Origin of the sequence: Rhizobacter sp. SG703, from assembly GCF_012275445.1 — a bacterium.
Taxonomy (GTDB): Bacteria; Pseudomonadota; Gammaproteobacteria; order Burkholderiales; family Burkholderiaceae_C; genus Rhizobacter.
The window spans coordinates 1-53321 of record NZ_JAAZQK010000019.1; the positions used below are offsets into that span (position 1 = coordinate 1).

Annotated in this window: 61 protein-coding genes, 3 tRNA genes and 2 riboswitches (1 of these 66 running past the window's edge); of the genes, 36 read left to right on the forward strand and 28 right to left on the reverse strand. The window is 69.8% G+C overall.

Going from position 1 to position 53321, the window contains the following annotated elements; all coding sequences use genetic code 11:
• The 4 genes from FHT26_RS28490 to FHT26_RS28505 all read right to left on the reverse strand — a co-directional run.
• Positions 1-335, reverse strand: a 335-nt coding sequence (locus FHT26_RS28490) for a GTP-binding protein (RefSeq protein ID WP_210427649.1), incomplete at its 3' end; no start/stop codon positions are given.
• A 55-nt stretch (positions 336-390) separates the two neighbouring features.
• Positions 391-465 (reverse strand) — tRNA-Thr (locus FHT26_RS28495).
• A gap of 95 nt (positions 466-560) precedes the next feature.
• Positions 561-634, reverse strand: a tRNA-Gly gene (locus tag FHT26_RS28500).
• 121 nt (positions 635-755) lie between these two features.
• Positions 756-841 (reverse strand) — tRNA-Tyr (locus tag FHT26_RS28505).
• Between the two features lie 140 nt (positions 842-981).
• Here FHT26_RS28505 and FHT26_RS28510 point away from each other — a divergent pair.
• Positions 982-1608, forward strand: a complete 627-nt coding sequence (locus FHT26_RS28510; protein WP_168563456.1) for an outer membrane beta-barrel protein — start codon at positions 982-984, stop codon at positions 1606-1608.
• Between the two features lie 18 nt (positions 1609-1626).
• On the opposite strand, the gene FHT26_RS28515 is transcribed toward FHT26_RS28510, so the two are convergent.
• The 5 genes from FHT26_RS28515 to FHT26_RS28535 form a co-directional block, all read right to left on the reverse strand.
• Positions 1627-2340 carry a uracil-DNA glycosylase gene (locus tag FHT26_RS28515; protein ID WP_349238238.1) on the reverse strand — a complete coding sequence of 238 codons (714 nt, stop codon included), beginning with the start codon at positions 2338-2340 and terminating at the stop codon, positions 1627-1629.
• The gene (trpC, locus tag FHT26_RS28520; protein WP_168563457.1) at positions 2337-3125 is read right to left on the reverse strand and encodes an indole-3-glycerol phosphate synthase TrpC; all 789 of its coding nucleotides are present in this window, start codon (positions 3123-3125) and stop codon (positions 2337-2339) included. Before trpC ends, FHT26_RS28515 begins: the two co-directional genes overlap by 4 nt.
• On the reverse strand, positions 3122-4156 hold the full coding sequence (gene trpD, locus FHT26_RS28525; RefSeq protein WP_168563458.1) for an anthranilate phosphoribosyltransferase: 1035 nt from the start codon (positions 4154-4156) through the stop codon (positions 3122-3124). The genes trpC and trpD overlap by 4 nt, the downstream gene beginning before the upstream one ends.
• Before the next feature lie 18 nt (positions 4157-4174).
• Positions 4175-5185: a low-specificity L-threonine aldolase gene (gene ltaE / locus FHT26_RS28530; protein WP_168563459.1), complete on the reverse strand. Its 1011-nt coding sequence runs from the start codon at positions 5183-5185 to the stop codon at positions 4175-4177.
• 85 nt (positions 5186-5270) lie between these two features.
• Entirely contained in the window at positions 5271-5855 is a 585-nt protein-coding gene (locus FHT26_RS28535; protein ID WP_168563460.1) for an anthranilate synthase component II, read from the reverse strand.
• Between the two features lie 234 nt (positions 5856-6089).
• Positions 6090-6327, forward strand: a riboswitch (cobalamin riboswitch).
• A gap of 84 nt (positions 6328-6411) precedes the next feature.
• Here FHT26_RS28535 and FHT26_RS28540 point away from each other — a divergent pair.
• The 14 genes from FHT26_RS28540 to FHT26_RS28605 all read left to right on the forward strand — a co-directional run bounded on the left by FHT26_RS28540 (position 6412) and on the right by FHT26_RS28605 (position 19194).
• Positions 6412-7716 (forward strand): cobyrinic acid a,c-diamide synthase CobB, encoded by a 1305-nt coding sequence (locus FHT26_RS28540; RefSeq protein WP_168563461.1) that lies wholly within the window; start codon positions 6412-6414, stop codon positions 7714-7716.
• Positions 7713-8507: a precorrin-4 C(11)-methyltransferase gene (gene cobM / locus FHT26_RS28545; RefSeq protein WP_168563462.1), complete on the forward strand. Its 795-nt coding sequence runs from the start codon at positions 7713-7715 to the stop codon at positions 8505-8507. The genes FHT26_RS28540 and cobM overlap by 4 nt, the downstream gene beginning before the upstream one ends.
• Entirely contained in the window at positions 8504-9400 is an 897-nt protein-coding gene (locus FHT26_RS28550) for a sirohydrochlorin chelatase (protein WP_168563463.1), read from the forward strand. Before cobM ends, FHT26_RS28550 begins: the two co-directional genes overlap by 4 nt.
• Complete coding sequence (locus FHT26_RS28555; RefSeq protein ID WP_168563464.1) at positions 9375-10067, forward strand: precorrin-8X methylmutase; 693 nt, start codon at positions 9375-9377, stop codon at positions 10065-10067. The genes FHT26_RS28550 and FHT26_RS28555 overlap by 26 nt, the downstream gene beginning before the upstream one ends.
• Positions 10064-11170: a cobalt-precorrin-5B (C(1))-methyltransferase gene (locus FHT26_RS28560; protein WP_168563465.1), complete on the forward strand. Its 1107-nt coding sequence runs from the start codon at positions 10064-10066 to the stop codon at positions 11168-11170. Before FHT26_RS28555 ends, FHT26_RS28560 begins: the two co-directional genes overlap by 4 nt.
• The gene (gene cbiE, locus FHT26_RS28565) at positions 11163-12476 is read left to right on the forward strand and encodes a precorrin-6y C5,15-methyltransferase (decarboxylating) subunit CbiE (RefSeq protein ID WP_168563466.1); all 1314 of its coding nucleotides are present in this window, start codon (positions 11163-11165) and stop codon (positions 12474-12476) included. The genes FHT26_RS28560 and cbiE overlap by 8 nt, the downstream gene beginning before the upstream one ends.
• Positions 12473-13258 carry a precorrin-2 C(20)-methyltransferase gene (gene cobI, locus FHT26_RS28570; protein WP_168563467.1) on the forward strand — a complete coding sequence of 262 codons (786 nt, stop codon included), beginning with the start codon at positions 12473-12475 and terminating at the stop codon, positions 13256-13258. The genes cbiE and cobI overlap by 4 nt, the downstream gene beginning before the upstream one ends.
• The gene (locus FHT26_RS28575; protein WP_168563468.1) at positions 13251-13994 is read left to right on the forward strand and encodes a cobalamin biosynthesis central domain-containing protein; all 744 of its coding nucleotides are present in this window, start codon (positions 13251-13253) and stop codon (positions 13992-13994) included. Before cobI ends, FHT26_RS28575 begins: the two co-directional genes overlap by 8 nt.
• Positions 13991-14386, forward strand: a complete 396-nt coding sequence (locus FHT26_RS28580) for a cobalamin biosynthesis protein (protein ID WP_168563469.1) — start codon at positions 13991-13993, stop codon at positions 14384-14386. Before FHT26_RS28575 ends, FHT26_RS28580 begins: the two co-directional genes overlap by 4 nt.
• Before the next feature lie 41 nt (positions 14387-14427).
• Complete coding sequence (locus tag FHT26_RS28585; protein WP_168563470.1) at positions 14428-14616, forward strand: CbtB domain-containing protein; 189 nt, start codon at positions 14428-14430, stop codon at positions 14614-14616.
• Between the two features lie 13 nt (positions 14617-14629).
• Entirely contained in the window at positions 14630-15421 is a 792-nt protein-coding gene (locus FHT26_RS28590) for a CbtA family protein (protein WP_168563471.1), read from the forward strand.
• Positions 15418-16398 carry a precorrin-3B C(17)-methyltransferase gene (cobJ, locus tag FHT26_RS28595; protein ID WP_168563472.1) on the forward strand — a complete coding sequence of 327 codons (981 nt, stop codon included), beginning with the start codon at positions 15418-15420 and terminating at the stop codon, positions 16396-16398. Before FHT26_RS28590 ends, cobJ begins: the two co-directional genes overlap by 4 nt.
• A gap of 45 nt (positions 16399-16443) precedes the next feature.
• Positions 16444-16639: riboswitch (cobalamin riboswitch) on the forward strand.
• A gap of 138 nt (positions 16640-16777) precedes the next feature.
• Positions 16778-18820, forward strand: a complete 2043-nt coding sequence (locus tag FHT26_RS28600; protein WP_210427650.1) for a TonB-dependent receptor — start codon at positions 16778-16780, stop codon at positions 18818-18820.
• A 29-nt stretch (positions 18821-18849) separates the two neighbouring features.
• Positions 18850-19194, forward strand: a complete 345-nt coding sequence (locus FHT26_RS28605; RefSeq protein WP_168563474.1) for a (2Fe-2S) ferredoxin domain-containing protein — start codon at positions 18850-18852, stop codon at positions 19192-19194.
• A 1-nt stretch (position 19195) separates the two neighbouring features.
• Here the strand turns inward: FHT26_RS28605 and FHT26_RS28610 are convergent, their stop codons facing one another.
• Entirely contained in the window at positions 19196-19891 is a 696-nt protein-coding gene (locus FHT26_RS28610) for a CTP synthase C-terminal region-related (seleno)protein (protein WP_168563475.1), read from the reverse strand.
• Positions 19891-21375 (reverse strand): anthranilate synthase component I, encoded by a 1485-nt coding sequence (gene trpE, locus FHT26_RS28615; protein ID WP_168563476.1) that lies wholly within the window; start codon positions 21373-21375, stop codon positions 19891-19893. Before trpE ends, FHT26_RS28610 begins: the two co-directional genes overlap by 1 nt.
• A gap of 386 nt (positions 21376-21761) precedes the next feature.
• Here trpE and FHT26_RS28620 point away from each other — a divergent pair, with 386 nt between their 5' ends.
• A complete protein-coding gene (locus FHT26_RS28620; RefSeq protein WP_349238239.1) occupies positions 21762-22394 on the forward strand; it encodes a chalcone isomerase family protein in 633 nt (210 codons plus the stop codon).
• Here the strand turns inward: FHT26_RS28620 and FHT26_RS28625 are convergent.
• The 3 genes from FHT26_RS28625 to FHT26_RS28635 all read right to left on the reverse strand — a co-directional run bounded on the left by FHT26_RS28625 (position 22391) and on the right by FHT26_RS28635 (position 25917).
• A complete protein-coding gene (locus FHT26_RS28625) occupies positions 22391-23062 on the reverse strand; it encodes a phosphoglycolate phosphatase (protein ID WP_168563478.1) in 672 nt (223 codons plus the stop codon). The two genes, FHT26_RS28620 and FHT26_RS28625, sit on opposite strands and share 4 nt — an antisense overlap.
• 7 nt (positions 23063-23069) lie before the next feature.
• Positions 23070-23528: a nuclear transport factor 2 family protein gene (locus FHT26_RS28630; protein WP_168563479.1), complete on the reverse strand. Its 459-nt coding sequence runs from the start codon at positions 23526-23528 to the stop codon at positions 23070-23072.
• Between the two features lie 73 nt (positions 23529-23601).
• Positions 23602-25917, reverse strand: a complete 2316-nt coding sequence (locus FHT26_RS28635) for a TonB-dependent receptor (RefSeq protein ID WP_168563480.1) — start codon at positions 25915-25917, stop codon at positions 23602-23604.
• A gap of 416 nt (positions 25918-26333) precedes the next feature.
• Between FHT26_RS28635 and FHT26_RS28640 the strand changes: the two genes are divergently transcribed.
• From FHT26_RS28640 to FHT26_RS28660, 4 genes are read left to right on the forward strand one after another with little or no spacing between them, the layout of a single operon-like run.
• Entirely contained in the window at positions 26334-27347 is a 1014-nt protein-coding gene (locus FHT26_RS28640) for a transglutaminase family protein (protein ID WP_168563481.1), read from the forward strand.
• A gap of 25 nt (positions 27348-27372) precedes the next feature.
• On the forward strand, positions 27373-27951 hold the full coding sequence (locus FHT26_RS29595; protein WP_210427652.1) for an RHS repeat-associated core domain-containing protein: 579 nt from the start codon (positions 27373-27375) through the stop codon (positions 27949-27951).
• Positions 27952-27953: 2 nt separating this feature from the next.
• Entirely contained in the window at positions 27954-28466 is a 513-nt protein-coding gene (locus FHT26_RS28655) for a hypothetical protein (RefSeq protein ID WP_168563482.1), read from the forward strand.
• Positions 28467-28519: 53 nt separating this feature from the next.
• Positions 28520-29005: an ankyrin repeat domain-containing protein gene (locus tag FHT26_RS28660; protein WP_168563483.1), complete on the forward strand. Its 486-nt coding sequence runs from the start codon at positions 28520-28522 to the stop codon at positions 29003-29005.
• Between the two features lie 51 nt (positions 29006-29056).
• On the opposite strand, the gene FHT26_RS28665 is transcribed toward FHT26_RS28660, so the two are convergent.
• From FHT26_RS28665 to FHT26_RS28695, 7 genes are all read right to left on the reverse strand, one after another.
• Positions 29057-29698, reverse strand: coding sequence for a response regulator (locus FHT26_RS28665; protein WP_168563484.1), 642 nt, complete (start codon positions 29696-29698; stop codon positions 29057-29059).
• The gene (locus FHT26_RS30575; protein ID WP_168563485.1) at positions 29695-30666 is read right to left on the reverse strand and encodes an ATP-binding protein; all 972 of its coding nucleotides are present in this window, start codon (positions 30664-30666) and stop codon (positions 29695-29697) included. The genes FHT26_RS28665 and FHT26_RS30575 overlap by 4 nt, the downstream gene beginning before the upstream one ends.
• On the reverse strand, positions 30653-31621 hold the full coding sequence (locus FHT26_RS28675; protein ID WP_168563486.1) for a Bug family tripartite tricarboxylate transporter substrate binding protein: 969 nt from the start codon (positions 31619-31621) through the stop codon (positions 30653-30655). The genes FHT26_RS30575 and FHT26_RS28675 overlap by 14 nt, the downstream gene beginning before the upstream one ends.
• Positions 31618-32505, reverse strand: coding sequence for an ABC transporter permease (locus FHT26_RS28680; RefSeq protein ID WP_168563523.1), 888 nt, complete (start codon positions 32503-32505; stop codon positions 31618-31620). Before FHT26_RS28680 ends, FHT26_RS28675 begins: the two co-directional genes overlap by 4 nt.
• Before the next feature lie 47 nt (positions 32506-32552).
• Positions 32553-33692 carry an ABC transporter substrate-binding protein gene (locus FHT26_RS28685; protein ID WP_246868149.1) on the reverse strand — a complete coding sequence of 380 codons (1140 nt, stop codon included), beginning with the start codon at positions 33690-33692 and terminating at the stop codon, positions 32553-32555.
• A 38-nt stretch (positions 33693-33730) separates the two neighbouring features.
• Positions 33731-34681, reverse strand: coding sequence for a PQQ-dependent catabolism-associated beta-propeller protein (locus FHT26_RS28690; RefSeq protein ID WP_168563488.1), 951 nt, complete (start codon positions 34679-34681; stop codon positions 33731-33733).
• Positions 34682-34785: 104 nt separating this feature from the next.
• Positions 34786-35499 carry an ABC transporter ATP-binding protein gene (locus tag FHT26_RS28695; RefSeq protein ID WP_168563489.1) on the reverse strand — a complete coding sequence of 238 codons (714 nt, stop codon included), beginning with the start codon at positions 35497-35499 and terminating at the stop codon, positions 34786-34788.
• Positions 35500-36004: 505 nt separating this feature from the next.
• On the opposite strand from FHT26_RS28695, the gene xoxF reads away from it, so the two are divergent.
• From xoxF to FHT26_RS30435, 6 genes are all read left to right on the forward strand, one after another.
• On the forward strand, positions 36005-37747 hold the full coding sequence (gene xoxF, locus FHT26_RS28700; protein WP_490362822.1) for a PQQ-dependent ethylene glycol dehydrogenase XoxF: 1743 nt from the start codon (positions 36005-36007) through the stop codon (positions 37745-37747).
• 115 nt (positions 37748-37862) lie between these two features.
• Positions 37863-38258, forward strand: coding sequence for a c-type cytochrome (locus FHT26_RS28705; RefSeq protein WP_168563491.1), 396 nt, complete (start codon positions 37863-37865; stop codon positions 38256-38258).
• Positions 38255-39133 (forward strand): substrate-binding domain-containing protein, encoded by an 879-nt coding sequence (locus tag FHT26_RS28710; RefSeq protein WP_168563492.1) that lies wholly within the window; start codon positions 38255-38257, stop codon positions 39131-39133. Before FHT26_RS28705 ends, FHT26_RS28710 begins: the two co-directional genes overlap by 4 nt.
• A 10-nt stretch (positions 39134-39143) precedes the next feature.
• The gene (locus FHT26_RS28715; RefSeq protein WP_349238240.1) at positions 39144-39833 is read left to right on the forward strand and encodes a hypothetical protein; all 690 of its coding nucleotides are present in this window, start codon (positions 39144-39146) and stop codon (positions 39831-39833) included.
• Complete coding sequence (locus tag FHT26_RS28720; RefSeq protein ID WP_210427653.1) at positions 39830-40192, forward strand: hypothetical protein; 363 nt, start codon at positions 39830-39832, stop codon at positions 40190-40192. Before FHT26_RS28715 ends, FHT26_RS28720 begins: the two co-directional genes overlap by 4 nt.
• A gap of 58 nt (positions 40193-40250) precedes the next feature.
• A complete protein-coding gene (locus tag FHT26_RS30435; protein WP_282597211.1) occupies positions 40251-40376 on the forward strand; it encodes a hypothetical protein in 126 nt (41 codons plus the stop codon).
• Here FHT26_RS30435 and pqqE read toward each other — a convergent pair.
• The 5 genes from pqqE to pqqA form a co-directional block, all read right to left on the reverse strand.
• Positions 40357-41490 carry a pyrroloquinoline quinone biosynthesis protein PqqE gene (gene pqqE / locus FHT26_RS28725; RefSeq protein WP_168563493.1) on the reverse strand — a complete coding sequence of 378 codons (1134 nt, stop codon included), beginning with the start codon at positions 41488-41490 and terminating at the stop codon, positions 40357-40359. The genes FHT26_RS30435 and pqqE overlap by 20 nt on opposite strands.
• A 3-nt stretch (positions 41491-41493) precedes the next feature.
• Positions 41494-41769 carry a pyrroloquinoline quinone biosynthesis peptide chaperone PqqD gene (gene pqqD / locus FHT26_RS28730; RefSeq protein WP_168563494.1) on the reverse strand — a complete coding sequence of 92 codons (276 nt, stop codon included), beginning with the start codon at positions 41767-41769 and terminating at the stop codon, positions 41494-41496.
• Complete coding sequence (pqqC, locus tag FHT26_RS28735; protein WP_168563495.1) at positions 41766-42518, reverse strand: pyrroloquinoline-quinone synthase PqqC; 753 nt, start codon at positions 42516-42518, stop codon at positions 41766-41768. The genes pqqD and pqqC overlap by 4 nt, the downstream gene beginning before the upstream one ends.
• Before the next feature lie 82 nt (positions 42519-42600).
• The gene (gene pqqB, locus FHT26_RS28740) at positions 42601-43521 is read right to left on the reverse strand and encodes a pyrroloquinoline quinone biosynthesis protein PqqB (RefSeq protein WP_168563496.1); all 921 of its coding nucleotides are present in this window, start codon (positions 43519-43521) and stop codon (positions 42601-42603) included.
• A gap of 88 nt (positions 43522-43609) precedes the next feature.
• Complete coding sequence (gene pqqA / locus FHT26_RS28745) at positions 43610-43684, reverse strand: pyrroloquinoline quinone precursor peptide PqqA (protein WP_168563526.1); 75 nt, start codon at positions 43682-43684, stop codon at positions 43610-43612.
• 273 nt (positions 43685-43957) lie between these two features.
• Here pqqA and FHT26_RS28750 point away from each other — a divergent pair, with 273 nt between their 5' ends.
• From FHT26_RS28750 to FHT26_RS28775, 6 genes are all read left to right on the forward strand, one after another.
• Positions 43958-44980: an AAA family ATPase gene (locus tag FHT26_RS28750; protein WP_168563497.1), complete on the forward strand. Its 1023-nt coding sequence runs from the start codon at positions 43958-43960 to the stop codon at positions 44978-44980.
• A gap of 402 nt (positions 44981-45382) precedes the next feature.
• Positions 45383-46237 carry a DUF58 domain-containing protein gene (locus FHT26_RS28755; RefSeq protein WP_168563498.1) on the forward strand — a complete coding sequence of 285 codons (855 nt, stop codon included), beginning with the start codon at positions 45383-45385 and terminating at the stop codon, positions 46235-46237.
• Positions 46230-47129 (forward strand): hypothetical protein, encoded by a 900-nt coding sequence (locus FHT26_RS28760; RefSeq protein WP_168563499.1) that lies wholly within the window; start codon positions 46230-46232, stop codon positions 47127-47129. Before FHT26_RS28755 ends, FHT26_RS28760 begins: the two co-directional genes overlap by 8 nt.
• Positions 47126-48178 carry a vWA domain-containing protein gene (locus FHT26_RS28765; protein WP_168563500.1) on the forward strand — a complete coding sequence of 351 codons (1053 nt, stop codon included), beginning with the start codon at positions 47126-47128 and terminating at the stop codon, positions 48176-48178. The genes FHT26_RS28760 and FHT26_RS28765 overlap by 4 nt, the downstream gene beginning before the upstream one ends.
• Positions 48169-48711: an MxaK protein gene (locus FHT26_RS28770; protein WP_168563501.1), complete on the forward strand. Its 543-nt coding sequence runs from the start codon at positions 48169-48171 to the stop codon at positions 48709-48711. Before FHT26_RS28765 ends, FHT26_RS28770 begins: the two co-directional genes overlap by 10 nt.
• The gene (locus FHT26_RS28775; RefSeq protein ID WP_168563502.1) at positions 48708-49754 is read left to right on the forward strand and encodes a vWA domain-containing protein; all 1047 of its coding nucleotides are present in this window, start codon (positions 48708-48710) and stop codon (positions 49752-49754) included. The genes FHT26_RS28770 and FHT26_RS28775 overlap by 4 nt, the downstream gene beginning before the upstream one ends.
• On the opposite strand, the gene FHT26_RS28780 is transcribed toward FHT26_RS28775, so the two are convergent.
• Positions 49700-50251, reverse strand: coding sequence for a flavodoxin family protein (locus tag FHT26_RS28780; RefSeq protein ID WP_168563503.1), 552 nt, complete (start codon positions 50249-50251; stop codon positions 49700-49702). The two genes, FHT26_RS28775 and FHT26_RS28780, sit on opposite strands and share 55 nt — an antisense overlap.
• Positions 50252-50358: 107 nt before the next feature.
• On the opposite strand from FHT26_RS28780, the gene FHT26_RS28785 reads away from it, so the two are divergent.
• Complete coding sequence (locus FHT26_RS28785) at positions 50359-50664, forward strand: hypothetical protein (protein WP_168563504.1); 306 nt, start codon at positions 50359-50361, stop codon at positions 50662-50664.
• Positions 50665-50730: 66 nt separating this feature from the next.
• Here FHT26_RS28785 and FHT26_RS28790 read toward each other — a convergent pair whose 3' ends face one another.
• Positions 50731-51498, reverse strand: coding sequence for a pentapeptide repeat-containing protein (locus tag FHT26_RS28790; RefSeq protein WP_168563505.1), 768 nt, complete (start codon positions 51496-51498; stop codon positions 50731-50733).
• 81 nt (positions 51499-51579) lie between these two features.
• Here FHT26_RS28790 and FHT26_RS28795 point away from each other — a divergent pair, with 81 nt between their 5' ends.
• The 3 genes from FHT26_RS28795 to FHT26_RS28805 all read left to right on the forward strand — a co-directional run.
• On the forward strand, positions 51580-51969 hold the full coding sequence (locus FHT26_RS28795; RefSeq protein WP_168563506.1) for a 4a-hydroxytetrahydrobiopterin dehydratase: 390 nt from the start codon (positions 51580-51582) through the stop codon (positions 51967-51969).
• 125 nt (positions 51970-52094) lie between these two features.
• Positions 52095-53102 (forward strand): beta-ribofuranosylaminobenzene 5'-phosphate synthase family protein, encoded by a 1008-nt coding sequence (locus FHT26_RS28800; RefSeq protein ID WP_168563507.1) that lies wholly within the window; start codon positions 52095-52097, stop codon positions 53100-53102.
• 31 nt (positions 53103-53133) lie between these two features.
• Positions 53134-53321, forward strand: partial view of an NAD(P)-dependent methylenetetrahydromethanopterin dehydrogenase gene (locus FHT26_RS28805; protein WP_168563508.1) — the 5' end (the start) only. Its footprint extends 745 nt past the window's final position; the window shows 188 of its 933 coding nt (coding positions 1-188); it begins with the start codon at positions 53134-53136; its stop codon lies off the right edge, out of view.

Here is a 53321-nt window from a genome sequence, read left to right on the forward strand (position 1 = left end):
GGGCCGTCTGCCGCCGACACCACCAGGATCGCGCCGTCCATCTGCGCCGCACCCGTGATCATGTTCTTCACGTAGTCCGCGTGCCCCGGGCAGTCCACGTGCGCGTAGTGGCGGTTCGCCGTCTCGTACTCGACGTGCGCGGTGTTGATCGTGATCCCGCGCGCCTTCTCTTCCGGCGCCGCATCGATCTGGTCATACGCCTTCGCCTCGCCGCCGAACTTCGCCGACAGCACCGTCGTGATCGCCGCCGTCAGCGTCGTCTTCCCATGGTCCACGTGACCAATCGTGCCAACGTTCACGTGCGGCTTGGTCCGCTCGAATTTGCCTTTTGCCATTTTTCGCGCTCCTAGCGGTCGAGATTGACAGTGCTGAAAACAGTACCGGGAAAACTGGTGCCCATGGCGCGGATCGAACGCGCGACCTCTCCCTTACCAAGGGAGTGCTCTACCACTGAGCCACATGGGCAGGTCTCTTGTGCCTCGTCGACACAGGGCTGACAACCTCTGGCAGTCAAGCCTCTGACGACACTTCCATTGCAACAAGCTTCTCTTGCAACGTTCTGGAGCGGGAGACGGGAATCGAACCCGCGTCATTAGCTTGGAAGGCTAGGGTTCTACCATTGAACTACTCCCGCCCGGGAGCCCCACCCGCCCCAGCCGACCCCCCATCGAGGCCCGCACCGGAACGGTCTTGCAACAACGTCCTAAGAAGCTCTAGCAACCTGCTTCTAGCAACTTACCGAATATGTTTCGCCGTGGTGGAGGAGGCTGGATTCGAACCAGCGTAGGCGTAAGCCAACAGATTTACAGTCTGCCCCCTTTAGCCACTCGGGCACCCCTCCGCGGCGAACTCGGGACTATACATCGAGTTGAGGCCCCTGACAAACCGAGGCCGCAAAAAACGGCCTCGCGGCGGTCGTCCAGGGCCGGGATAATCGCGCCCGCCCCAGCATTTTCGCGGGTGACACGGAGGAGAGACCCCATGAAGAAGATTGTTCTGGCCGCCGCGCTGCTCGCGCTGTCGGCCGCTGCCCAGGCCCAATCCGACAACACGTTCAACAACAACAGCGGCCCCGGCGTGCGGCTGCGCCCCTTCGTCGGCCTCGGCCTGACCTGGGGCGGCGACAAGCTCGATTCGGTCGAGTTCGAGGACGGCTACAGCACGACGATCCGCGCCGGTGGCCTGGTCGACGTGAAGGCCGGCGTCGACGTGCATTTCGACAGCCCGTTCTCGGCCCAGATCAGCGTCGGCTACCACTTCCAGACGGTTCGCGGCGAGACGCGCCATGGCGACGACGGCCGCAAGACCTTCGACCGCTACCCGGTCGAGGTGCTGGGCCACTGGGACCTGAACGACCAATGGCGGATCGGCGGCGGGCTGCGCTGGTCGCAGAACGCGAAGTTCTCGTCCAGCGGCGCACTCGACGTCGGCAACGTCGAATTCGACTCGTCGACCGGCGCCGTGATCGAAGGCGAGTACTTCATGACGCGCGCGATCGCGCTGAAGCTGCGCGCGGTGCACGAGAAGTTCACGCTCAAGGGCTACTCGACCGCGCCGGAATACGATGGCAGCCACGTCGGCTTCTACATCAGCTACTACTTCAACTGACGCCGAGCCGCTGGAGCCTCACCGGCTCCAGTCGATCGGGCCGCCGTGCGCCTGCAGGTGCCGCTGCGCGGCACCGAAGTGCCCGTTGCCGATGAAGGGCACCGGCGGGCGGCGCGCCGACAGCGGCGACGGATGGTTCGACGCCAGCACCAGCGCGTCGGGGCCACCGGTGTCGCGGATCAAGGCGGCGAACTGCTGCGCATGCGCCCCCCACAGCAGGTAGACGCAGGGCCGGCGCCGACCCGCGACCGCCGCGACGATGCGCTCGGTCAGCGGCTCCCAGCCATGGCGCGCATGGCTGGCAGGCGCGGCCTGCTCGACGGTCAGCGTCGTGTTCAGCAGCAGCACGCCCTGCGTGGCCCAGCCGGACAGGTCGCCGGTCGCCGGCGCCGTGCCCAGGTCGCGCACCAGTTCCTTGAAGATGTTGCGCAGGCTCGGCGGCAGCGCGATACCCGCCGGCACCGAGAACGCGAGTCCGTGCGCCTGGCCCGGGCCGTGGTACGGGTCCTGGCCGAGGACCAGCACCCGCACGTCGGCCAGCGCGGTCAGCTCGAGCGCGCGCAGCGGCTCGGGCGGGTAGACCACCGCCCCGTCGGCGACGCGCCGGTCGACGAAATCGACCAGGCCCCGCCCCGCGGCCGATTCGCGCCACGGCTGCAGCAGCTCGCGCCAACCGGCCGGCACCGCGTCGAGCAGCTGCGCCAGCGGCGTCGTCAGCGACGCCGAATTCACCGGAACAGCTCGGCCAGCGCCGCGCCCGGATCAGGCGCCCGCATGAAGGCCTCGCCGACCAGGAAGGCGTGCACGTTCGCGTCGCGCATGCGCTGCACATCGGCGCGCGCGAGGATGCCGCTCTCGGTCACCAGCAGCCGGTCGCCGGGCACCCGCTTCAACAGGCCGATCGTGGTGTCGAGCGTGACCTCGAAGGTCCGCAGGTTGCGGTTGTTGATGCCGACCAGCGGCGTCTTCAGGCGCAGCGCGCGATCGAGTTCGGCGCCGTCGTGCACCTCGACCAGCACCGACATGCCGAGCGCCTGCGCCTGGGCTTCGAGGTCGGCCATCTGCGCATCGTCGAGGCTGGCGGCGATCAGCAGGATGCAGTCGGCCCCCATCGCGCGCGCCTCGAACACCTGGTAGGCGTCGACCATGAAATCCTTGCGCAGCACCGGCAGCGCGCAGGCCGCGCGGGCCGCCTTCAGGTAGTCGACCGAACCCTGGAAGAACTGTCGGTCGGTCAGCACGCTGAGGCAGGCCGCGCCGTGCTTCTCGTAACTCGCGGCAATCTCGGCCGGCACGAAATGCTCGCGCAGCACGCCCTTGCTGGGGCTCGCCTTCTTCACCTCGGCGATCACCGCGGCCGAGCCGGCGGCGATCTTGTCGCGCAGCGCCTGCGTGAAGTCGCGCAGCCCGCCCAGCGACTCGGCCTCGCGCCGCAAGGAGGCTTCGTCGTGCAGCTTGCGTGCCGCCGCGATCTCGTCGCGTTTCACCGCGACGATCTTGTCCAGGATGTCGCTCATGCCGTCTTGAACCGGTTGGTCACCGCGACGAACTGGCTCAGCTTGGCCAGCGCCTTGCCCGAGGCCACCGCCTCGCGCGCCATCCGCACGCCGTCGCTGACCGACGACGCAACGTTCGCGCAGTACAGCGCCGCGCCGGCGTTCAGCAGCACGATGTCGCGCACCGGCCCGTCTTCGTTCGCGAACGCGCGCTGGATGCACTGCACCGACTCGGCCCTGTCGGCCACCTTCAGCACGCGGGTGTCGTAGACCGGCATGCCGAAGTCGCTCGGGTGCACGACGTACTCGCGCACCTCGCCGTTCTTCAGCTCGCCGACCAGCGTCTCGCCGGACAGCGAGATCTCGTCCATGCCGTTCATGCCGTAGACCACCATCACGTGCTCCGAGCCGAGGCGCTGCAGCACCCGCACCTGGATGCCGACCAGGTCGGCGTGGAACACTCCCATCAGCTGGTTCGGCGCGCCGGCCGGGTTGGTCAGCGGGCCGAGGATGTTGAAGATCGTGCGCACGCCGAGCTCCTTGCGCACCGGGCCGGCATGCTTCATCGACGCATGGTGGTTCGGCGCGAACATGAAGCCGATGCCGCTTTCCTGCAGGCACTGCGCGACCTGCGTGGCATTCAGGTCGACGTTGGCGCCAAAGGCTTCCAGCACGTCGGCGCTGCCGGAGCTCGACGAGACGCTGCGCCCGCCGTGCTTCGCGATGCGCGCACCGGCCGCCGCCGCGACGAACATCGCCGCGGTCGAGATGTTGAAGGTGTGCGCCGCATCGCCGCCGGTGCCGCACAGGTCGACCAGGTGCGTCGTGTCGGCCACCACCACCGGCGTCGCGAACTCGCGCATCACCTGCGCGGCGGCGGCGATCTCGCCGATGGTTTCCTTCTTGACGCGCAGCCCCATCGACAGCGCGGCGATCATCACCGGCGACATCTCGCCGCTCATGATGCGGCGCATCAGCGTCAGCATCTCGTCGTGGAAGATCTCGCGGTGGTCGATGACGCGGGCCAGGGCTTCGGTGTTGCTGATGGACATGGTTCGTCTCTCGATGAATCAGGCGTTCATGTGCTCGCGCACCGCGGCGATCGCGCGGTCGACGCCGGCGGCATCGACGTCGAGGTGCGTGACGAAGCGCAGCCGGTACAGCCCGGTGGCGAGCACGCCGCGCGACTTCAGGTGGTCGATCAGGCCGGCGGCCTTCGGGCCCTGCACGTCGACGAACACGATGTTGGTCTGCGGCGGCTCGACCGCCACGCCCGGCACGTCGCGCAGGCCGGCGGCCAGGCGCTGCGCGAGCGCGTGGTCGTCGGCGAGGCGCTCGACGTGGTGGTCGAGCGCATGCAGCACCGCGGCCGCCAGCACGCCGGACTGGCGCATGCCGCCGCCGAGCATCTTGCGCCAGCGGTGCGCGCCGTGGATGAAGGCCTTCGAGCCGACCAGCGCCGAGCCGACCGGCGCGCCCAGGCCCTTCGAGAAGCAGACCGACACGCTGTCGAAGTGCGCCGCGATCTCGCGCGCGGCGATGCCCTGCTTCACCGCGGCATTGAAGAGCCGCGCACCGTCGAGGTGGGTCGCGAGGCCACGCCGGCGCGCGAGGCCGGTCGCATCGGCCAGGTAGGCCTGCGGCAGCACCTTGCCGCCGAGCGTGTTCTCGAGGCACAGCAGCCGCGACCGCGCGAAGTGCGCATCGTCGGGCTTGATCGCGGCTTCGATGTCGGCGAGCGCCAGCGTGCCGTCGGGCTGGTGCTCGAGCGGCTGCGGCTGCACGCTGCCGAGCACCGCGGCCCCGCCGCCTTCCCAGCGGTAGGTGTGGGCCATCTGGCCGACGATGTACTCGTCGCCGCGGCCGCAGTGGGTCATCATGCCGACCAGGTTGCTCTGCGTGCCGGTCGGCACGAACAGCGCGGCCTCCTTGCCCAGCAGCGCGGCGATGCGCTCCTGCAGCGCGTTGACGGTCGGGTCGTCGCCGAAGACGTCGTCGCCGACCTCGGCCTTCGCCATGGCTTCCCGCATGGCCGGTGTCGGCCGCGTGATCGTGTCGCTGCGAAGATCGACAACGTTCATGACAACCCCTCGGTCGATGAGTACATCGCCCGATCCCCCGAGGGGATGCGGGCCGGCTTGGGAACGACCCGGCGCTCGGCCCGCCTCATGCACGCAACTCCAGGAAGTTCTTCAGCATCGCGTGCCCGTGTTCGGTGAGGATGGATTCGGGGTGGAACTGCACGCCTTCCAGCGGCGTCTTCGTGCCGGCCAGCGCGGTGTGGCGCACGCCCATGATCTCGTCGTCCTGCGAGGTCGACGTGACCTCCAGCTCGGCCGGCAGCGTCTCTCGCTCGATCACCAGCGAGTGGTAGCGGATCACGGTGAACTGCTGCGGCAGCTCGGTGTACACGCCGCGCTTGTCGGTGGTGATGACGTCGGTCTTGCCGTGCATCTGCGTCTTCGCGCGGATGATGTGGCCACCCAGCGCGGCGCCGATCGCCTGGTGCCCGAGGCAGACGCCGAGGATCGGCATCTTGCCGGTGAACTCGCGGATCGCGTCGACGCAGATGCCGGCCTCGGCCGGCGAGCACGGCCCGGGCGACAGCACCAGCTGGTCGGGCTTCAGTTCGCGGATGCCGTCGAGCGTGATCTCGTCGTTGCGGAACACGCGCACGTCCTCGCCGAGCTCGGCGAAGTACTGCACCAGGTTGAAGGTGAAGGAGTCGTAGTTGTCGATCATCAGCAGCATGTGCTCGGGCCTCTGGATTCAGTGGGTTCGGGGCGGGTGCCGGCCGACGGCGGTGGATCGCGTGGGCGGGCAGGGGCGCGGCGGAAGACTGGGGCGCCCGCGCAGGCGCCATGAGGTGGGTTCAGGTCGTTGGCTTGCGCCAACGCCAACCGCGGAGCGTCGCTGTGAATGAACGCGTGGAGACCATGGAGCCGCATTATGGCTGCGCGGCATGGATCAGGGAAGACACGCGGGTATCATGCCGCCCACGTTGGTGCTCGCCGCGGCCGTCCGGCTGCGGCAGTGAAACGGGAATCAGGAAGACGAGCCCAGTCGGGGCGGATCCAACCTGAGCTGCCCCCGCAACGGTAAGCGGACGCCCTCCCCGGAGAGCGCTCCCGTGCGAATCACCCACTGTCGGCCCCGTGCCGATGGGAAGGGTGCACGGAAGATGTCCGCCAGCCCGGAGACCGGCCAACCCAGTGGGTGCGCGCTCGCGGCAACGCGGCGCACGCCTGTTCACGAAACCCTGCGGGGAAGCAGGGCGACGGCCGGTCTGTTGCGAGTTGTCCGTTCCATGGAAGTCCCTGAGCTGCGCCCCGTGCGCTGCCCTGCCCTGCTGGTGTCCGCGCCGGCCTCGGGCCAGGGCAAGACCAGCGTCACCGCGGCGCTCGCGCGACTGCACGCCCGGCGCGGCCGCCGCGTGCGGATCTTCAAGGCCGGCCCCGATTTCCTCGACCCGATGGTGCTCGCCCGCGCGTCAGGCGCCCCGGTCCACCAGCTCGACCTGTGGATGGGCGGCGAGGCGCATTGCCGCGCGCTGCTGCACGAGGCCGCGCAGCAGGCCGACCTGGTCCTCGTCGAAGGGGTGATGGGCCTGCACGACGGCACGCCGTCGACCGCCGACCTCGCGCTGCGCTTCGGCCTGCCGGTGCTGGCGGTGATCGACGGCAGCGCGATGGCGCAGACCTTCGGCGCGATCGCGCTCGGCCTCGCGAGCTACCGCGACGGCCTGTCGATGGCCGGCGTGCTGGCCAACCGTGCCGCCGGCGACAGCCACGCCGGCCTGTTGCGCGACAGCCTGCCCGCCGCGCTGCGCTGGTGGGGCGCGTTGCCGCGCGACGAGCAGATCGCGCTGCCCGAACGCCACCTCGGCCTGGTGCAGGCGAGCGAACTCGACGACCTCGACGCCCGCCTCGACCGCGCCGCCGATGCGCTCGGCCCCGATGCCGGCGAACTGCCGCCCGCGGTCAGCTTCGAACCCGGCAGCGCGGAACCCGTCGAACCGCTGCTGCACGGCGTGCGCATTGCCATCGCACGCGACACCGCGTTCTCGTTCCTCTACACCGCCAACCTCGCGCTGCTGCAGGCGATGGGCGCCAGCCTCGTGTTCTTCTCGCCGCTGCACGACAGCGCGCCGCCGCCGTGCGACGCGATCTGGCTGCCCGGCGGCTACCCCGAGCTGCACCTGGACGCGCTGGCCGCCAACCGCTTCATGCACCAGGCGTTGCGCGACCACCATGCCGCCGGCACGCCGATGCTGGCTGAATGCGGCGGGCTGTTGCTGCTGCTGCAGGCGCTGACCGACGTGCAGGGCCGGCGCGCCGCGATGGCCGGGCTGCTGCCGGGCCATGCGGCGATGCAGACGCGGCTGGCCAGCATCGGCCTGCACGAGGCCGCGCTGCCCGAAGGCACGCTGCGCGGCCACAGCTTCCACTACTCGCGGCTCGAATCGCCGATGGCGCCGCTGTGCACCACGCAGCCGCTGCGCGCCGGCCGGCGCGGCGAGGCGGTGTACCGCAGCGGCCGGCTGACGGCCTCGTACTTCCACGCCTATTTCCCGTCCAACCCCCAGGCCGTCGCACGCCTGTTCACGCGATGAGCGCCCTGCCCGGTCGCGTCTGGTTCGTCGGCGCCGGCCCCGGCGACCCCGAGCTGATCACCGTGAAGGGCCGCGGGCTGATCGAGCGCGCCGGCGCGATCCTGTTCGCCGGCTCGCTGGTCAACGAGGCCGCCACCCGCTGGGCGCCGCCCGGCTGCGTGGTCGCCGACAGCAAGGACATGACGCACGAGCAGATGGTCGCGTGGCTGACGGACCAGGCCGCGCGTTGCGGCACCGTCGTGCGCCTGCAGACCGGCGACCCGGCGCTGTACGGCACGCTGATCGAACTGGTGCAGCCGCTCGACGCCGCCGGCATCCCGATCGCGGTGGTGCCGGGCGTGTCGTCGGCGATGGCGTCGGCGGCGGCCGCGGTCGAGAGCTTCACGCTGCCCGAGGTCACGCAGACGGTGATCTTCACCCGGGTCGAAGGCCGCACGCCGATGCCGCCCGGCGAGTCGCTGGCCGAGCTGGCGGCGCACCGCTGCACGCTGTGCATCTTCCTGTCGATCACGCTGCTCCACAGGATCGAGGCCGGGCTGCGCGACGCCGGCTGGCCGGACGACGCGCCGATGCTGGTGGTGCACAAGGCCAGCTGGCCCGGCGAAGAACGCATCGTGCGCGGCACGCTGGCGACCATCAAGCAGCAGTGCCGCGAAGCCGGCATCGTCAGCCAGGCGATGGTGATCGCGAGCCCGGCGCTCGGCGCGCGCGGCTGGGCCGAGCTGACGAAATCGAAGCTCTACGACGCCGCCTTCACCCACCGTTTCCGACGAGGGACGCCCCCCCCATGAACGACACCATCCTGCTGGTCGGCCACGGCTCGCGCGAGAAGAGCGGCAACGACGAGATCGAGCGCTTCACGCACCTGTGGCGCGCGCGCCATCCACAGTGGCGCACCGAGCTGTGCTTCATCGAGTTCGCCGAGATCGAGGTCGAGGAAGGCCTGGACCGCGCGGCCGCCGGCTCGCAGCGCGTGATCGTCGTGCCGCTGATCCTGAACGCGGCTGGCCACGTCAACGTCGAGATCCCGTCGCACATCGCGCGTGCCCGGCTGCGCCATGCCGGCGTGCGCTTCGACTACGCGCCGCACCTGGGCGTCTGCGAGCCGGTGCTCGCGGTGCTGCGCCGCCAGCTGAAGCAGTGCATGCACGCGCTCGACATGCCCGACCCGACCGGCACCGGCGTCGTGCTGCTCGGCCGCGGATCGTCGAACCGCGAGGCCAATGGCGAAATGGCGCGGATGGCGCGCTGGCTGTTCGAGGACGGCGACCACGAGCTGGTCGACCTGGCCTTCACCGGCATCGCGTGGCCGCGGCTCGAACGCGTCGTGCAGCGCCAGGTGCAGCTGGGCATGCGGCAGGTGATCGTGCTGCCGTACTACCTCTTCACCGGCACGCTGATCCAGCGCATCGGCCGGCAGGTCGAGCACCTACGCACGCAGTACCCGCAGGTGCGCTTCGCGAGCGGCACGCACTTCGGCTTCGAGCCGGAGATCGCGCAGCTGCTGGCCGGGCGCGTCGACGCGCTGATGCACGGCGCGCTGGCGGCGGTGCCGGTCAGCGCGGAGGCGGCGCACTGGGAGGCGCATCACCACGATCACGGACATGAACACGCCCACGGGCACGCCCATCCGCACGACCACGACCACGACCACGCCCATGCCCACGCCGAACACGGTCACTGAACAGCTGACGCGCGCCGGCCGCGCGATCGAGCACGACAGCTTCGCGGTGATCGACCGCGAGGTCGGCCCGCACGACTACGCGCCGCACCAGTGGCCGATCGTGCGCCGCATGATCCATGCGAACGCCGACTTCGACTTCAACGGGCTCACCGCCTTCCACCCGCGCGCGGTGACCGCCGGCATCCACGCGATCCTGTCCGGCCGTTCGCGGGTGGTCGCCGATGTCGAGATGATCTGCGTCGGCCTGTCGGCGCCGCGCCTGGCGCACTTTGGCATGCAAGCGCACCAGTTCATCGCCGATGCCGACGTGATCGCGCAAGCCAAGGCCGACGACACGACGCGCGCGGTACAGGCGATGCGCAAGGCGCACCGGCTCGGGCTGCTCGACGACGCGATCGTCGGCATCGGCAACGCACCGACCGCGCTGATCGAACTGGTGCGGCTGATCCATGAAGAAGGCGCGCGCCCGGCGCTGGTCGTCGGCATGCCGGTCGGTTTCGTCTCGGCCGCCGAATCGAAGGCGCTGATGGCGCAGGTCGACGACGTGCCGTGGATCGTGATCCGCGGCCGCAAGGGCGGCTCGACGCTGGTCGTCGCGGCGATCCACGCGCTTCTCAGCCTCGCCGAGGCGACGCCGGAGCATGCACCGGGGGTCCCCGCCCGATGATGGAAAAGACCGTCAAGCGCGGCACCCGCACCGGTTTCACGACCGGTGCGTGTTCGGCTGCGGCCGCGCGCGCGGCGGTGCTGGGGCTGCTGGACGGCATGGTGCCGCCGACGGTCGAGGCGCTGCTGCCGAACGGCCAGCGCGTGCGCTTCGACGTCAACGACGGCCTGTGCGACGGCCGCAGCGCGCATGCGATGGTGATCAAGGACGCCGGCGACGACCCCGACTGCACCGACAAGGCGCACCTGACCGCCGACGTGCTGCGCCTGCCCGGCGCGGCCGGCGAGGTGGTGCTGCTCGGCGGCTTCGGCGTCGGCACCGTGACGATGGCCGGGCTCGGCCTCGCGGTCGGCGGGCCGGCGATCAACCCGGTGCCGCGCCGCAACATCGAGGACAACGTGCGCGAGGCCGGCACCGCGCTGCTCGCGAGCGACGGCCTGCAGGTCACGATCTCGGTGCCGCAGGGCCTGGAGATGGCGAAGAAGACGCTGAACGCGCGGCTCGGCATCCTCGGCGGCATCTCGATCCTCGGCACCACCGGCATCGTGAAGCCGTACAGCACCGCGGCGTACCGCGCGAGCGTGGTGCAGGGCGTCGAGGTGGCGGCCACCACCGGCAGCGACACCGTGGTGCTGACCACCGGCGGGCGCACCGAGAAGTTCGCGATGGCCGAACTGCCCGGCCTGCCCGAGCCCTGCTTCGTGCAGATGGGCGACTTCCTGCGCTATGCACTCGACGCCGCGGTGAAGGCGAAGCTGCGCCGCGTCGTGATCGGCGGCATGGTCGGCAAGCTGACCAAGATCGCGCAGGGCGAGACCATCACGCATGCGAACCGTGCCGAGGTCGACACCGACCTGCTGGCCGCGATCGCCGCCAGCATCGGCGCACCGCCCGACGAATGCGCCGCCATCGCCGCGGCCGAGACCGCGCGCTTCGCCGCCGAGCGCATGGCGGTGCTGGGCCTGATCGATGCGTTCCACACCGCGCTCGCCCGCCAGGTCGTCCGTACGGTGATGGGCCGCTACCCGAACCGCTTCCGCCTCGACGTGCTGGTCTGCGACTTCGACGGCAAGAAACTCGCCGAGGCGACCTCTCATGAATGATTCGACCTCCGTTTCCGACCTGCGCCCGCCGCGCTGCCGCATCGTCGGCGTGCTCGACGACGGCGCCGCCAGCCTCGGCGCCGCGGCCCTGCAGGCACTGGCCGATGCCGACCTGGTGATCGGCGGCAAGCGCACGCTGGCGCTGCTCGAAGCGCGCATCCAACCCGAGGCCGAGCGCCGCACGATCGGCGGCCTGGCCGCGGTGGCCGAAGACATCCGCCAGGCGCAGGCGGCCGGCAAGCGCTGCGTGGTGCTGGCCACCGGCGATCCGCTGTGCCATGGCATTGCCGGCTACCTCGGCATGCAGTTGTGCCTGGACGCGATCGAGGTGCTGCCCAACCTGTCGACCATCCAGCTCGCCTGTGCGCGCGTCGGGCTGGTGTGGCAGGACCTGAAGATCGAGAGCATCCATGCGAAGGACGCCGGCGAATGGCCGGGCCCCGGCGCCGCGCCGTCGCACGGGCTGTACGCGCTGGCGCAGTCGCTGCGCCGCCACGCGCGGCTCGCGGTGCTGACCAGCCCCGACAACACGCCCGACCGCATCGCGCGGATGATGCTGGCCGAGGGTTTGGCCGACGACTTCCAGATCGCGGTCGCCGAGCGGCTGCTGCAGCCCGGCGAGCGCATCGTCACCGGGGTGTCGATCGCCGACGCGGCACAGGCCCGCTTCGCCGACCCGAACGTCGTGCTGCTGTGGCGCCAGTCGGCGCGGGCCGCGCCGGTGCGCTTCGGGCTGCCGGACGCGAGCTACGAGCAGCGCCATCCCGACAAGGGCCTGATCACGAAGCTGGAGGTGCGCGCGGTGTCGCTCGCGCGCATGCAATTGCGCGACGACAGCATCGTCTGGGACATCGGCGCCGGCTCCGGCGCGGTCGGCCTGGAGGCGGCGCGGCTGTGCCCGGCCGGCCATGTGTACGCGATCGAGAAGAACGACGACGACGTCGCGATCGCCGGCCGCAACCGCGCCGCGATGGGCGTCGGCAACCACACGCTGGTGCAGGGCAAGGCGCCGCAGGGGCTGGACGGCTGGGCCGACCCGGACGCGGTGTTCATCGGCGGCTCCGGCGGCGAGCTGGCCGAGCTGGTCGCGCTGTGCCTGCGGCGGCTGCGCCTCGGCGGGCAACTGGTGATGAACTTCGTGACGATCGAGAACCTGGGCACCGCGACGGCCACGCTGACCGAACTCGGCGCCGACTGGGACGTCGTGATGCTGCAGGCCTCGCGCAGCAAGCCGATCCTGCACATGCACCGGCTCGCCGCAGAGAACCCGGTGTGGGTGGTGTGCGCGCGAAGGGCTTCCACATGATCGTCGGTCGACTGATCGGCGTCAGCCTCGGGCCGGGCGATCCGGGCCTGATCACACGCGCCGCGTGGGCGCAGCTGGAACGCCGCGACACCGTGTGGACCTACCCGACCCGCAGCACGAAGACGCCGAGCTACGCGTTCAACATCGTCGCGCGCGCCGAACTCTCGCCGCCGGCCGAGCACCTGCCGCTGCTGTTCCCGATGACGCACGACGAGGAAAAGCTGCTGCGCAGCTGGCACCGCGCGGCCGACACCGTGCTGCCGATGCTGCAGGCCGGGCGCGACGTGCTGTTCCTGGTCGAGGGCGATGCGAGCACCTACGCGACCTTCGGGCACCTGGCGCGCACCGTGAAGGCGCGCGACGAGCGCATCGCGGTCGACACCCTGGCCGGCGTGAACGCCTTCAACGCCGCCGCGGCCGCGCTCGGCCAGCCGCTCGGCGAGCAGGACGACACCATCGCCGTCGTGCCTGCGGCCTACGGCGTCAGCGCGCTCGACCGCTTGCTGCCGGAGTTCGACACGCTCGTGCTGATGAAGGTGAAGCCGCTGATCGAGGACCTGCTGGACTGGCTGCAGCGACGCGAGCTGCTGCACGGTGCCGCCTTCATCGAACGCTGCGGCGCACCCGACGAACGCGTGTTGCGCGGCGCCGAGATGCTGTCGCTGCGCGGCCAGAAGGTCAGCTACCTGTCGCTGATGCTGGTGCACAGCCACCTGCGCATCCGTGGCGAACGCATCCGCGGATGCCTGAAGAAGACGAGCCCGGAGACTTCCGATGACTGATCCCCGCATGGCCATCGTTGCCATCACGAAGCACGGCGCCGCGCAGGCCGCGCAACTGGCGGCGCAACTGCCGCACGCCCACATCGTCTGCGCCGAGAAATTCGCCGCCGCCTTCGCCGGCCTCGCGAACCCGCAGCGCGCCTACACCGCCGCATTGCGCGACGAGATCGGCCCGCTGTTCGCCGCCTACGACCAGCTGATCTTCTTCGTGTCGCTCGGCGCCGTCGTGCGGCTGATCGCACCGCACCTGAAGTCGAAGGACGAGGACCCCGGCATCACCGTCGTCGACGATGCCGGCCAATTCGTCATCCCGGTGCTGTCGGGCCACGTCGGCGGCGCCAACGCCTGCGCCGAACAGGTCGCGGCATTGCTCGGCGCGACGCCGGTGCTGACCACGGCGTCCGACGTCGGCAAGACCATCCCGGTCGACATCCTCGGGCGCCACCTCGGCTGGCAGGTCGAGGCGCCGAAGCTCAACATCACCCGGGTCTCGGCCCATGTCGTCAACGGCGAGCCGATCGCCTTCGTGCAGGAGGCCGGCAGCCCGCACTGGTGGACGCGGCCGACGCCGCTGCCGGCCAGCATCCACCGCTTCGAGCGCTTCGAAGACGTCGACCTCGCGCGCTTCAAGGCGGTGCTGTGGGTCACGCGGCGCACCGTCGACGACGCGCTGTGGCAGCAGCTGAACGAGCGCCTGGTCGTCTACCGCCCGCCGGCCGACGAGGCCGCCGCATGAGGGTCGCACTCGGGCTCGGCTGCGACCGCGGCACGCCGGTCGAGACGCTGTCGCGCGCCGTCGGCGAGGCGCTGGCGCTGGCCGGCGCGGCGCTCGCCGATGTCGCGGCGGTGGCCAGCATCACGCTGAAATCCGACGAGCGCGGGCTGCTCGACCTCGCGTCGCAACGCGGCTGGTCGCTGCACTTCTACGACGCCAGCGAGCTGGCCGAGGTGCCGGTGCCGAATCCGTCGGAGACGGTGCGCCGCTACACCGGCACGCCGTCGGTCAGCGAGGCCGCCGCACTGCTGGCGGCCGGCGCGGCACCGGCCAGTTCGCTCCTGGTCGAGAAACACATCCTGCGCGGCGACGACGGTCGCCACGCCACCGTCTCGGTCGCCCGCTGCCGCTGACTCCCCATTTCGCTGTCATCACGTCAACCCAAGGAGAACCCATGAACCCGCAAACCCTGCAAGCTTCGATCGCCCTGCCCGTCGCCGCCTCGCGCGGCGTGATTCGCCAGCTGGCGTCTGCCGCACTGCTCGGTGTCGTGCTGCTGTACGGCGTCGCGTTCGCCGAGAGCCCGCTCGCGCACAACGCGGCGCACGACGTGCGCCATGCCACTGGCCGTCCGTGCCACTGAGCGGGAGCCGATGATGCTGTTCCGACGCCTGGTGTGGTGTGCGCTGCTCGTCGCCGTGGCGGTGGGCAGCCTGCAGTGGGCCGTGCAACGCTGGCAGGCGGTGCCGATCATCCTCGCGGCCGAAGCATTCGAGGTGCAGAAGGCGACCGTGCCGGCAGCCCACGCGCACACGCCGGAAGACGCCACGCATGCGCACCACCACGAGGTCGACTGGACGCCGGCCGACGGCGTCGAGCGCAGCGCCTGGACCTGGATCGCCAACCTGCTGAATGCGTTCGCGCTCGCGCTGCTGGTGTTCGTCGCGATGGGCGCCTGGGCCTGGCAGCGCGGGCTGTCGGCCGGCACGTGGCAGCTCGCCGCGGCGGTCGCCGCGATCGGCTGGCTCAGCCTGCACCTGTGGCCGTCGCTCGGGCTGCCGGCCGAAGTGCCGGGCACCGAGGCGGCCGACCTGCGGCTGCGCCAGCTGTGGTGGCTCGTGGCGGCAGGCAGCGCGCTGTCGGCCTGCGCGCTGGTCGCGTTCGGCCGCAAGCCCTGGCGCTGGCCAGCGGCCGCGGCGTGGCTCGCACTGCCGTTCGTGATCGGCGCGCCGCAGCTGATCGGCGACCCGCTCGGCGCGTTCAGCGGCGAGGCCCATCAGCGCCTGCAGCAGCTCGGCCACGACTTCGTGCTCGCGACGCACGTGTCAGCGTCGTTGTTCTGGCTGTCGATGGGCGTCGTGGCCGGGCCGGTGTTCAAGCGCTGGCTCGCGCCCTTGCTCGATCGATCGGCCGGCACCGCGGCGCAATCCACCGGGAGCCTGGCATGAGTGGAAAAATCACCTTGGTCGGCATCGGCCCCGGCAGCGTCGAGCACATGACGCAGCGCGCCCGCGATGCGATCGCCGAGGCCGACGTCGTCGTCGGCTACGTCACCTACATCAAGCTGGTCGCCGACCTGCTCGAAGGCAAGGAGGTCGTGCGCAAGGGCATGACCGAAGAGCTCGACCGCGCCGTCAGCGCGCTCGATGCAGCCCGCGCCGGCAAGAAGGTCGCGCTGATCTCGTCGGGCGATGCCGGTGTCTACGGCATGGCCGGGCCGACCTACGAGGTGCTGTTCCAGGCCGGGTGGACGCCGGCCGACGAGGTGCAGGTCGAGGTGGTGCCCGGCGCGTCGGCGATCAACGCCTGCGCGGCCCGCGTCGGTGCACCGCTGACGCACGACTTCTGCTCGATCTCGCTGAGCGATTTGCTGACGCCGTGGCCGGTGATCGCGCGCCGGCTCGATGCGGCCGCACAGGCCGACTTCGTCGTCGCGCTGTACAACCCGAAGAGCGGTCGCCGCACGCGGCAGATCGTCGAGGCGCAGCGGCTGTTCCTGCGGCACCGCCGGCCCGACACGCCGGTGGCCGTCGTCAAGAGCGCGTACCGGCGCCGCGAGCGCATCGAGTTCACGACGCTCGCCACGATGGCCGACAGCGAGATCGGCATGCTGAGCACGGTGCTGATCGGCAACAGCCACACCTTCATTCGCGACGGGCTGATGGTCACGCCGCGCGGCTACGCGAACAAGTACGACATCGAGCAAGGCAACGAGACGCGCGACGGCGAACGCGCCGGCCGCTCGCTGAGCACCGGGCTGCTGGGCTGGCTCGACACCTTGCACGCGCAGCTCGCCGAAGGCCACACCCTCGCCGACCTGGCGCGGCTGCACGGGCTGCCGGCCGACTACCTGGCCGCCACGCTGGCCGAGCCGGTCGAGCCGGCCGCCACCACCACAACGACGACCGACGAGGGGGAGGGCTGAGACCCGCGCGGGGGCGAGCCGATGGCCCCCGCGCGGCAGACACGACCAGGTGCCTGCGGCGTTCACCGCGCCGCGGGTCAAACGGGAACGGGGTTCGATGCCCCGACTGCACCCGCAACGGTGTGCGAGCGCAAATGCGTCAAGGCGGTTCACGGCTGCCAGCCACTGGGCCCATCGGCCCGGGAAGGCGACGCGTTCGAGACCGACAGGTCCCGGCTCGCAAGTCCGGATACCGGCCTGGCGTGAGGGGCCGCCGCCCGCGGGCGGCGGCGAACACCACGCACGGCATCTGCGGGAATGCGGATGCCATGCAGCGACGGGTCTTTCAACGATGCAACAGCGCAAGCTGCCCCCCGCCCTGGCCGCCACGGCCCTGGCGATGAACTTCTTCACCCCTGCCCCGGCCTTGGCCGAGGAGTTGGCCTCTGCGCTGCCCGGCGTCACCATCGTCGGCCGCGGGCAGGACCTGATCGGCGTCGCCGATTCGGCCACCGAAGGCAAGGTCAGCGCGCAGCAGCTCGCGAACCGGCCGCTGCTGCGCCCGGCCGAGGTGCTGGAGACGGTGCCCGGCATGACCGTCACGCAGCACAGCGGCGACGGCAAGGCCAACCAGTATTTCCTGCGCGGCTTCAACCTGGACCACGGCAGCGACTTCGCGAGCTTCGTCAACGGCATGCCGGTCAACATGGCCAGCCATGCGCACGGCCAGGGGTACATGGACCTGAACTTCCTGATTCCCGAGCTGATCGGCGCGATGCGCTACCGCAAGGGCGTCTACGCGGCCGAGGACGGCGACTTCGCGACCACCGGCTCAGCCCGCATCGAGTACCAGCGCGCGCTGCCGGCGCCGATGGTCGACCTGAGCGTCGGCGCGCACGACTTCCGCCGCCTGCTGGCCGCGGGCAGCCGGCAGTGGGGTGAGGACGGCCCGACGCTGCTGGCCGCCTTCGAGGGCGCGACCCACGACGGCCCGTGGCAGCAGCCCGAGCGGCTGCGCAAGGTCAACGGCGTGCTGCGTCTCTCCGAAGGCACGGCGCGCGACGGCCACGCGCTGACCGCGATGGCCTACCACGCCGAATGGACCGCCACCGAGCACGTGCCCGCACGCGCGATCTCGAGCGGCGAGATCGACCGCTTCGGCGAACTGGTGCCGGGCGACGGCGGCCGCACGCACCGCCACAGCCTGTCGGCCGACTGGGCCGGCAGCGACGGCAGCACGCGCACGCAGGCGAGTGCCTACGTGATCGACTACGGGCTGAACCTGTTCTCCAACCCATCGGGCTACCTCAACGGCCCGCAGGGCGACCAGCATGAGCAGGCCGACGAGCGCACCGTGTGGGGCAGCCAGCTGGCGCGCCACTGGTTGATCGCGCCGGCCGGCCACGAGACCGAGCTGACGCTGGGCGCGCAACTGCGCCACGACCGCATCGGCACGCTCGGCCTGTACGACACGGTGAACCGCGCGCGGACGGCCACCGTGCGCGAAGACCGGGTGCGCGAGACGCTGCTGGGCGTCTATACCGAGGCGCGCACGCAGTGGCAGCCGTGGCTGCGCAGCGACCTCGGCCTGCGCGTCGACACCGTGCGCGCGAACGTGATGCCGACCGGCGGCGCCGACAACCTGCAGAATGGCGGCAGCGCCCGCGCGACGCAGCTCAGCCCGAAGCTCGGGCTGGCCTTCGGCCCGTTCGGCGACGGCGCGCGCACCGAGCTGTATGCCAACTGGGGCCGCGGCTTCCACAGCAACGACGTGCGCGGCGTGACGGCGGCCGTCGACCCGGTGCCGGCGCTGGTGCGCGCGACCGGCCGCGAGATCGGCCTGCGCGCGGTGCCGCTGCCGGGCTGGACGACCAGCCTGTCGCTGTGGCAGGTGAAGCTGGCGTCGGAGCTGGTGTTCGTCGGCGATGCCGGCGTGACCGAGCCGAAGGGCGCGTCGAAGCGGGTCGGTGTCGAATGGTCGAACGACTGGCAGTTGAACCGCTGGCTGCTGCTGGACGCCGACGTGGCCTGGTCGCGGGCGCGCTTCGAGCAGGAGGAAGAACCGGGCAGCGGCACGCAGGTGCCGAACGCGATCCCGCGCTCGGCCTCGTTCGCGCTGGCCGCCGACGACCACGGCGCGTGGTTCGGCGGGCTGCGCTGGCGCTACATCGGCAGCTATGCGCTGGAGGAGACCGGCACGCAGCGTTCGTCGTCGCTGTGGACCGCGAACCTGAAGGCCGGCTGGCGTGCGAACCCGTCGCTGCAGTTCGCGCTCGACGTGCTGAACCTGTTCGACCGCGAGGCATACGACATCGAGTACTGGGGGGCGGCGTGCTCGAAGGCCGACGGCCCCGCGTGCAACGGGGGCGCCGGCATCGACGGCCGGCTGGTGCATCCGATGGAGCCGCGCACCTTCCGCGTGTCGATGCGCGCGACGTTCTGAAGAACACAACAGTCCAGGAGAGCCACGCCATGACCGACGAAGTGACCAAGCCGAAGATCGGCGACTACCGCCGCCACCTGCTGATCTGCACCGGCCCGCGCTGCACGCAGCAGGGCGAATCGCAGGCGCTGTTCGACAGCCTCGGCGACAAGTTCAAGGCCGCCGGCCTGCACGAGGGCGAGCTGCGCGTGAAGCGCAGCCGCGTCAGCTGCTTCGCCGCCTGCAAGGGCGGCCCGGTGATGTGCGTGCAGCCCGACGGCACCTGGTACTACGACGTGACGCCGGCCAACATGGACCGCATCATCGAGCAGCACCTGGTGGGCGGCCGACCGGTCGAGGACCTGGTGTTCCACCAGGGCCCGACCGGCGGCTGATTCAGCGCACCGCCACCGCCCGCACGAAGGCCGCGACGACCGGCGGCACGACGCCCTTCAGCGCGGCGCGCTCCGGCTGGAACAGCGTGCCGACGAAGAACGGATGGCCGTCGAGTTCGATCGCGCGGACCTCGCCGTTCTCGTCGTGCGCGGTCGGGCGCAACGGCCCCTGCGTCAGCAGCGCGGCGAACGCCGGGTTGAGCCCGTAGTTGCAGCGGTAGCCCTCGTGCGCGGTCGCGGCGCCATAGGCCGCCGCGAGGCGCGAGCCCGGCGCCAGGCGCAGGTCCTGGCCCACCTCGACCAGCGAGCAGGCCAGCGCGCTGATCACCGCACGCTGCGCCTGCGGCGCGGTCTCGGCATGCTCGGCATCGGTCCAGCCCAGCACGTCTCGCGCAAACTCGATCACCGCATGCTGGAAGCCGCCGCAGGTGCCGAGGAAGGGCATGCCGCGCTCGCGCGCAACGCGGATCGCCCGCAGCACCGCGCGCATGTCGCGGTAGGGGCTGCCCGGCACGCACCACAGGCCGTCGTACGCGGCAAGCGCGTCGTCCGCCGGCAACGCATCGCTGGCCAGCCAGTCGAATGCGACCGGCTGCCGGAGCTGCTCGGCGGCCAGGCCCAGTGCGATCGGGATCGCGCGGTGCGCGGCGATGTCGTCGTCGCGGTCGCCGACCAGGCCGATGCGACGCGCGCCCATCAGAAGCCCTCCTCGACCAGCTCGGCCGCGCGGATCAGCGCGCGGGCCTTGGCCTCGGTCTCCTTCCATTCGAGCTCGGGCACCGAATCGGCGACCACGCCGGCCGCGGCCTGCACGTACAGCGTGTTGTCCTTGACGATGCCGGTGCGGATCGCGATCGCGACGTCCATGTCGCCGGCGAAGCTGAGGTAGCCGCAGGCGCCGCCGTAGATGCCGCGCTTCACCGGTTCGAGCTCGTCGATGATCTCCATCGCCCGCACCTTCGGCGCGCCGGTCAGCGTACCGGCCGGGAACGTCGCGCGCAGCACGTCGAGGCTGGTCATGCCGTCCTTCAGCAGGCCCTCGACGTTGCTGACGATGTGCATCACATGCGAATAGCGCTCGACCGTGAAGGCCTCGGTCACCTTCACGCTGCCGGTCTTCGCGATGCGGCCGATGTCGTTGCGCGCCAGGTCGATCAGCATCACGTGCTCGGCGCGTTCCTTCGGGTCGCTGCTCAGCTCGGCCTCGAGCGCCTTGTCCTGTGCCGGCGTCGCGCCGCGCGGGCGGGTGCCGGCCAGCGGGCGGATCGTGACCTTCTCGCCCTCGGGCGTGGTCTCCTGGCGCACCAGGATCTCGGGTGACGCGCCGACGATCTGGAAATCGCCCATGTCGTAGAAGTACATGTACGGCGACGGGTTCAGCGAGCGCAGCGCGCGGTACAGGCTCAGCGGCGATTCGGTGTAGCGCTTCTTCAGCCGCTGGCCGACCTGCACCTGCATCATGTCGCCGGCCGCGATGTACTCCTTGGCCTTCAGCACCGCGGCGAGGTAGTCCTCTTTCGCGAACTCCCGTTCCACCGCATGCGAGGTGCCGCGGCGCACCGGCGGCGCGGTGACGCTGTACTTCAGCTTGTCGCCCAGTTCGGCCAGGCGCCGCTTGGCCTTGAAGAACGCCTCCGGCTGGCCCGGGTCGGCGTAGACGATCAGGTAGAGCCGGCCCGACAGGTTGTCGATGACCGCCAGTTCCTCGCACTGCAGCAGCAGGATGTCGGGCGTGTCGAGCCCGCCGGGCAACTCGGTCTTCGCGAGCTTGTGCTCGATGAAGCGCACCGCGTCGTAGCCGAAGTAGCCGGCCAGCCCGCCGCAGAAGCGCGGCAGCCCGGGGCGCAGCGCGACCTTGAAGCGCTTCTGGTAGCCGGCGATGAAATCGAGCGGATTGCCGTCGTGCGTCTCGACGACCTGGCCGTCGGTGACGACCTCGGTGCGAAAGCCGGTGGCGCACAACTGCGTGCGCGCCGGCAGGCCGATGAACGAATAGCGGCCGAAGCGTTCGCCACCGACCACCGATTCGAGCAGGAAGCTGTGCTTGCTGCTGCCGCTGCCATGCGCGAGCTTCAGGTAGAGCGACAGCGGGGTTTCGAGATCGGCGAACGCTTCGGCGATCAGCGGGATGCGGTTGAAGCCTTGCGAGGCGAGGCTCTTGAATTCAAGTTCGGTGATCACGTGCTGGGGCCCTCCACGGCCCGGCGCGGCGCCTGGGGGCCGGCCTGGTGACTGCATTCTGCGGATGGCACGCGGCGCAGTGTGCGCGGCGGCCGATGGAGCCGGAGGGCGGGGGCTGAAAGCAGCCCCGTCGGCCCACGGCAAGCAAACCTGCGTGGATCAGGCCCGCCAGGGCCAGGCTCCCCGGTCGTGCGACCCCTTGGTTTGCTTGCGTGCGATGAACATCGAAAAAGTGTAGCAGGCTTGGCATTCCATCCGGGGAAGCGATCGGTCGTCCGTGAAATCATGAATGGACCCGCCCTTGTCACCGACAGACACTCCTGCGTTGCCTGGAGCGCTCCATACTGGGGCGTCGGGCTCACGATGACAACGAGATGGAGACTGCCGTGATTCGTCGAATCTTCCTGCTGGCCGCCACGGCCACCGCCTTCGCGGCACCGCTTGCGGCGCAAGCCCAGACCCAGCCTCCGGCCGTCGAACTGGCCGGCGTGCGCTACGAATCCACCGTGCAGGTGGCCAACACGAAGCTGGTGCTGAACGGCGCCGGCATCCGCTACAAGGCGATCTTCAAGGTCTACACCGCCGGCCTGTACCTGACCGCGAAAGCGACGACGCCCGAGGCGGTGCTCGCGACGCCGGGCCCGCGCCGCATGCACATCACGATGCTGCGCGACATCGACGCGAACGAGCTCGGCAAGCTCTTCACGCGCGGCATGGAACAGAACACCACGCGCGACGACTTCATGAAGTCGATCGGCGGCACGCTGAAGCTGAGCGAGGTGTTCTCGGCGAAGAAGAAGCTGGTGGCCGGTGATTCGTTCTACGTCGACTGGCTGCCCGGCCAGGGCACGGTGATCGTCGTCAACGGCAAGCCGGCCAACGAGCCGATCAAGGAACCGGAGTTCTATTCGTCGCTGCTGAAGATCTGGCTGGGCCATTCGCCCGCCGATTCGTCACTGAAGGACGCGTTGCTCGGAAAAGCCGCCACCGGCAACGGCGCCGGTGCCGGCAACAACTAGCCGGGCACCAACTGGTCGAGCCGGTCGATGAACCCATCGGCATCGACCTCTCGCACCGGCTCGCCGTGGTTGTAGCCGTAGGTCACGAGGATCACCGGGCAGCCCGCCGCGCGGGCCGCCTGCGCGTCGTTGGCGGAGTCGCCGACCATCAGCACCTGTGACGGCGGCACGCCGAGCGCCTTGCACGATTCGAGCAACGGCAGCGGGTGCGGCTTCTTCTGCGCGAACGCATCGCCGCCGAACACATGGCGGAAGAAGCCGGCCAGCTGCTTCTTCTCGAGCAGCGCCTGCGCAAAGGCCGTCGGCTTGTTCGTCAGGCAGGCCAGCGGCACGCCGGCACGCTGCAGGCGCAGCAGTCCCTCGACCACGCCGGGAAACACCTCGGCCTGCTCGCCGTTGACGCGCCGGTAGTGCCGCTGGTAACTGGCCCAGGCCTCTTCGTAGCGGTCGTCCACGCCGTCCACTTCCATCAGCGTGCGGCGGATCAGGTGCTCCGAACCCTTGCCGACCGTGTGCGCGATGAAGTCGCGCCCGATCGGCGGCAGCGCCAGTTCGCCGAGCATCGCGTTCAGCGCGACGGCGAAGTCGCCGAGCGTGTCGACCATCGTGCCGTCGAGGTCGATGAGCGCGGCGCGCCAGGCGGGGTGGTTCGGGTGGAGAGAGTTCACCAGCGTTTCACTCCTGCGCGGTACTCATTCGTGCGAGAACCTCGGGCAGCACGCCGTACGCCCGCGCAGAGGCCAGGTGGTCGATGTAGTCCCGGGACTCGACGATCAGGCCGTCGACCACGCGAACGACGAAGATGCAACGCGTGTTCAACGGCCGTTGATCAATGCTGCCCTCGTAGCGGAACTCGGCAATGACGACTTCCGGATCGGCCGTCGTGTGCAGCTTCCAGTCCGCAACGCTGGACGAGACCGGCACGCCCGCTTGCGGCAGCTTTGCAAAATGCGCTCGCAGCGACGCTCGACCGACGGTCGCCGAGCTTGCCTGCTCCGGGTGAAACGGGTGGGTGACGCGCGCGTCTGCGGCGTACAGGTTCGCCAGCGCATCGACCTGGCTCGAGTCACCATTTCTCAGTCGGGTGACGCGGTCGACGAGTTCCCTGACCGTTTCACTGGCGGTGCGTGTCAATTTGAAGTCCCGTGGTGCGTGCAGCAGACCCGCGTGACTATGCCTCACGGCGGCCTGGGCGTGTGATGGCCGCTCAGATCTCGGCCGCCCCGAACGACACCCGCAGCCCGATCCAGCCGGCCCGCGGCGCCCCCGGCGCAACGAACTGCTCATGCTTCCAGTCCGCCGGCACCTGCACCGCGCCGTTCGCATCGAACGCATTGCTGCCGAGCAGCCCGCCCGTCGAGTACTTGCGATCGAACACGTTCGACAGCTTGCCGAACAGCTCCCAGCCCGGCCGGAAGGTCCAGCCGGTCGTCAGGTCGAGCACCGCGAACCCGGCGGTGCGGCCGCTGCCGAAGAAGTCGACGCCGTCCGGCTGCTGGGCATTGTTCTCGTTGCCGCGCACGTACTGCTTCGATTGCGCCCGCAGTTGCCCGCCGACGCGCCAGCCCGGCGCGGCCTGCAGGTCCAGGCCGAGCTTCAGCGTGTGGCTCGGCAGGCCGGGCAGGCGGTCGCCTTTGCGCACCTCGATCTCGTCGTCGCCGCTGCAGGCGGCACGGGTCTCGGCGCTGCTGTTGGCTTCGGACACCAGGCAGGCCGGCGAGTCGAAGGTGGCGCGCAGGTAGCTGTACGACAACGCCCAGTTCAGCGCCCCGCTCTGCTGCGACAGGCCGAGCTCCACGCCCTGGCGCACGGTGCGGCCGACGTTGCTGAAGTAGCCGGCCGACAGCCCGTTGCTGATGAACAGCAAATCATCCTGGTTGACGGTGCGGAACACCGACGCATTCCAGCGCAGCCCTTGTGCCACTGACTCCAGCGTGCCGCGCACGCCGGCTTCCAGCGTGCGCGACACCACCTGCTTCAGGGGAGGATCCGACTGCAGCGCGTTCGGCAGCACGCAGGCATGGACCGGGTCCGAGCAGCCGAGTTCGATCGGGCTCGGCGCGCGGTTGCCCTGGCTCCAGCCGCCATAGGCGGTGAAGCTTGGCGTCACCTGCCAGGTCGCACCGACTGCCGGGTTGAACTTGCGGTAGCGGTCGGCGGCATCCAGGTTGGTCGGCAGGCCCAGCTCGGCACGCCCTTCGTCGACGGTGCTGACGCGGGTGTCGTTGTAGCGGCCCGAGACGGTGAGCTGCAGGTTCGACTGCAGCGCGAACAAGTCGGTGACGTAGACGCTGTTGGTGCGGCTGCGGCCGGAGATCTGCGCATTGACCTCGGCGTCTTCGGTCGGGATCACCGCGCGGCTCGCATCGAGCCCGCCTTCGGCCTCGCTCTGCATGAAGCGGTGGCGCGAGCGGTCGTGCGACACGCCGACGGTCACGCGGTGCGGCTGCGCATGCCAGGTCGCCTGCACCGCCAGCCCCTCGCTGTCGGTGCGCGTGCGGGTGCGGTTCTCGACGCCGGTCTCCTCGACGGCCGGCGGGTCGTAGTCGTCGTTCAGGTCGCCGTTCAGCGTCGACGCGCGGCTGCGCCGCGCGTAGGCGGTGGCCGCCATCTCCCATGCCGGGTCCAGCGTCGCGGTCGTGTTGAAGGTCAGCAGCGTCGCCTCGTTGTCGGTCAGGTCCGGTCGCGTGTAGACCTGCTCGCGGCGCTGCGCCAGCATCGATTCCGGCAGTGCGCCGTTGCCGACCAGTTGGTTGTCCGCATGGCCGAGGCTCAGGTCCCACGAGAAGCTGCGGCTGCGCTGCCCGCCCTTGACGAACAGCTGCCGCACGCGCGACGGCGATTCGTCGCGCCAGCCGTCTTCGTTCAGCGCGCCGAAGGCCATGAAGAGGTGGCCGGTCTCGCCGAGCCGGCGGCCGTGCGTCAGCTCGGTGCTGATGCGGCCGAACGAGCCGCCCTCCACTTCGAGTTCGGTGCCGGGGTGGGTGTCGCCGCTCTTGGTCTGCAGCGACAACGCGCCGCCCAGCGTGTTCAGCCCGAACAACGGGTTCGAGCCCGGCAGCAGCGTGATGCTGGCCAGCGCGGCCCGCGGCAGCAGGTCCCAGTTGACGATGTCGCCGAAGGGCTCGTTGACGCGCACCCCGTCGAGGAACACCGACAGCCCCTGCGGCGTGCCGAGCAGCGGGCTGGCGGTGAAGCCGCGGTAGTTGACGTCCATCTGGTACGGGTTGCCCTGCAGCTCGTTGACGTTGACGCTCGGCAATTGCGTGCGCATGAACTCCGGCAGGTTCAGGCTCTGCAACTGGCGCAGCCGCCGGTCGGTGGCGGTCTGCACGTTGGACGGGATCTGGTCCTTCGGCACGCCGGTGCCGGGGACCGGCGTGGCCAGCACGATCTCGACCTCGGGCAGCACGACGACAGGCGCCGTCTGCGCGCGGGCGGCGGGACCGTGCGCCATCAGGGCGAGCAGCGATGCGTTCGCGAGCGGGCGAATGCGCCAGGGTGACCGGCGGGGGTGATGCATGTGAAGTCTCCGGGGGTGCGTGGTTCCTTGTCGGAGTTGCGCGGGTCGGCTGGGTGGTGGTGGTAGTGGTAGTGGTAGTGGTGGTGGTGGTGCCACGCTAACCAGCGGCTCGTGTGCGGCACAGGGAAAACTTCCCGGCCGCACTGCTCGTTTCCACCAAGGGCGATCCGTCAGGTGGGCCCGGGATTGACGCTGCCTGCGCACCCCGGGTAGATTGCGACCACTTCCAGTGCCTCACAAGGCGCCGTCTCAACGGCATGCCCGCCACACGGTCGGCAGCGCCCGTCAGCGCAAGTTCTTTGCGCTCGACATCCACGATGTATCAGCGCTTGCGGTGCCACTGATTCGAATCAGTGCACGGCGAGATTCATTGCGTACGCCCGCGTGGCGTGCTCGCGTCCAGCATCCGGAAGATCATGAAGACCCTCTTGCACAGTCTCGCTGCGCTGCTGCTCAGCGGCGCAGCAGCATTTGCCCAGAACACGCCGCTTCCGAAGCCCGTGGCCTTCACGGCGCATCTGCAATCGATCAAGGCAGAACTCGAGAAACCAGAGGAGGCGCTCGACCTCGGCGAATTCATTCTCACGCTGCAACGAATGATCGATCCGGGCATCGACGTTCCCGGCAACCTCCGGCGGCTCGACGACATGGCCAACGAGATCAACGCCATGTTCCCCGTCATGGCAACCGGCATGGTGAAGGTGGAAGCCTTGAAGAAGTATCTGTACGTGGCGGGTCCCTGGAACGGCAACCGGCCTTTCCAGTACGACCTCGACGACCCGCTCGGAAAGAACCTTCACAACAAGCTTCTGTCCAGCTATCTCGATACCCACAAAGGAAATTGCGTTTCGATGCCGAGCTTGTTCGTCGTCCTCGGCCAGAGGATCGGCCTCAACGTGACGCTGGCGACCGTCCCCAGGCACATCTTCGTCAAGTACCGCGACGAGGGTGGTTGGATTTACAACATCGAGACAACGAGCGGCGGCGGATTCGCTCGCGACGCCTGGTTGCGGCAGCTGTACGAGATGACCGACCTGTCCTTGCGAACCGGCATCTACATGCGGCCATTGTCGAAGAAGGAGGCGGCCATCGTGATGGTCGACACACTGCTCGAGTTCTATGAAGCGAACGGCGTGCTGCAAGCTCGTGTGGACCTGGCACTGCTCTCGCTGCGCCACGCACCGAGACACGTCACCGGCATGCTGCACCTTGCAGCGACCTACGGCTGGATGGCCGAGGTCTCCTACCGGCTCGACTACAACAGCCCCGACCCACGGATGCCGCTGAAGGAGAGGCTCAAGTATCTGGAACTGAATCGACAGGCCATGGAATGGGATCAGCGCGCGCAGTCGCTGGGCTGGCAACCCAGCAGTCCGGAAGCCGAGGCCGCCTATCTCAGGCGCGTCGAGGATGCGAGGAAGTCTTTGTAGACAACATTGATCTGGAGAAAAGAAGATGTTCAATCGAATTGATTTCAAGCCTTTGGTGATCCTGTTGGCTCTCGCCCTCACGTACGAAGATGCGGCGGGGCATTACACACAGCCAGATCCCATCGGCCTTGCTGGGGGTGTCAATCCATATGCATACGTCGAAGGAAACCCGGTCACCCGAATCGATCCTGCGGGACTTGATTGGGTTTATGTCCAATCAGCGGGCCAGATGTATTACCAACCCACAGCCAATCTTGGTGGCGGTCCACCACAGCCGATCGGCGGACCCATGTACGCCGGCCACGGTGCAGGCGTGAACAACCCTGCGCTCGACTTCGTTCCGTCGGTTGGCCCATTGCCAACCGGTGGCTACACAATCGGCCAGCAGCAGAACAACCTCACAGGGGCCGGCTTGAGTTTGCCTGGCTCAATGCGTCTCACGCCGGACGTCGACAACTGGATGCATGGTCGATCCGGTTTCCTCATCCATGGCGACAACAACGCCGGGAATCGATCGGCATCAGAGGGCTGCATCATTCAACCCAGGAGCATTCGAGATCTCATTGGCGTCAGCCAGGATCGCAGGCTCCGAGTCATTCCGTAGCCATGCGTTCACTTTGCGGCTTGTTTCTCGGGTTGTTTCTGGCAAACGCCGCGTTCGCGATTGACGACCGGCCCGTGGAGTTGCCGGCGGACGGACAGACCGTCGTCGAGGGCGTTCGCGCAAAGCAGTCGGCACGCGCGATGGTGACCACGATGGTGATGTCGGGAGCGAAAGGATCGCCCGACGTTGCAGCGTTGGTCGAGCGAGAGTGTGCGGCGCAGGGCCGCCCATGCAGTCTCGTCACGGGCCTCGAGATCACCGTGAATGGTCGGCCACTCGCCGTGCCCCGATCGTCGTTCCGTGGTCTCGGCAACGTTCGAACTGCCAAGCTGGTTCCGAAGGGGAAGTCCTTTCACCTGGTCCTTCGCGGAGGGGACGGAGCGGAAGGATTTGTTGCCACCATCGTGTTCGATCGGGATCGCGTCCTCAAACGCCGGCTTGCGAGCAGCCTGGCCCCCGAGGACGCGCTCGAGGAGACGACCTATCGGACTCAGAAGGAATCGTTCGATCGGTAGCGCACGCTGTCGACAACGAAGACGATCATCGAACGCAACAAAGCCGAATTCGAATGCTGCAAGCAGTTCCACGTCATCACCGACCTGCCATCGCCGGGTCGGCACGGCTACTTGCGACTCTGCTCATCGCGGCTCTCTTGTCGTCACTGACCATCGCGGCCTGTTCACCGCAAAACACCAACGACCAGGTATGGGCAGCGTCGAGCGGCAACCTCCCCCGCGTGAAGGAATTGGTGTCGCAGAACGTGAGCGTCAATGCGCGTGCGTTCGATGACGGTCAGACTGCATTGATCGCGGCTGCTCGGAGCGGCAGGCAAGACATCGTGGAGTTTCTCGTCGCCAACGGTGCCGACGTCAATTTGAAGGATGACGCAGGAACTCCGCTGTACTGGGCAGCCTTCGATGAGGTCTACACGCAACTCCTGCTCTTCCAGATCGCGAGTTTCGCCCTGATCCTCCTTCCCTATTGGCTCGGGGGATTGCTTCTCGCTGTTCTCATTGAGTTCGTGATTTTCGGGCGCAAAGCGCGTGGAAGCTGAGAGGCAACTGCGGTCACTGTCGGCACGGTCCGTGACCCGATCCCGTCCGCCCTAGGCACCCGCCGTGCTGATCACCTGATGCCGTATCGCCAGGTGCACCAGCGCGGCGGACGTCACCACGCCGAGCTTGTCCTTGATCGCCGTTTGCAGGTTGGCAACGGTCTTGGGGCTGAGCTTCAGCACCTCGGCGCACGCGCCGGCCGAATGGCCTTGCGCGAGCAACCGGAACACTTCGAACTCGCGCGCGCTCAGCTCGGCCAAGCGCGCCGCCTCGTCATGCGGATCGCGTTCGAACAGCGCCGGCGACAGCTCGCGGCCCAGGTAACGCCGCCCCGCATGCAGCTCGCGCACCGCGTCGACCAGGCACTCCGGCGCGCTCGCCTTCGTCAGGAATCCCCTGGCGCCGGCCTGCAGCGCGCGCCGCACCAGCACCGGCGCGTCGTGCATGCTGAACACCAGCAGCCGCGCCTGCGCATCGCGCAGCAGCACGCGGCGCAGCAGCGCCAATCCGCCGCCACCGGGCATCGCGAGGTCGGTGACCAGCACGTCGGGCCGGTGCGCGACGAAGGCTGCATGCGCCGCATCGGCATCGCCCGCTTCGGCGATCACCTGGATGTCGCCCGCCTGGTCGAGCAGCCGCAGGTAGCCGCTGCGCACCACCGGGTGGTCGTCGGCCAGCAGCACGCGAATCATGCGAGCGCCTCGTCGGACCGCGCCGCACCGGTCGGCGCGGCGGCCGGCATCGGCACGCGCATCGCGAGCCGCACACCGCGGCCCGGCGCCGCGCGCAGGTCCAGCTCGCCGCCCAGCGCCGCGGCCCGCTCGGCCGCCCCCAGCAGGCCGAGGCCGCGCGTCGCGGCGGCCAGGTCCATGCCCCGCCCGTCGTCCTCGATGCTCAGCTGCAGCTCGCCCTGCACGCTGCGGCCCAGCCTCACGTGCACCGCGCTGGCGCGGGCATGGCGCAGCACGTTGGTCAGGCCTTCCTGCGCCACGCGGTACAGCGCGATGTCGACCGCATCGCCGAAGTCCTGCGCGAATGCCTCGTGGTGAAAGATGCAGGCGACGCCGCTGCGCTCTTCCCACGCTTCGCACAGCTCCTGCAGCGCCGCGACCAGCCCCAGCTCGTCGAGGTTGGCCGGCCGCAGGCGGCGCAGCATGCCGCGCACCGCCTGGTACAGCTGCTGCGCCGCGCGGTCGGCGCGCTCCACCGCCGCCAGCGTGGCGTTGCGGTCGGCCGCGCCGCACAGGCGGACGAACGCGGTTTCAGCGCGCACCGCGGCGCAGCCCTGGCCCAGCTCGTCGTGCAGCTCGCGCGACAAGGCCAGCCGCTCGCTCTCCTGCACCGCGATCAGCTGGCGCGCCAGCTCGCGGTTGTGCAGCAGCAGCGCACGCGCCTGCGCCTCGGCCTGCTCGCGCAGCGCGAGCTGCGCGCGGGCCTCCTGCGCGCGGCGCAGCGCATACCACGCGAGCCCGCCGGCCAGCACCGTCAGGCTGAACGGCAGCTCGTCGGCCTGCCAGTGCTCGTAAGGTGCGACCCAGCGCTGCACCCGTTCGCCGAGTTCGAGCCACGACGCGAGGCCGTAGCTGGCCAGCGCGGCCAGCAGCACGGCACCGGCATCGCGCCGCGAGCGCCAGCGCGGGCGGGCTTCAGATGCCGCCACGCGACAGGCCCATGCGTTCAACGATGAGCCCCTCCTTGATGAACTGCTGGCGGCAGACCTCGGCGTACTCGGCCGGGCCGAGGTAGTCGATCTGCTGGTCGTACTTGGTCAGCTCCTGCGCGAACAGCGGGTCGAACAGCGCCTTCCGGAACGCGTCGTGCAGCACCGCGACCACGTCGGCCGGCAACCCGCGCGGCCCGCCCAGCCCGTAGGGCGACATCGCGACGATGTCGAAGCCGAGCTCGCGCAGCGTCGGCACCTGCGGCCAGCGGCGCGAGCGCTGCGCGGCGAAGGTGGCGAGCAGCCGCAGCCGGCCCGAATCGACGAAGGGCCCGAAGCCGGTGGAATTGACGCCGACCATCACCTGCCCGGAATCGACCGCGATCATCTGCTCCGACGTGCCCTTGTACGGCACGTGGATGTACTTCAGCCCGCGCGCGGTGAACAGCTCTTCGAGCACCACGTGCGGCGTGGTGCCGACGCCGTTGGTCGCGATCGTCAGGCGGCCGGGGTTCTGGCGTGCATAGGCGAACAGGTCGTCGAGCTTGCGCAGCTTGCTGCCGGCGCCGACCAGCACGCCGAAGGTGACGCCGGAGACCTGCAGGATCGGCGTCACGTCGCGGATCGGGTCCCACAGCACCTTCTGCGTGTGCACCGCGCGGAAGATCGGCTGCGGCAGCTGCGCGATGGTGTAGCCGTCGGGCTCGGCCTGCTGCAGGATCGGCATCGCCAGCGTGCCGCCGGCGCCGCCGCGGTTCTCCGTGACCACCGGCTGCCCGAGGTGCTGCGAGGCGAGTTCGGCCAGCAGGCGCAGCGAGAGATCGGTCGCGCCACCGGCCGGCCACGGGATCCACATCACGATGGGACGCGACGGGTAAGGCGATTGCGCGTGCGCCAGCGGCCGCGCGCCGAGTGCCGCTGCAGCACCGATGAATTCACGGCGGGTGACGGTCATGGCGGACCGCCTCCTCGTTTCGCCAAGCCTCCGAAGCCGCGCTGCGGGTCATAGCCCCAACAGGCCACCACGAAGAACGCCAGCAAGCAGCCCAGCACCACCCACGGCGCCACACCCGGGTCCTTGCCGTACAGCGCGAAGCGGATCCACTCGACCGCGTGCGTGAACGGGTTGAAGCGCGCCAGCTGGTACACCCATCCGGCACCCGATTCCTGCAGCTTCCACAACGGGTAGAGCGCGGTCGACAGGAAGTACATCGGGAAGATCACGAAGTTCATCGTGCCGGCGAAGTTCTCCAGCTGCTTGATGTGCACCGACAGCAGCAGCCCGAGCGCGCCCAGCATCAGCGCGCCGCACACCAGCGCGAGCAGCGCATGCAGCCCGGCCCACGAGAACAGCGGCAGCTCGGTGCCGAGCAGCGTCGCGACCGCCACGAAGGCCAGCGCCTGCAGCACCGACAGCAGCGCGGTCGCGCACAGCTTGCTGAACAGCAGCCACGAGCGCGGCAGCGGCGCGGTCAGCAGCAGCCGCATCAGCCCCATCTCGCGGTCGTAGACCATCGCCAGCGACGACTGCATGCCGTTGAACAGCAGCACCATGCCGACCAGGCCGGGCGCGATGTAGACGTCGTACGGGATGTAGGTGTCGTACGGCTCGACGATCGCGACGCCGAACACGTTGCGGAAGCCGGCGGCGAACACCGCGAGCCACAGCAGCGGGCGCACCAGCGCCGAGACCAGCCGGCCGGTCTGCTGCGAGAACTTGAACAGCTCGCGCACGACGATGGCCTGCAACGCCTGCAGTGCATGCGCGATGCCGTGGCGCGCAACGGCCTGGTCAGGCGCAGCCGGCCGAGCGCCGGGCCGCCCCGAGCCGGCCGGCATCCCCTCGGGGGATCGTCCGGCGTACCCGTCGGGCGAGGGGTCGTCATCTACCGTGTCGCTTTGCATAGCTTCTCCGGTGCATCGGCGCCCAACGTATCGAGCACCTCGGTCGGGTGCAGCAGCCCTTCGATCGGCGCCTGCGCGATCACGCCCTGCCCATCGGTCAGCAGCATCGACTGCCGCAGCTGCCCGTCCCACGGACGGAAGCTCAGGCTGCCTCCTTTGGACCCATCGACCGGCGTCGAGGCCAGCGCCTTCGCCCACGCGGCATTCGGCCCCTTCGGCTCGGCCGCCGCGATCGCGATCAAGGCCTTGCCGCCCATCCACGCCGCCCAGTCGTGGTCGGTCATCGGCCGCTTCGCGGCCTTCGCGAACCGGCGCGACACCTGCGGCGCGCCATAGCGTTCGAACTGCGCATGCCAGGCCAGCGCGACCAGCCCGGCGTCGCCGACCACCGGCCGCGGCAGCACGGTGCGGTACGGCAGGCTGCGCGCGAACTCGCCATCGCTGTCGACCACCCACACCGCGTCGTACGCGGTGCCGGCGGTCAGCAGCAGCGGGTTCGCGAGATCGCGCTCGCGCGGGTCGGCCGAGAGCCTGTAGGGCTTGCTGGCGACCACCTGCAGGCCGTAGCGCTTGATCGAGGCCTGCGCAGTGGCTGCGCGACCCTGGTCCTGCGGGCTGCTGCCGACGAGCAGCAGCAGCTTGGTCCACTTGCGGGACACCAGCGTCTGCGCCAGCGCGTCGGTGCGCATGCGTTCGCTCGGGATCAGGTGGAACAGCCGCGCGCGGCAGTCCTGCTGGCGCAGCCTGTCGGCGCTGTCGCCGAGGTTCAGCACCGGCAGCTTCACCGCATCGGCCACCGCCAGCGTCGCGTCGCTGTCCAGGTCGGTCAGCACGACGGCTGCGCCGGCCTTCTCGGCGGCCTGCGCGGCGGCGCGCGCGGCATCGGGCGTCGCCGCGGTCACGACGCTCAAGGCGACCGCCGCACCGGCGGCTTCCAGCTCGAACCGGCCTTCGTCCAGCGCCACCTGCAGCCCGTCGGTCGCCGGGCCACCGGCGTGGCCGAGGTAGGCGCGCTCCAGCCGCGTGCGTTCCAGGCGGGCATCGTCGGCCGGCACGATCAGCGTCGCCTTCAGCGTCGCGGCGGCGGCGGTCGAGGCAGTGGCGGCACAGCACATCGACATCACCGTCCAGCGTACCCAGCGGCCTGCGGCACCGCGTGTCATTCGAGGATCGCCACGCCGTACGGCACGCGGCCGACCGGGATGCTCTTGATCGCCTTGCCGCCGGCCACGTCGACCACCGTCACGTCGTCGCTCAGCCCGTTGACGACGAACAGCCGCGCCTCGGCCTTGTCGAGCGCGACGTTCCAGGCCCGCTTGCCGACCAGCACCAGCTGCGTCGTCTTGCGGCTGGCCACGTCGATGAAAGCCACGTGGTTGGCCTTCCCGAGCGCGACGAAGGCCCGCTTGCCGTCGCGCGACATCAGGATGCCGACCGGCGTGATGTCGGTCGCGCGCGCGCCCTTCACCTCGAGCGGGATCGTGCCGATGACGGTGTTCGTCGCGGTCGCGATGATGCTGATGCTGGCGCCGAGCTCGTTGGTCACCCACAGCTCGCGGCCGTCGGGTGTCAGCGCCATGCGGCGCGGCCGCTTGCCGACCTTCACGTTGTGGGTGATCTTCGCGCTCGCGACGTCGATCACGTGGATCAGGCTCGCGACCTCGGAGGCGATGTACAGCGTCTTGCCGTCGGCGCCGACCTTCACGCCCTCGGGCTCCTGGCCGACCTTGATCGACTGCAGCGTCTTGCCGCTCGCGGCATCGATGAAGCTGGCCTCGGCGGCGTCTTCGTTCGACACGTAGATGGTCTTGCCGTCGGGCGACAGGTCGAAGGCCTCCGGCTCGTCGCCCAGCGGCACGCGGCGCAACGATTTTCCGGTGGCCGGGTCGATCACGTCGGCCGCGTTCGCATCGGTGCAGGCCACCATGATCTTGCGATCGGGCGTGACCTGGATGTGCCGGCCGCGCTTGCAGGTCGGCACGGTGCCCTTCACCGCGAGCGTCGCGAGGTCGATCATCGTCAGCGCATCGTCCTTCTCGCTCGACACGTAGGCGGTGCCTTGCGCCGATGCGAGCGTGCAGCAGGTGATCAGTGCGCAGGCGACGGCCATCGCGCGTCGGGCGCAACCCTTCGACGGACGGGCCTTCGACAGGCTCAGTCCCTGCTCAGGTCCTTCGACAAGCTCAGGGTGAACGGGCGCGTGCGTGGAGGTCATCAGGCGGTGCGGGCGATGAAGCCCGCCTCCAGCGTGGGTCGGCCAAGCGCTGCGGTCACGTCGGCCGGCGAGCCGTCGGCCAGCAGCGCGCCCTGGTGCAGCACCAGCACGCGGTCGGCGGCCAGCGCCTCCTCGACCCAGTGGGTTGCCCACAGCACGCAGACGCCGCGCTCCTGCACGTCGCTGCGCAACGCGGCCAGCAGGTCCTGGCGCGATTTCGGGTCCAGCCCGACGGTGGCTTCGTCCATCAGCATCACCGCCGGGTGGTGCAGCCCGGCGCGCACCAGCTCGACCTTGCGGCGATTGCCGCCCGACAGCTCGCGCACCTTGCGGTCGAGCTCGCCGCCCAGCCCGAGCCGCGCGCAACCGGCGTCGATGCGCTCGCGCGCCAGCCGGCGCGGCAGGCCGTGCAGGTCGGCCTGGAACAGCAGGTTGCGCCGGATGCTGAGGTCGAGGTCGAGCGAGATCTGCTGGAACACCACGCCGATCTGGCGCAGCGCCGACACGGCCGCGCGGCGCAGCGAATGGCCGGCCACCTCGACCTCGCCTTCGTCGGCCGCGAACAGCCCGGTCAGCAGCTGGAACAAGGTCGACTTGCCGGCGCCGTTGGGGCCGAGCAGCGCGACGAACTGGCCCGCCGGCAGCTGCAGCGACAAGCCGCGCAGCGCCGCGTGCTCGCCATAGCGCTTGGTCAGGCCGGTGGTCCGCAGCATCGTCGAAGGGGGCGTGGCGAAGCTCATGAACCACGAACACAGCAATACACGGGCCTGCGCCGATGCTGCAGTGCAATGCCGCGCAATGCGGCGCCACGCCACGGCGCGCACGGGCACCGACCCCTCCGCGTCACGCCCGTTGCGCGGCGCTGAAACACTCTGTGCCGAACGTGGTTGCCACGAATTCGGCGCAAGGTGTCAGCGGCATTTCATTTCCGGAACACCGGCGTCACGGGGCTGGAGCGAAACCTGGGTTTTCCCTCTTCGGGCAATCCCGCGGCCACGCATGGGCGCAAAACTTGCGGTTCTGCACCCGCCGAGTTCTGTGGGTCGCTGGGTGTGGTGGATCTCGGGGTGGATCTCGGGTGGATCTGGAAACAGTGCTTCGCGACCGGACTCTGGTCACTTCATAAAACAGGAGACTTCGATGCGAAATTCCGGTCTGTCGACATGGCGCGTCTGGCGCCATCTGGGCATGGTGTTGCTGGCGCTGCCGCCATTGGCGATGGCCAATGCGGACGTCGAGAAGAACATCGCCAACTCCAAGAACTGGGCGATGCAGGCTGGCGACATGTACAACCAGCGCTACACCAAGCTCAACCAGATCAACACCGGCAACGTCGGCAAGCTGCAGGTCGCGTGGACGTTCTCCACCGGCGTGCTGCGCGGCCATGAAGGCTCGCCGCTGGTGATCGACGGCACGATGTACCTGCACTCGCCGTTCCCGAACAAGGTGTTCGCGATCGACCTCGACAGCCAGAAGATCCTCTGGAAGTACGAGCCCAAGCAGGACCCGGCGGTGATCCCGCAGATGTGCTGCGACACGGTGAACCGCGGCCTGGCGTATGCCGAAGGCAAGATCGTGCTGCAGCAGGCCGACAGCGTGCTGGTCGCGCTCGACGCGAAGACCGGCAAGGTCGTCTGGAGCGTGAAGAACGGCGACCCGAAGCTCGGTGCCGTCAACACCAATGCGCCGCACATCTTCAAGGACAAGGTCTTCACCGGCATCAGCGGTGGCGAATGGGGCGTGCGCGGCTTCATCGCGGCCTACAACCTGAAGGACGGCAAGCTCGCCTGGAAGGGCTACAGCGTCGGCCCCGACGCCGACATGCTGATCGACCCCGACAAGACGATGACCTGGACCAACGGCGCGATGGCGCCGGTCGGCAAGGACTCGTCGACCAAGACCTGGAAGGGCGACCAGTGGAAGACCGGCGGCGGCACCACCTGGGGCTGGTACAGCTACGACAAGGCGCTGAACCTGATGTACTACGGCACCGGCAACCCGTCGACCTGGAACCCGTCGCAGCGGCCGGGCGACAACAAGTGGTCGATGACGATCTTCGCGCGCGACGTCGACACCGGCATGGCGAAGTGGGTCTACCAGATGACGCCGTACGACGAATGGGATTTCGACGGCATCAACGAGATGATCCTGGCCGACATCGACGTCAAGGGCAAGCCGACCAAGGCGCTGGTGCACTTCGACCGCAACGGCTTCGGCTACACGATGGACCGCGTGACCGGCGCGCTGCTGGTCGCCGAGAAGTACGACCCGCAGGTCAACTGGGCCACCCACGTCGACATGAAGACCGGGCGCCCGCAGGTGGTTTCGAAGTACTCGACGGCGCAGAACGGCGCGGACGTCAACACCAAGGGCATCTGCCCGGCGGCGCTGGGCAGCAAGGACCAGCAGCCGGCCGCGTACGACCCGGAGACCAAGCTGTTCTACGTGCCGACCAACCACGTGTGCATGGACTACGAGCCGTTCAAGGTGGAGTACACCGCCGGCCAGCCGTACGTCGGCGCGACGCTGTCGATGTTCCCGGCCCCGGGCAGCCATGGCGGCATGGGCAACTACATCACCTGGAACGCCGGCACCGGCAAGATCGTGCAGAGCCATGCCGAGAAGTTCTCGGTCTGGAGCGGTGCGCTGAACACCGCCGGCGGACTCAGCTGCTACGGCACGCTCGAAGGCTATCTGAAGTGCGTCGACAAGAAGGACATCAACAAGGAGCTCTTCAAGTTCAAGACGCCGTCCGGGATCATCGGCAACGTGTTCAGCTACGAGCACAAGGGCAAGCAGTACATCGGCGTGTTCTCGGGCATCGGCGGCTGGGCCGGCATCGGCATGGCCGCGGGCCTCGAGAAGGACCAGGACGGCCTGGGCGCCGTCGGTGGCTACAAGGAACTGGCCCAGTACACCGAGCTCGGCGGTTCGTTGACGGTGTTTGCCCTGCCGAACTGACGCGGCGGCGGCGGATCACAAAGACAGGGCCTGCCGGTTCGTTGCGAGCAGGCCCGGGGACCCACCGGGATGGCATCTGGGGGATGCCATCCCGATCCTTGATGGCGGATGTTCAATGACATTGATCCGGTCTTTCTTCCAGGCTTCGGTCGCCGTGCTGGCGTGCCTCACCGCGAGCGCGCTGGCCGACGACAAGCCCTACACCGTGGTCGACGGCTACAAGGTCGACGCGAAGACGATGGACGGCTTTCGCACCTGGCGCGCGGCCGCCTGCGACCGCTGCCACGGCGCCAACCAGGAAGGCCTGGTCGGGCCCTCGCTGATCAACAGCCTGAAGACGCTGACCCAGGACGAGTTCGTCAAGACCGTCACCGAAGGCCGGCTGCCCAAGGGCATGCCGAGCTTCGCCGAGAGCCCGCAGGTCAAGGAACACATCAACGACCTGTACGCCTACCTGAAAGGCCGTTCGGACGGCGCGATCACGCGCGCCAAGGTCGAACCCAACAAATGAACACGCTGCGCACCGCCTCGCTGGCGCTGGCCTGCGCCTGGGCCGCTTCGGCGTGCCTGCCGGCTGCCGCGCAGGACGCTGGCAAGCCGCCGGCGCGCCAGGCGCTGCGGGTGTGCCAGGACCCGAACAACCTGCCGTTCTCGAACGTCGAGGGCGCCGGCATCGAGAACCGCATCGCCGAGGTGTTCGGCAAGGCGCTCGGGCTGCCGGTGCAGTACTACTCGTTCCCGCAGCGCCTCGCGTTCATCCGCAACACGCTGCGCTACAAGCTGCCGGGGCAGGACTACCCGTGCGACATCGTGATGGGCGTGCCGGTCGGCTACGACCAGGTGTCGGTGACCAAGCCGTACTACCGTTCGACCTATGCGCTGGTGTTCCCGCAGGGCCAGGGGCTCGACCAGGTGAAGTCGGGCGACGACTTCCTGAAGCTCGACCCGGCGCGGCTCGGCAAGCTGCGCATCGGTGTCTACGACCGCTCGCCGGCGTCGGACTGGCTGAACGTGCACCGGCTGGTCGAGCGCGGCGTGCCGTACCCGATCATGAACGCCGACCCGCAGCAGTACCCCGGCGAGATCATCGAGAAGGACCTCGCGGCCGGCAAGATCGATGCGGCCATCGTGTGGGGCCCGATCGCCGGCTACTTCGCGCAGCGCGTCAAGTCGCCGCGGCTGACGGTGGTGCCGCTGAAGTCGGAACCCGGCGTGCGCTTCGACTACGAGATGGCGATGGGCGTGCGCTACGGCGAGCGCGAATGGAAGCAGGAGATCGAAGGCCTGATCGATTCGCAACAGGCGGCGATCCAGGCCATCCTGAAGGACTACGGCGTGCCATTGGTCGACGAGTCGTTCGCGTCCAAGGACAAGCCGACGCGATGATGGGATCCCCGTGACGCGCGGCATCCCGATCCCCTGGCTGGCCGCGATGGTGTTCGCGCTGCCGGCGTGCACCTTCGCGGCGCAGGACTTCTCGCCCGCCGAGCAGGCGATCTTCATGGCCGACCAGCTCGCGAACCTGCGGCCGCCGTCGACGCTGCGCTACAGCTTCCACAAGGCCGGCAGCCTGGAGGCCGGCTTCGACGACACCGTGGTGCTGGCGTTCCGTCCGCAGCCCGACGGCAGCTGCTGCACCTCGAGCGGCGAGTTCCTGACCGGCCCGCGCCGGCTGCCGCTGCCCGACATCGACAACGCGAAAGCCAACCCGGTGATCCTGTACTTCCTGGAGCACGACATCCGCGAGATGCGCCGGCTGACGCAGGGCCCGGAGAACTACTTCCGCAAGCGCATCCGGATGGCGGTGTACCAGGGCGCGACGGTGGCACCGGCCTCGTTCGTCTACCAGGGCAAGCCGGTCGCCGGCCGCGAGGTGTCGTTCAAGCCCTACCTCGACGACCCGAACCGCTACCGCTACGAGAAGCTGGCCGGCAAGGAATATCGCTTCCTGCTGTCGGACGCGGTGCCGGGCGGCGTGCTCGGCATCCGCACGCACATCGCGGCTGCCGGTGCCGACGCGCCACCGCTGCTGACCGAAGACCTGCTGATCGACGGCGCCGCCCCCCTCCCGAGAACACCACCATGAACCCCTTGCATCGATTGCTGTGCGCGCTCGCGCTGCCGTGGCTGCTGATCCCGGCCGCCGCGGCGGCGAACGACTTCCCGACCGCCGAGCGTGTGATCTACGTGCAGGAGTGCATGCGCACGCACCCCGGCCCGCACTACGAGATGATCAACAAGTGCTCCTGCGCGGTGGACGCGATGGCCAGCGAGGTGCCGTTCGACGACTACGTCGGCATGACCACGGTGGTCAATGCGATGTCGATCGGCGGCGAGCGCGGCGGCGCGCTGCGCGACAACGAATCCGTCAAGCCGCAGATCAAGCGCTACCGCGAGCTGGAGACCAAGGTCCACAAGGCGTGCTTCATCAACGACAGCAAGTAGCCGCGGCCCTGCGCCTCGCCGCATGCCTGGCGGCGCGCCACCCCTGAAGGAGGATGCCATGCCCATGAAATGGTCCGGCTGGCTCGCGCCGCTGGGCGCTGTCGCGATCGGTGTCATGCCGCTGGCCGGTGAAGGCCACGGCCCGACGCGACAGAGGCGCGTGCTCAGGCCGGCTTGGCGCTGAGGCGCCGCGAGTTCGCAGGGTCGCGGAACACCAGCGGGTGCTCGACCACCGCCGGGCCGACGGGTGCCGAGGCCGCGCGCTCGACCGCCGCCTGCACCAGGGCGTGGTGCGGGCTCTTGCTGCACACCGGGTCGGCCATCGCCGGGTCCTGCGCCAGCAGGTACGCCTGGCAGCGGCAGCCGCCGAGGTCGACCTCGCGCTGGTCGCAGCTGGCGCACGGCTCCTTCATCCAGCCGGTGCCGCGGTAGCGGTTGAAGCCTTCGGAGTCGAACCAGATGTCGCGCAGGCTGTGCTCGCGCACGTTCGGAAAGCGCAAGCCAGGCAGCATCTTCGCGGTGTGGCAGGGCAGCGCGGTGCCGTCGGGCGCGACGGTCAGGAACATGCTGCCCCAGCCGTTGACGCATTTCTTCGCCTTGCCCTCGTGGTAGTCGGGCGCGACGAAGAACAGCCGCATCGTGTCGCCCAGGCGCCGGCGCCATTCGTCGGTCACCGCCTCGGCACGGCGCAGCTGCTCGTGCGTCGGCAGCAGCTGGTCGCGGTTCAGGAAGGCCCACGAGTAGTACTGCGTGTTGGCCAGCTCCAGGTACTCGGCGCCGAGCTCGGCCGCCATGCCGATGATGCGGTCGATGTGGTCGATGTTCATGCGGTGGATCACGACGTTCATCACCATCGGCCAGCCGTTGGCCTTGATGACCTGCGCCACCTTGTTCTTCAGCCCGAAGGTCTTGGTGTGCGACAGGAAGTCGTTCATCTCGCGGGTCGAGTCCTGGAACGACAGTTGCACATGGTCGAGCCCGGCCTGCTTCAGCGCCGCGGCGCGCGCCTCGGTGAGGCCGACGCCGGAGGTCAGCAGGTTGGTGTAGTAGCCCAGGCGGTGCGCCTCGGCGACGATCACCTCCAGGTCGTCGCGCAGCAGCGGCTCGCCGCCCGACAGCCCGCATTGCACCGCGCCGAGCTCGCGGCCCTGGCGCAGCACGCGCAGCCAGTCGTCGGTACCGAGCTCGTCTTCCTGGCGCGCGAAATCGACCGGGTTGTAGCAGAACACGCAGTGCAGCGGGCAGCGGTAGGTCAGCTCGGCCAACAGCCACAGCGGCGGTCCCACGGTCGGCGTCATCGCTCAGTCCCAGGCCAGCCAGCGCTGCTTCGCGGCCAGTTCGATGAAGGCCCGCACATCCGGCTCCAGGCCCTGCGCAGAGAACGCCTTCTCCAGGTCTTCGACGATGGCCGCCACGCTGCGCTCGCCGTCGCAGCGCTTCATGATCTCGCCGGCACTGCCGTTCAGCTTGACCATGCCCTCGGGGTACAGCAGCACATGGCAGTCCTGCACCGGCTCCCACTGCAGCCGGAAGCCGGGGCCGACACGGGGCCGGGTTGCGGTCGTCAGTTCGGTCATGCCGAGACACCGTAGCGAACGGCCATCGCATCGTTCATCGCCCACAGGATGTCGAGCTTGAACTGCAGCACCTCCAGCGCACGCTCCTGCAGCGGCCGCGTCGTGAAGTGGTCCAGCGTGATCGACAGGCCCTGCTCGACATCGCGCCGCGCCTGGCTCAGGCGGTTGCGGAAGTAGCTGAGGCCTTCGGGTTCGATCCAGCCGTAGTGCTGCGGCCAGGTCGCGAGGCGCTGCTTGTGGATCTCGGGCGCGAACAGTTCGGTGAGCGACGAGCACACCGCCTCCTGCCACGGCGCGCGGCGCGCGAAATCGACGTACGCATCGACCGCGAAGCGCACCGCCGGCGTCACGTGGCGCAGGTCCTGCACTTCGTCGCGGCCGAGCCCCACGGCCTGCGCAAGCCGCAGCCAGGCCTCGATGCCGCCGGCGTCCTGCACGCCGCCGAGCTCGAAGCCGTCGTGGTCGAGGATGCGCTGCACCCAGCCGCGGCGTACCGCGGCATCGGGGCAGTTCGACAGCACCGCCGCGTCCTTGATCGGGATCGCGATCTGGTAGTAGAAGCGGTTGGCGACCCAGCCGCGCACCTGCTCGGGCGTCGCCTTGCCGGTGTTCAGCATCACGTTGAACGGATGGTGGATGTGGTACGACTTGCCGCGCTCGCGCAGCTGCGCCTCGAACTCGGTGCGGCTCCAGGCCGGCGGGCCGGCGTCGGCGGGATGGCGGTGGTCCTTCAGGATGTCGGCGCGCATGGTCAGCCGGCGCCGAGCCGCCTCAAGCCGGCTGAGCGCCCCCTCGGAGGGCAGGAGCGAAGCGACGTGGGGGTTGTCATTTCTAGACCTCGATGCTCATGCCGTCCTCGCAGACCTCGACACCGGCACGCTGCAGTTCGGCGCGCTGGGGCGAGTCCTCGTCGAGGATCGGGTTGGTGTTGTTGATGTGGATCAGCAGCCGCCGCGTGCGCGCCGGCAGGCGGGCCAGCCACTCCAGCATGCCGCCGGCGCCCGACTGCGGCAGGTGGCCGATGTCGCGCGCCGACTTGTTGCCGAGGCCGAGCGATTTCATTTCGTCGTCGGTCCAGAAGGTGCCGTCGACCATCACGACGTCGGCGCTCGCCATCGCGTCGAATACCGGCGGCGTGATCGCGCCCAGTCCCGGCGCATAGAACACCGACGTTCGGCGGCCGCTGTCGACGAGCGTCATGCCGATGTTGTCGCCCGGCACCGGCGCCTCGCGGTGCGGCGAATACGGCGCGGCCTTGCTGCTCAGCGGCATCGCCTTGAACGCGAGGCCCGCGACGCCGGGCACGCCGAACGGCGTGCCGTCGAGCGCGATGCGCTGGCGCCGCACGCCGCAGAAGTGCGACAGCACGCGCAGCACCGGGTTGCCCTGCATCAGGTCGTCTTCGACCGGGTCGGTGCACCACAGCGGCAGCGGCGAGCTGCGTTCGCGCAGCATGAACAGGCCGGTCGCATGGTCGACCTGGCCGTCCATCAGCACGACGCCGGCGATCGCGGTGTCGCGCAGCGCGCGCGCCGGCTGCAACGCCGGGTGGCTGCGGATCTGTTCGAGGATGTCGGGCGACGCGTTGAAGAGCACGCCATCGGCCGCGTCGTCCGGCCGCACGAAGATCGACGACTGCGTGCGGGCCTTCGCGCGCACACGGCCCGAGCGCACGCCGGCGCAGTTGGCGCAGTTGCAGTTCCATTGCGGAAAGCCGCCGCCGGCGGCCGAACCCAGCACGGTGATGCGCATCGTGAAAACGACGGAGCGTTGGAGGAAGCGTTGGGGAGGCCGGCACCCCGGGCAGGCCCGGCGTGCCGGCGATGACGAGACGCCGCGGTCAGCGCGCCGTGACGTACATCGTGATTTCGAAGCCGAAGCGGAAGTCGGTCGCGGTGGGTGTTTGCCAAAGCATGAAGCATCTCCTGTGACGGTCTCACAGCGCCGGTCGGCACTGCGGGGGCCTCTGGGTCCCGTCCTGCATCGTGGCGCGATGCGGGTCGCCGCTCCAGCCGGGCGATCATGAATGCGATCTGGCGATTTTCATGAATCGCCTCGGCGGGGTTTCTTGTCCGACACGCATGCGGGCTTGCCTCTTGCTTCCCAGCCCCCGGCGCAGGCCTTCAGCCCAGTCCGTTGCAGGGCTGACGCAGAGTGTCCCGCGTCGAACCCCCTGGAGAGGAACGGCATGGACCGCAACGATGCGCTGCTGACGGATTGGCGCGAACGCGCGCTGGCGCTGGAGGCCGAAGTCGGCAAGGCGGTGATCGGGCAGGCCCGCGTGATCCGGCTCGTCAACCTGGCGGTGTTCGCGCGCGGCCACGTGCTGCTGCAGGGCGACGTGGGGGTCGGCAAGACGACGCTGCTGCGCGCGTTCGCGCAGGTGCTGGGCGGTCCGTTCGCGCGCACCGAAGGCACCATCGACCTGATGCCCAACGACCTGGTGTACTACACCTACATCAGCGCCGACGGGCGGCCGGCGGTCGAGCCCGGCCCGCTGATCCGCCATGGCGACGACCTGGCGATCTTCTTCTTCAACGAGATCAACCGCGCGCGGCCGCAGGTGCATTCGCTGCTGCTGCGCGTGATGGCCGAGCGCAGCGTGTCGGCCTTCAACCGGGAGTTCCGCTTTCCGCACCTGACGGTGTTCGCCGACCGCAACCGCGTCGAGCGCGAGGAGACCTTCGAGATCTCGTCGGCCGCGCGCGACCGCTTCATGATGGAGGTCACGATCGACGCGCCGGCCAGCGATGCGGACCGGCGCGAGTTGATGTTCAACCCGCGCTACCACGACACCGACCGGTTGATGGAGGAGCTGCCGGCGGCGATGCTGAACCACCGGGCGCTGAACGAGGTGGCCGAGGCGATCCAGCGCAGCGTGCAGGCGTCGCAGGCGCTGCAGGACTACGCGCTCGGGCTGTGGCGCGCGACGGCGGTGCCGGCGGAGTACGGCGTCAGGGTGTCGGGGCTGGACACCGCGCAGCTGATGCTGGCCGGGGCGAGCCCGCGCGGCATGAGCTACCTGCTGCGGGCGGCGCGTGTCGCGGCCTGGTTGGACGGGCGCGGCTTCGTCACGCCGGAGGACGTGCAGTCGGTGTTCGTCGAGACCATCGCGCACCGGCTGTGCTACCAGCCGGTGTACGAGATGCGGCGGCAGGAGATCTCGGGGCCGTTGATGGGCGGGATCCTCGCGAGCGTGGTGGCGCCGTAGTGTCATGCTGATGGACAGCCGTGTGCCCTCAAGACCCGTTCGGACTGAGTTGTTCGAAGCCGCAGTGGCCGTGCGAAGAACCCGATGCTCCGTTCGGACTGAGCCTGTCGAAGTCCTGCTGGTCTTGCGCAGGCGCATCCGGCGCGCTGCGGCACCCACCCTTCGACACGGGCCTTCGACAAGCTCAGTCCCTGCTCAGGGCGAACGGTCGGGGGGTGTGCGCGAACGGTTCGGGGATGCGCCCCCATGGGGTGGGTGTCCGAGCGCAAAGCCCGTTCGCATCACACCCGTTCGGACTGAGCCTGCCGAAGTCCCGGCGGCCGTGCGCAGAACCCAGTGCTCCGTTCGGACTGAGCCTGTCGAAGGCCCTGCAGAACACACGCTGCGCAAGTGACCCTCGCCATGGCCCGGCCCACCCCCCTCCCCGAGATCCACTACCGCATCGGCCGTGCCGCCCTCGGCCATTTCCCGGGCCACCACCGCAGCCGCCGCGGCGACAGCGGCTTCGAGTTCCGCGGCCATGCCTCGCTGCTCGACGCGCCCGACCCGCGCCGGCTCGACCTGCATGCGAGCCTGCGCGATCCGTTCGGCCAGTGGTCGGTGCGCGTCTACAGCCAGCGCAAATCGATCCCCGTCGCGGTGGTCGCCGACCTGTCGGCGTCGATGGGCTTCGCCGGTGCCCAGGCCCGGCTGCAGGTGCTGGCCGATTTCGTCGACAGCCTCGCGTGGTCGGCCTGGCGCACCGGCGACAGCTTCGGCTTCGTCGCCTGCGACGAGCAGGTGCGCACCGACCTGCTGCTGCCGCAGGGCCGCTCGCGCGCCGCGGCCGGCGAGCTGACCCGCACGCTGCGCGACCTGCAGCCCACGGGCCGCTCGGCGCACGGCCTGCAGCTGGCCCACCGCCACCTGCCGCAACGCCGCTCGCTGGTGTTCCTGCTGTCGGATTTCCATTGGCCCATTGACGAGGTGCCGGCCGTGCTCGCGAGCCTGGCCCACCATGACCTGGTGCCGGTCGTGCTGTGGGACCCGCAGGAGTTCAGCCTCGGCGCCGCGCGCGGCCTGGCCCAGGTGCTCGACCCCGAGACCGGCCGCCAGCGCCTCGTGTGGTGGCGCGCCGCGCTGCGCGAGCAGTGGCGCGTGCAGCAGGCCCGGCGCCATGCGGCGCTGCTGCAGGCGTTCCGCGGGCAGCGCCTGAGCCCCTTGTTCATCGAAGGCGCCTTCGATGCCGACGCGGTGACGCGGCACTTCCATGCGTGACCGCCTGGCCGCGCTCGCGTTGATCGGCTGCTGTGCCCAGGCAGCCGCAGCCGACACGCTGCGCGCCAGCACCGTCGAGCCGCGCGCGTTCGGCTACCACGTCGGCGATCTCGTCGAGCGCGAGCTCATCGTCCACATCCCGGACGGCGTCGTGCTCGATGAAGCCTCGCTGCCGCGCCCCGGCGCACGCGGCAAGGCATTGGAGCTGCAACAGGTGACGCAGCAGCGCGACTCCGAACCCGGCGGCAGCCGCCTCACGCTGCGACTCCGGTACCAGGTGTTCCTCGCTCCGACGGAGGTCCGCACGCTGGAGATCGCGCCGTTCTCGCTCGGCTTGCACGGCGACGGACGCGAGCAGTCGTTGCGCGTCGACGCCTGGCCGGTGACGGTGTCGCCGCTGGTGCCGCTGGAGGTCTCGCCGCGCGACGGCCTGGGCGAGCTGCGGCCCGACCTGCCGCCGCCGCCGATCGACACCCGCCCCGCGCAGCGCCGCCTGGTGGCGTATGGCGTCGTGCTGCTGCTGTGCCTCGGCTGGCTCGCGCAGGTGTACCTCGCGCTGCCGTGGCGGTCGCGGCGCCAGCGGCCGTTCGCGAGCGCCTGGCGGCAGTTGGACCACCTGCCGGCGGACAGCCCGGCAGCGGCCCGGCGCGCCGCCTTCCAGCGCGTGCACGAGGCGCTCAACCGCACGGCCGGCGAGGTGGTGTTCGCGCACGGCGTCGACCGCTTCGTTGCCGCGCAGCCGCGCTACGCCGGTCTGCGCGACGAGCTGCTGGCGTTCTTCCAGCAATCGCGCCGCGAGTTCTTCGCCGATGCGCCAGCCGCGGCGAACGACGGCCGCTGGCTGCGCGAGTTCTGCCGCAAGTGCCGCGATGCCGAGCGAGGTGCCGCATGATCCATTTCGACACGCCGTGGCTGCTGGCCCTGCTGCCGCTGGCGCTGTGGCCGTGGTGGGCGCGCGCCGGGCAGCCGGTGCGCAACGCCTGGGCCGCGCTGATGCCGCGCGACCGCGCGTCCGACGCCCTGCAACGCCTGCTGAAGGGCGCCGCGGTGCTCGCGCTCGCGCTGCTGGTGCTCGCGATGGCCGGGCCGTACCGGCCGGAGTACACGGTGGAGCGCGTCGGCCAGGGCGCCGAGATCGTCGTCGTGCTCGACCGCAGCCGCAGCATGGACCAGGGCTTCTCCGGCGCGCGCCTGGCGGCCGGCGTCGCCCGCCCGCGCGGCACCGGCCCCGAGGCGCTCGACTACTACATGAGCCTGTCGCCCGGCCGCTCGCGCGATGCGAAGGGCAAGGTCGCGCGCCGCCTGCTGTCGGCGTTCGCGGCCAGCCGGCCCGACGACCGCTTCGGCATGGTGGTGTTCAGCACGCTGCCGATGCGGGTGCTCGAGTTCACGCAGAAGAACGACGTGGTGCAGGCCGCGATCGACGCCGGCGAGATCGGCCGCGGGCTGTCGGAGACCAACATCGGCCTCGCGCTGCTGGAGGCACTGTCGTTCTTCGACGACCGGCCCTACACCGGCTCGCGCATCGTGATGCTGGTGTCCGACGGCGGCGACCACCTCGACCCGGCGACGCAGGAGCGCATCGCGCTCGCCGCGCGCAAGCAGCGCACTGCCATCAACTGGTTCTACCTGCGCTCGGCCAACAGCCCCGGGCTGACGGCCGGTGCCGACGATCCGCTCGGCGCGGCCGACACCGTGCCGGAGCACCAGCTGCACCGCTTCTTCCAGTCGCTCGGCACGCCGTACCGCGCCTACGAGGCCGACAACGACCAGGCCTTGCAGGCCGCCATCGACGACGTGAACCGGCTGGAGAACCTGCCGATCACCTACCTCGACACCGTGCCGCGGCGCGACCTGTCGCCCTGGGGCCATGCGATCGCGCTGCTGTGCGTGCTGCTGCTGTGGGGCGCGCAGCGGCTGGAGATCCGGCGATGGGCGTGATCACGCGACGGCGCACGCGGATCGTGCTGGGGGTGCTCGTCGTCGCGGCGGTCGCGATGCTGGCCGACAGCCTGCACCTGTGGCGGCTGCAGCGCTGGAACGACGCGATCGCCGCCGACCCACCGCTGGCGCTCGACCACCCGCCCGCCGAACTGCAGTTCGCGCTCGCCCACGCGCAGGCTGCCAGCGGCGCGGGCGAGGAGGCGTTGAAACGCTACCGCGTGCTGCAAGGCGACACGCCGCTCGGCCAGGCGGCGCGCTACAACAGCGCGAACCTGCTGATGCGCCAGGCGATCGCGGTACGCGCCACGCCGCAGCCCGGGCTGGCGATCCCGCTGCTGGAGCTGGCCAAGGAGGGCTACCGCGAGGTGCTGCGCAACGACCCCGGGCAGTGGGATGCCCGCTACAACCTCGAGCGCGCGCAGCGCCTGCTGCCCGATCCGGACGACTCGCTGGTCGAACCGGCCGACGGCCGGCGCGATGCCGAGCGTGCCGTCACGACGATGCGCGGCTACTCGCCGGGCCTGCCATGAAGGCCGTCGACTGGCTGCGCGCGCCGTGGCGCGGCCGCCGCGACGGCTGGGTGCTGGCGCTGGCCGCCGTCGCACTCGCCGCCACCTTCCTGAACCCGGGCCTGCGCATCGAGCGCCGGCTGTTCGAGCACGTGGTCGTGCTCGACATCACGCAGAGCATGAACGTGACCGACCAGGTGCTGGCCGGCAAGCCGGTGTCGCGCCTCGCGTTCGCGAAGGACGCGCTGCGCCAGGGCCTGCTGGACCTGCCCTGCGGCTCGAAGGTCGGCTGGGCGGTGTTCACCGAATACCGCTCGTTCCTGCTGCTGGCGCCGGTCGAGGTGTGCGCGAACCTGGGCGAGTTGCGCGCGACGCTGGCGCGCATCGACGGCCGCATGGCCTGGTCGGGCAACAGCGAGGTCTCGAAAGGCCTGCACAGCGGCCTCGGCATCGCACGCGAACTGCCCGGCAAGCCGTCGCTGGTGTTCATCACCGACGGGCAGGAGGCGCCGCCGCTGAACCCGCAGTACCGGCCGGCGTTCGACGACAAGCCGGGCGAGGTGCCGGGGCTGCTCGTCGGGGTCGGCGAGCTGTCGCCGTCGCCGATCCCGAAGACCGATCCGCTCGGGCGGCCGCTCGGCGTCTGGCGGGCTGACGAGGTGATGCAGACCGACCTGCGCCGCCAGGGGCGCGGCGCGAGCGTCAGCGGCGAGGCGCTGGCTGACGACGGCGCGGGCCCGGCGGCGGCGGGGCTGGGGGCCACGCCGGGCACCGAGCACCTGTCGGCCTTGCGCGAGGGCTACCTGCGGCTGCTCGCGAGCGAGCGCGGCCTGGTCTTCCACCGGCTGCAGACGGCGCAGGGCCTGTCGCAGGCGCTGACGTCGCCGGCGTTCGCGAAGCCGGTGGTCGCGCGGGCCGACGGGCGGGTCGCGCTGGCGGCGCTGGCGTTCGTGCTGATGTTGGCCCCCATGCTGGCACGCAGCGCGTGGCCGGCGCTGTATCGCATGCGTCAGGCGCTGCGGAAGAAGGCTTCGGCCGCGGCGATGGCCTCGGCATCGGACTGAACCGCGTCGGGCGGGCCGCCCTTGCCCCACAGCACGCCGGCCAGCGGCATCGCGAGGAACTCGGCACAGAGCCGGGTGGAATCGATCATCGGCTGCGCCTTTGCGCGGTTGCCGCTGGTGGTGACGAGGTGCAGACGCTTCTTCGCCATCTCCGCCTTGAACGGCAGGCCGTCGATGCGCATCCAGGCGCTCCAGTGGTCGAGGTAGGTCTTCAACGAGCTCGGGAAGCTGTACCAGTAGACGGGAGCGACGAGGACCAGGTCGGTGCAGGCCATCGTCGCGTCGAGCAGCGTGCGCAGGTGGCCGTCCGGCCAAGGGTAGGTGCCGACGGTGTGGCGCTGGTCGGTGAACGGCTCGATCGGCATCTGCGCGAGGGGCAGCCAGGTTTGCGTGGTGTCGGCGGGCAGACCGTCGGCGGCGCGTCGGGCGAGCCATTCGGTGTTGCCGGTGTGACCCGGCTCGCGGGTGGAGGCGACAATGAAGAGGTAGTGGGACATGGGCTGTTGACGGCAACGAATGAAACGCACGCAGTGTTCCATGAAGTCGGTTTGAAGCATGCGGCGCCCACACTGCCTTTCCACCCGACATGCCCCTGGAGTTCTCGATGTCCCGTCCCTTTGCCCTTCCCCTGTCCTGCCTCGCGCTGCTGCTGGGCGCCCTGATCGGCTCGCCCGCCGAGGCCCAGGCCGTCGAGGCCGTCGTCGTGAACGACTACGACGTCTTCGTCGATCCGCCGACCGCGTTCGCGTTCATCAAGCTGCCGACCGGCTGGAAGTTCATCGGCAAGCTCGATGCGGCGCAGCTGCGCCAGCTGCCGCCCGGCACGCTGACCTCGCTGTTGCCGGCGGATGAAGAGGCGACGCGGGTGGCCGCGGGGTCGAAGCCCGCGGTGGCGAAGCGCAAGGGCTGACGCGCGAAAGGCCTTCGACAGGCTCAGTCCGAACGGGTTTGATGCGAACCGGCTGGACGCGGGCCCTCACCGCACCAGGTGCCCCAGCCCTTTCGCGCTGTCGAGTCCCTTCGCACCGGTGAGCACGACGCCGTCGAGCACCGCATCGGTGAAATCGGCTCCGCTGACATCGGCCCCGCGCAGATCGGCTCCCGCCATCTTCGCGTTGAAGAAGTTCACGCCGCGAAGGTTGGCGTTGACCAGCTTCGCGAACGACATCAGCGAGCGGTTCAGGTCCGCCCCATCGAGGTCGGCGTCGCTCAGGTCGGCGCCCGAGAGGTCGGTGCGCATCTGCCCCATGCCCTGGTTCTTGATGTTGACGCCGAGGTTCGCCTTCACCAGCTTCGCACGGCGCAGGTTGGCCCCCGGAAAGTCCGCGATGATGCGCGCCCCGCTCAGGTCGGCGCCCGCGAAATTCGGCGGCGCCTTCACCTCGCCGCCCAGCACCACGACGCTGAGCAGGCTGCTGCCGACCAGCGTCGCGCCGCTGAAGTCGGTGCCCATCAGCCACGCGCCGTTCAGGTTGACGCGCGTCAGGTCGGCGCCGTCGAAGCGGCTCAGCACCAGCTTCGATGCGAACAGGTTGGCCCCGGCGAGTCGCGCCCGGCGGAAATCGATGCGGCTCAGGTCGAGGTCGGACAGGTCGTGGCCCGACAGGTCGGCCGGGCCCTGCGCCGCGGCCGCCGCCAGGCGCTCGCGCACCTGCTCGGCCGTCAGGCGCTCACCGGCCGCCCGGGCGCGGCCCAGGCCGAGCAGGGCCGACGCGATGCCGATGTTCCAGACCCTTCTGCGCATGGCGCTTGCTCCTGCGGAGCGATGATGCTGTGCGGTGGCGCGCAAAAGATCAAGGCCGTCAACCCTGCCGAGGAGACCGACATGTCGCAATGGCGCAAGAAGACCCCCGATGAAACCTACACGGTGGACGAGGTCGAGGCCCGGCTGAAGGCCGAGCTGCCGAAGTGGTTCCTCGAAGACGGCTGGATCCGCCGCAAGTACAAGACCGGCGGATGGAAAGGCACGCTGATGGTGGTGAACACCGTCGGCCACCTCGCCGAAGCGGCCTGGCACCACCCGGACCTGACGGTCTCGTTCGCCTTCGTCACGGTGAAGCTGATGAACCACGCGGCCAAGGGCATCACCGACAAGGACTTCGCGCTCGCCGCGAAGATCGAAGAGGTCGTGATGTGGCAACCGGGCACGGTCGAAGGCTCGGCGCTGGCGGGCACGCCGGACGATCCGCGCTTCAAGTACATCAAGTACGACTGAACGCGCAGGACACTGTGTCACCCGCCCGGGACAGGCGCGGGATGCCGGACACCGCGCACGCGCCGGTGCAGCCCCATTTCCCTGGGTAAACCCCAGCGGAACGGCGTTTGCTTACCCAGGCTCCGATGCCTGTCTCCGCCGCCGATCCCCACCGCCTGCTGACGCTTCGCGCGCCGGGCCGATTGCACCTCGGGTTCCTCGATCCGGCCGGCACGCTGGGCCGCCGCTTCGGCAGCCTCGGGCTGGTGATCGACGGTCTCGCGACCGAGGTCGCATTGGGCGCCGCATCGACCGACGACATCGCCGTCGTCGACCCCGCCGCGCAGGCCGAGGTCGAACGCGCCGCGCGCTTCCTGCACCTGCTGCGCGAGCACACCGGGCTGCGCACGCCGCTGCGCCTGCAGCTCACGCGCGTGCTGCCGCCGCATGCCGGCTTCGGCTCGGGCACGCAGCTCGCGCTGGCCATCGGCCGGGTGTTCGCGCACTGGCACGGCCTCGCGATCGGCAGCGCCACGCTCGCCCACTGGCTCGCGCGCGGGCTGCGCTCCGGCATCGGCATCGCCGGCTTCGACCAGGGCGGCCTGCTGCTCGACGGCGGGCCGGGCCCCGACGGCCTGCCGGCACCGCTGCTGTCGCGCATCGCGTTCCCGGCCGCCTGGCGCGTGATCGTGGTCCAGGACGATCGGCATCGCGGCCTGTCGGGCCCGCAGGAGAAGCAGGCCATCGCGACGCTGCCGCCGTTGCCGCAGGCGCTGTCCGCCGACATCTGCCACCAGGTGCTGATGCGCGTGCTGCCCGGCGCGGCGAGCGGCGAGTTCGCACTGTTCGCGGCCGGCATCAACCGCGTGCAGCAGCTGCTCGGCGAGCACTTCGCGCCGGCGCAGGGCGGCGCGTACACCAGCGCAGCGGTGGGCCGCGTGGTGCAGGCCGTGGAGCGCACGCAGGGTGCGGCCATCGGCCAGAGCTCGTGGGGGCCGACCGGGTTCGCGATCCTGCCGTCGCAGGCGAGTGCCGACGCGGCGGTGCAGGCGCTGCGTTCAGCACGCGCGCTCGAACCCGGCCTGGCGCTCAGCATCGTCGCCGGGCTCAACCGCGGCGCGCTGCTCAGCGAGCACGCCTGCGAACCGCATTGACACCCTCGTCGCCACAGACTCCGGAGCCGCGATGGAACGACCCTACATCCTCCACCTGTTCACCCCCGGCCGGCAGGCCAGCCCGTTCGACGTCAACATGGCCGCCGACGCCGGTTACCAGGTGATCGCGCCGTATTGCGAGGTCGACCTGGACGGCATCGCCGCGCTGACGCAGGACGCGATCTTCTCGCGCGGCCCGAAGGGCGTCGCACGCACCGG

Bases quoted from the DNA above. Each gene is read 5' to 3' on its own strand.
- FHT26_RS28510 (WP_168563456.1), top strand. From the start codon at position 982: ATGAAGAAGATTGTTCTGGCCGCCGCGCTGCTCGCGCTGTCGGCCGCT.
- trpC (WP_168563457.1), bottom strand. From the start codon at position 3,125: ATGAGCGACATCCTGGACAAGATCGTCGCGGTGAAACGCGACGAGATC.
- trpD (WP_168563458.1), bottom strand. From the start codon at position 4,156: ATGTCCATCAGCAACACCGAAGCCCTGGCCCGCGTCATCGACCACCGC.
- ltaE (WP_168563459.1), bottom strand. From the start codon at position 5,185: ATGAACGTTGTCGATCTTCGCAGCGACACGATCACGCGGCCGACACCG.
- FHT26_RS28535 (WP_168563460.1), bottom strand. From the start codon at position 5,855: ATGCTGCTGATGATCGACAACTACGACTCCTTCACCTTCAACCTGGTG.
- FHT26_RS28540 (WP_168563461.1), top strand. From the start codon at position 6,412: ATGGAAGTCCCTGAGCTGCGCCCCGTGCGCTGCCCTGCCCTGCTGGTG.
- cobM (WP_168563462.1), top strand. From the start codon at position 7,713: ATGAGCGCCCTGCCCGGTCGCGTCTGGTTCGTCGGCGCCGGCCCCGGC.
- FHT26_RS28550 (WP_168563463.1), top strand. From the start codon at position 8,504: ATGAACGACACCATCCTGCTGGTCGGCCACGGCTCGCGCGAGAAGAGC.
- FHT26_RS28555 (WP_168563464.1), top strand. From the start codon at position 9,375: ATGCCCACGCCGAACACGGTCACTGAACAGCTGACGCGCGCCGGCCGC.
- FHT26_RS28560 (WP_168563465.1), top strand. From the start codon at position 10,064: ATGATGGAAAAGACCGTCAAGCGCGGCACCCGCACCGGTTTCACGACC.
- cbiE (WP_168563466.1), top strand. From the start codon at position 11,163: ATGAATGATTCGACCTCCGTTTCCGACCTGCGCCCGCCGCGCTGCCGC.
- cobI (WP_168563467.1), top strand. From the start codon at position 12,473: ATGATCGTCGGTCGACTGATCGGCGTCAGCCTCGGGCCGGGCGATCCG.
- FHT26_RS28575 (WP_168563468.1), top strand. From the start codon at position 13,251: ATGACTGATCCCCGCATGGCCATCGTTGCCATCACGAAGCACGGCGCC.
- FHT26_RS28580 (WP_168563469.1), top strand. From the start codon at position 13,991: ATGAGGGTCGCACTCGGGCTCGGCTGCGACCGCGGCACGCCGGTCGAG.
- FHT26_RS28585 (WP_168563470.1), top strand. From the start codon at position 14,428: ATGAACCCGCAAACCCTGCAAGCTTCGATCGCCCTGCCCGTCGCCGCC.
- FHT26_RS28590 (WP_168563471.1), top strand. From the start codon at position 14,630: ATGCTGTTCCGACGCCTGGTGTGGTGTGCGCTGCTCGTCGCCGTGGCG.
- cobJ (WP_168563472.1), top strand. From the start codon at position 15,418: ATGAGTGGAAAAATCACCTTGGTCGGCATCGGCCCCGGCAGCGTCGAG.
- FHT26_RS28600 (WP_210427650.1), top strand. From the start codon at position 16,778: ATGAACTTCTTCACCCCTGCCCCGGCCTTGGCCGAGGAGTTGGCCTCT.
- FHT26_RS28605 (WP_168563474.1), top strand. From the start codon at position 18,850: ATGACCGACGAAGTGACCAAGCCGAAGATCGGCGACTACCGCCGCCAC.
- FHT26_RS28610 (WP_168563475.1), bottom strand. From the start codon at position 19,891: ATGGGCGCGCGTCGCATCGGCCTGGTCGGCGACCGCGACGACGACATC.
- FHT26_RS28635 (WP_168563480.1), bottom strand. From the start codon at position 25,917: ATGCATCACCCCCGCCGGTCACCCTGGCGCATTCGCCCGCTCGCGAAC.
- FHT26_RS28640 (WP_168563481.1), top strand. From the start codon at position 26,334: ATGAAGACCCTCTTGCACAGTCTCGCTGCGCTGCTGCTCAGCGGCGCA.
- FHT26_RS29595 (WP_210427652.1), top strand. From the start codon at position 27,373: ATGTTCAATCGAATTGATTTCAAGCCTTTGGTGATCCTGTTGGCTCTC.
- FHT26_RS28655 (WP_168563482.1), top strand. From the start codon at position 27,954: ATGCGTTCACTTTGCGGCTTGTTTCTCGGGTTGTTTCTGGCAAACGCC.
- FHT26_RS28660 (WP_168563483.1), top strand. From the start codon at position 28,520: ATGCTGCAAGCAGTTCCACGTCATCACCGACCTGCCATCGCCGGGTCG.
- FHT26_RS28665 (WP_168563484.1), bottom strand. From the start codon at position 29,698: ATGATTCGCGTGCTGCTGGCCGACGACCACCCGGTGGTGCGCAGCGGC.
- FHT26_RS28675 (WP_168563486.1), bottom strand. From the start codon at position 31,621: ATGACCGTCACCCGCCGTGAATTCATCGGTGCTGCAGCGGCACTCGGC.
- FHT26_RS28680 (WP_168563523.1), bottom strand. From the start codon at position 32,505: ATGCCGGCCGGCTCGGGGCGGCCCGGCGCTCGGCCGGCTGCGCCTGAC.
- FHT26_RS28685 (WP_246868149.1), bottom strand. From the start codon at position 33,692: ATGTCGATGTGCTGTGCCGCCACTGCCTCGACCGCCGCCGCCGCGACG.
- FHT26_RS28690 (WP_168563488.1), bottom strand. From the start codon at position 34,681: ATGGCCGTCGCCTGCGCACTGATCACCTGCTGCACGCTCGCATCGGCG.
- FHT26_RS28695 (WP_168563489.1), bottom strand. From the start codon at position 35,499: ATGCTGCGGACCACCGGCCTGACCAAGCGCTATGGCGAGCACGCGGCG.
- xoxF (WP_490362822.1), top strand. From the start codon at position 36,005: ATGGCCAATGCGGACGTCGAGAAGAACATCGCCAACTCCAAGAACTGG.
- FHT26_RS28705 (WP_168563491.1), top strand. From the start codon at position 37,863: ATGACATTGATCCGGTCTTTCTTCCAGGCTTCGGTCGCCGTGCTGGCG.
- FHT26_RS28710 (WP_168563492.1), top strand. From the start codon at position 38,255: ATGAACACGCTGCGCACCGCCTCGCTGGCGCTGGCCTGCGCCTGGGCC.
- FHT26_RS28720 (WP_210427653.1), top strand. From the start codon at position 39,830: ATGAACCCCTTGCATCGATTGCTGTGCGCGCTCGCGCTGCCGTGGCTG.
- FHT26_RS30435 (WP_282597211.1), top strand. From the start codon at position 40,251: ATGCCCATGAAATGGTCCGGCTGGCTCGCGCCGCTGGGCGCTGTCGCG.
- pqqE (WP_168563493.1), bottom strand. From the start codon at position 41,490: ATGACGCCGACCGTGGGACCGCCGCTGTGGCTGTTGGCCGAGCTGACC.
- pqqD (WP_168563494.1), bottom strand. From the start codon at position 41,769: ATGACCGAACTGACGACCGCAACCCGGCCCCGTGTCGGCCCCGGCTTC.
- pqqC (WP_168563495.1), bottom strand. From the start codon at position 42,518: ATGCGCGCCGACATCCTGAAGGACCACCGCCATCCCGCCGACGCCGGC.
- pqqB (WP_168563496.1), bottom strand. From the start codon at position 43,521: ATGCGCATCACCGTGCTGGGTTCGGCCGCCGGCGGCGGCTTTCCGCAA.
- FHT26_RS28750 (WP_168563497.1), top strand. From the start codon at position 43,958: ATGGACCGCAACGATGCGCTGCTGACGGATTGGCGCGAACGCGCGCTG.
- FHT26_RS28755 (WP_168563498.1), top strand. From the start codon at position 45,383: ATGGCCCGGCCCACCCCCCTCCCCGAGATCCACTACCGCATCGGCCGT.
- FHT26_RS28760 (WP_168563499.1), top strand. From the start codon at position 46,230: ATGCGTGACCGCCTGGCCGCGCTCGCGTTGATCGGCTGCTGTGCCCAG.
- FHT26_RS28765 (WP_168563500.1), top strand. From the start codon at position 47,126: ATGATCCATTTCGACACGCCGTGGCTGCTGGCCCTGCTGCCGCTGGCG.
- FHT26_RS28770 (WP_168563501.1), top strand. From the start codon at position 48,169: ATGGGCGTGATCACGCGACGGCGCACGCGGATCGTGCTGGGGGTGCTC.
- FHT26_RS28775 (WP_168563502.1), top strand. From the start codon at position 48,708: ATGAAGGCCGTCGACTGGCTGCGCGCGCCGTGGCGCGGCCGCCGCGAC.
- FHT26_RS28780 (WP_168563503.1), bottom strand. From the start codon at position 50,251: ATGTCCCACTACCTCTTCATTGTCGCCTCCACCCGCGAGCCGGGTCAC.
- FHT26_RS28785 (WP_168563504.1), top strand. From the start codon at position 50,359: ATGTCCCGTCCCTTTGCCCTTCCCCTGTCCTGCCTCGCGCTGCTGCTG.
- FHT26_RS28790 (WP_168563505.1), bottom strand. From the start codon at position 51,498: ATGCGCAGAAGGGTCTGGAACATCGGCATCGCGTCGGCCCTGCTCGGC.
- FHT26_RS28795 (WP_168563506.1), top strand. From the start codon at position 51,580: ATGTCGCAATGGCGCAAGAAGACCCCCGATGAAACCTACACGGTGGAC.
- FHT26_RS28800 (WP_168563507.1), top strand. From the start codon at position 52,095: ATGCCTGTCTCCGCCGCCGATCCCCACCGCCTGCTGACGCTTCGCGCG.